The following is a 56,590-nucleotide window of genomic DNA, read 5'->3' on the forward strand; positions in this document are numbered from 1 at the left end:
CCTTTCAACAACTTGCTTTGACAGCTTTCAGCACGTCATCTCACCACTTCATCTCGCCCTTGTTGACCTTGGCACCGATGTCCAGCGACAGGCCCATGGGCGCTGCGGGGTAGGCCTTTTTCATCGCGTCGATGAGTTCGGCGCTGGTCTTGGTGGCCGCGGCGTTCTTCTCGAACGCTTGCAGGTAGCCCTTGGTGTAGCTGATGTTGGCGGCGTCCAGCGCGCCACCTGCGGGCATGTGGCCGGGCACCACCACCGTGGGCTGCAGCGCGGCCATTTCGTCGAGCTGGGCCACCCAGGCGCTGCGCTCGGCCACGGTTTGTGTGTCGGCCGTCCACACATGGGTGTTGGTGCCCACCACGCCAATGTTGCCCACGATGGCCTTGATGGACGGGATCCATGCATACGGGCGGTGCGCCAGCAGGCCGGTGGTGCCACGGATCTCGACCGCCTGGCCGTCCACGCTCAGCGTGTTGCCCGCGATGGCCTTGGGCAGCACGGGCGTGCGCGGTGCATTGGCACCCATCTTGGGGCCCCAGAACGAGAGCTTGGTGGCGAGCTTGGCATTGATCTTCTCCAGCACAGCGGGCGTGGTCACCACGTCGGCCTTGGGGAAGATTTCTTTCAGCGTCTCGACGCCAAAGTAGTAGTCGGGGTCGGCCTGGCTCACGTAGATGGTCTTCAGCTCTTTGCCCGTGTCGAGTACGTTGGCAGCAATGCGCAGCGCGTCGGCACGGGTAAAGCCTGCATCGATGACCATGGCTTCCTTCTCGCCATAGACCAGGGTGGAGTTGACGTTGAAGCTGTTGCCGTCGGCGTTGTAGACCTTGACTTGCAGGGGCTGGGCGGCCTGGGCGCCCGTGAAGGCAACGGCGAGGGTGGCGGCGATGAGGGTAGTGCGGAACATGGTGGTTTCTCCGGGGTTTTGAGAGGTTGTGCAGATGACGGAATGAAGTTTATTTGCGCCAATCGATCCAATAAACCCGATAATTCGCGCATATTTGTTTCATAAATCGATCAAATAATCACTCTATGGACCGCCTGACCGCCATGCATGTGTTTGCCGAAGTCGCCACCAGCGGCAGCTTCAGCGCCACGGCCGACAAACTGGATATGTCGCGTGCCATGGTCACGCGCTATGTGGGCGAGATGGAGCAGTGGCTGCAGGCGCGGCTGCTGCAGCGCACCACCCGCAGCGTGACGCTGACCGACGCGGGCGAACACGCGCTGCGCCGCTGCCAGCAGATGCTGGCGCTGTCGCAAGACCTGGAAGAAGAAACCGCCACCACCACCGAGGGCGCGCTGCGCGGGCAGCTGCGACTGACCTGCAGCGTGTCGTTTGCGTTTGCGCAGATGGGTGCGGCGATTGCGGACTTTCTGGCGCAACACCCGCAGCTCAAGATCGACCTGGACGCGAGCGAAGGATCGTTGAACCTGGTGGAAAAGCGCATCGACCTGGCCATCCGCATCAGCGCCGAGCCCGACCCGCTGCTCATCGGTCGGCCGCTGGCGCGGTGTGATTCGGTGCTGGTGGCATCCCCCGCCTACCTGGCCGCGCACGGCGTGCCGCTGCAACCCGCCGACCTGGCGCAGCACCGGTGCCTGAGTTATGCCAACTTTGGCAAAAGCGTGTGGCAGCTGACGCGCGGCGAGGTGGTGGAGCGTGTGGGCGTGAGCGGCCATTTCAGCGCCAACGAGGCCACCACGCTGATGCGCGCCGCGCTGGCGGGCGGCGGCATTGCGATGCAGCCGACGTATCTGGTCAACCCCTACCTGCACAGCGGCGAGCTGCAGGCGGTGTTGCCACAGTGGGACTTGCCGGTGATGACGATTTATGCGCTGTACCCGTCGCGCAGGCACTTGTCGCCTGCGGTGCGGGCCTTGCTGGATTTTTTGGTGGAACGGTTTGCTGGGGTGCCGTGGTGAGGGATAGTCGCTTGGGCTGAATCACTACAAAATTAATAGCTAACAGCACTTATGCATCAGGCGGCAGAGGCCTATTTGGCTTGATATTCACACCCCTTTGAAAGCGCTCTGAAACTCCCTCTCCCCTGGAGGGAGAGGGATGGGGAGAGGGGGGAGCACGGGGCGCGGCGCTCGGAAGAAGAGCACCCTCTCCCCGCCCCTCTCCCGCGAGGGGAGAGGGAGTGAAGACCCGGCGCAGCGCGTGTTACCCACCGCCGCTACCAGGCCTTCGATTTACTCGGCCTCGATGCCCGCCGCCTTGATGACCTTGCCCCACTTCTGCGTCTCTGCAGCCTGGAACTTGGCCAGCTCATCGGGCGTGGTGGTCCAGGCTTCGGAGCCCGCGTTCTCAAAGAAGCTCTTGGCCGCTGCGCTCTTGGTGGCGGCGGTCAGCAGCTCGTTCAGGCGCGCCACCACCGGCGCGGGCGTGCCTGCGGGCACGTAGGCTGCAAACCAGTAGCCCATGTCGTAGCCCTTCACGCCCGCTTCGTCCAGCGTGGGCACATCGGGCAATTGCGCGCTGCGCTTTTGCGTGGAATAGCCCAGCGCGCGCAGTTTGCCCGCCTTGACCTGCGGCACGCCGGTGGAGGTGTCGGTGATCATCAAATCGATCTGCCCGCCCAGCAGGTCGGTAATGGCCAGCGGGTTGCTCTTGTAGGGCACGTGCAGGATGTCCACAGCCGCCAGCTGCTTGAGCATTTCGCCCGCCATGCGGCTTGACGAGCTGCCGCTGCCAAAGCTGAGCTTGCCGGGGTTCTTCTTGGCAAAGGCCAGCAACTCGCCCACGTTCTTGTACGGCGCGCTGGCGTTGACCACCAGCACCTGCCCGCCCTTGCCCAGGCCGGTGACGGGGGCAAAGTCCTTCACCGGGTCGTACGAGAGCTTTTTGTACAGGTGCTCGTTGGCGGCGTGGGTGGTGTTGGTGGTGATGAGCACGCTGTAGCCATCGGCCGCTGACTTGGCCACGGCCGACGCGGCGAGCATGCCGCTGGCACCCGCCTTGTTGTCGATGACCACGGGCTGCTTGGTGTCGTTGGTGATGGACTGGCCCAGCGCGCGTGCCAGCTGGTCGGTGGCGCTGCCTGCGGCAAAGGGCACGACAAAAGTGATGGCCTTGGCCGGGTAGGCACCGGCCGCTTGGGCGAGCGCAGCGGGGGCGTGCAATGCACCGAGCGCCATTACGGCGGCAGTGGCGAGCAGAGCGCGGCGGGGGGATGAATGGGTCATGTTGTCTCCTGGTGTTGGTATGGATGGAAAAACGAAATCAAAGGTCTAGGCCGTATGGCCGCCAAAGTGCGGCGCCAGGTGCGCGGGCACCGTGACGGGCATATCGAGCAGCAGGTAGCTCAGCGCCTTGCCGTGGCTGTCGAGGTTGAGCGAATCGTTCACGCCGCCGTCGAGCACGTCGTCCAGCACGATGTTCATGGCCTGCAGTTGCGGCAGCAGGTAGCGCGTGACCTGGCGCGGGCGGCGCTGCGCAAACTGCTGTGCCACGGCGGCCTCGGTGACCTGTTCGACCAGCACATCCCACAGCGCGGGGTGCCAGGCGATGACGCTGATGTTGGAGCGGTTGCCTTTGTCGCCGGTGCGGCTGTGGGCCAGGCGATACAAGGGAACAGACAGGAAGCCCCCCCTGAGACGCTGCGCGTCTTCCCCCCCGAGGGGGACGCCGCCGGTGCGGCGGGGCGGCCCTTGCACGGCGGCCGATGGCACGGGCTGCGCCATGTTGGAGGGCCGTGGACTCGGGGATTTGCTTTTTACGCCGGTCAAGGTGATACCTCCAGTGGCCGCAGTGCGGGCTCCACCATCTCGAAACGCACGGCCACCACATCACGCGGCACCAGGCACGACACCGTGCCCAGGCGTGGGCGCATGGCGGTGCGCACGCCGCCACCGCCGGCGGGGCCACAGGTGTAGAGCGCGGTCACCTCGCGCACCAGGCGCTGGGCGATGGCGTGGTCGCGGTGCTGCAGGGCGACGCGCAGGCGCACGTCACGGGGGTCATTGCCATCGTTGTGGGGGGCATCCAGCCAGCGACTGGTGTCGTCGCCAAAGATGCTGGTCACACCAATCAGGTCAATGCGCAGCGGGCCCAGGCCGTGCAGGCGCTCGCGCAGCACCTCGCCCGCCAGCCGGGCGCGGGCTTCGGAGCGCGGGCCGGCGTAGGAGATTTCGCCCTCGGCAAACCAGCCCGATTCAAAACACACGTTGACCTTGAGCGTGGCAGGCCGTGCATGGCCCTGCACGCCCTCCAGCCGCACAGCGTCGGCGCCCACCGTGGTCACGCGGGCGGTGGTGATGTCGGCCACCACATCGGGCGTGAGGTACGCCGCCGGGTCATGCAGCTCGTACAGCAGCTGTTCCTTCACCGTGCGTTCGGTGATACAGCCGCCCGTGCCGGTTGGCTTGGTGATGGTGCAGTGGCCGTCGGCGTCGATCTCGGCGATGGGGTAGCCCAGTTGGGCGAGGCCCAGCACGTCCTTGTAGCCGGGGTCGGCAAAGTAGCCGCCTGTGACCTGCGCGCCGCATTCCAGCAGGTGCCCGGCCATGGTGGCGCGGGCCAGCCGGTCCCAGTCGTCCAGCGCCCACCAGTAGTGCGCCAGCGCGGGGCCCAGCACCAGTGATGGGTCGGCCACACGGCCGCACACCACGATGTCGGCGCCCGCGCGCAGCGCATCGGCAATGGCCTGCGCGCCAATGTAGGCATTGGCGCTGACGATGGGCTCGGTGGGCATCGCGCTGCCTAGCGCGCCCTGTAGCAACGCGCGGTGTTCAGGGCCGCTCAGGTCGTCGCCCTGCAGCACGGCGATGCGCGGGCGGGCCAGGCCCAGTTCGGCCGCCAGCGCGTGGATGCGGCGCGCAGCGCCGTGGGGGTTGGCCGCGCCAAAGTTGCTGACGATGCGCACGCCGTGCGCTAGACACTGCGCCAGCACGGGGCGCAGCAGGTCCACCAGCAACGGCTCATATCCAGCATCGGGGTCGGTGCGGCGGGCGAGCTGGGCCAGGGCCAACGTGCGCTCGGCCAGCGTCTCGAAGATGAGCACCGCAGGCTGGCCGCTGGCGATGAGCGCCTGCACCACAGGCAGGGCCGCATCGGTGCGGTCGCCCGAGAAGCCGGCGGCGCAGCCCACCAGCAGATTGGTTTTCTTTTGGTCGTTCGGCATGAATCCGTTGTCTCCTGAGCGTGACTGTAGGAACATGGCGGTATTCTGTGAAATCGATTGTTACGATGAATACATCTGAAAATCAGATGAATCACACCCATCCTGCATGAGCGCCCCCCACCTCTCCAGCCGCCAGCTCGACGCCTTCCTCGCGCTGGCCGAGCAGCGCAGCTTCACGCGCGCCGCCACCTTGTGCCACCTGTCGCAGCCCGCGTTCAGCGCCCTCATCCGCGCGCTGGAGGACGACCTGTGCCTGCGCCTGTTCGACCGCAGCACGCGGCATGTGGATCTCACGCCCGAGGGACAGAACTTTCTGGAGTCGGCCCGCCGCATCCGCGCCGAGATCACCAACGCCTTGTCGGCCGTGCGCGATGCCGCCACGCTGCAGCGCGGGCGTGTGGCCGTGGCCCTGCTGCCGTCACTGGCGGCGGGCTGGCTGCCGGGCGTGCTGGCGCAGTACCGCGCGGCGCACCCGGGCATCGAGATCGACATTGCCGATGTGCTGTCCGAGCCCTGCATCGACCGCGTGGCCAGCGGCCATGCCGACTTTGCACTGGCCGCCATCCGCGCCGACACCCCCGCGCTGCAGGCCGAGCCGTTTTGCAGCGACAACTTTTATCTGGTGTGCCCGGCCGACCACCCACTGGCACGCAGGCGCAAGGCCATCACCGCGCAGGACCTGGCCGCCTGGCCCTTCATCCACCTGGCGCGCACCAGCAGCGTGCGCCAGTACCTGGAGGCCGCCCTGCACCCACAGGCCATGCACACGCTGATGGAGGTGGAGCAGCTCGCCACCGTGATGGGCATGGTGCGCGCGGGCCTGGGCATCAGCGTGGTGCCCGCGCTCACGCTGTTCCACTTTGACCAGCCGGGGCTGGTCACGCGGCCGTTGTCGCTGCCAGGGCTCACCCGCCAGATCTACCTGGTGCGGCGCAGGGATGAAAGCCTGTCGGTAGCGGCGCAGGCGCTGTATGCGCAGGTGATGGCGCAGCGGCCTTGAGTGGCGCCCCAAGAAAGCTACACATTTGATAGCTTAAAGCGCTTGATGGACGCGCAGCAACAGCCTTTTTTGCTTCAAGAAACTAGCCGATCAGTTCAAACTGCCCCCGGTGTTCGAACCGCCCGTCCACCACCTACCCCACCCACAGCGCGGCCACCTGGCCCGGCACCGACACGCCCGCCTGGTTGCGCGCAGCGCACCACGCGCGCGCCAGAGGCGCGGACTCGAAAGTGCCCACAGTGATGTGTGGGGTGTAAGGTAAATCCAGCCGCAACGCATCGGCCAGCGGCCCGGTGTAGAGCGCGTCGTGCAGCAGCGACAACGCGGCGTAGCCTTCGTCAGGCACCAGGTAGGCATGGGCGCGCGGGCTGTGGGCGTCGGCGCCCAGCATGGCGTAGCGGCAGTGAAACGCGATGGGTGCCGTGCGCTCTGCCACCACCGCCACATGGGTGAGGTAGGTGGCTGCGTCCACCGCGTTGCTGGCAAACACCAGCGTGAAGTGCGGGCGCACCAGCGCATGGCCGGTGGGGTCGTTGGCGGCGCGCCAGGTGTCGATGGCCAACATGTCCTCGGCGGCGCAGACGGGGTAGGCAACGGTGTAGAGCGTGGGGTGCACGGTAGGCCTTTGCAGCAATGAATCAATCAGTCAGTCAATCCAGCAGGCCGACAAGGGTAACGTGCAGTTGGGGCATGGTCACTGTCGGCCGCCCCTCCCACGGTCGGGTTGTGCGCGCCCCACCCAGCCGCCTAAGCTGCCCGCAGGCACCTCCACCCCGCCCACCTCTTCGACTGCGCCACCGGGCGCCCTGCCTTGTTGCCCATGCACACACTCACCTTGCCCACGTCCACCACCATGCTCGCCTGGGTTTGTACCCGCTATGGCGGCACCGATGTGCTGCGGCTGCGCACCCTGCCGCGCCCCGTGCCTGGCCCGCGCGATGTGCTGGTGCGGGTGCTGGCGGCCAGTGTGTCGTCGGCCGACATGCGCGTGCGCACCCAGAAGCTGCCGCGCGGGTTTGGCCTGCTGGGGCGGCTGGCGTTTGGCATCACGCGGCCGCGCCAGCCGGTGCTGGGTACCGATGTAGCAGGCGTGGTGGAGGCCGTGGGCCGTGCGGTGACCGGCTTTGCACCCGGCGATGCCGTGTTGGGTGTGGCGGGTGTGGCCATGGGCGGCCATGCCGAGTACTGCCTGTTGCCCAGCACCCGGCCTCTGGTGCACAAGCCTGCTCGCCTGTCGTTTGTGGATGCGGCCTGCCTGCCGTTTGGTGGCTTGGCGGCACTGCACTTCTTGAACAAGGCAAACCTGCGCGCGGGCGAATCGCTGCTGGTGATCGGCGCGGCGGGCGCCGTGGGCAGCGCCATGGTGCAGTTGGCGCGGCACCGGGGCGCGCATGTCACGGCAGTGTGCAGCGGCGGCAATGTGGCGCTGGCCCGGGCGCTGGGCGCACAGGCCGTGATCGACTACACCGAAGAGGACTTCACCCAGGACCCGCAGCAGTGGGACGTGGTGGCCGACACCGTGGGCGCGAGCAGCTTTGCCGCCTGCCTGCCGCGCCTGACAGAGCATGGCCGCTACCTGGCGGTGGCGGGCAGCCTGGCGCAGGTGCTGGCCCGCCCGCGCGGCACGCGCCGCAGCATTGGCGGCCCGGCGGCCGAGCGGCCTGAGGACCTGCAGACCCTGATGGGCCTGGCCCAGGCCGGTGTGCTGCGGCCGGTGCTGGACTGCGCCTACCCGTTTGCAGACCTGCCTGCGGCACATGCCTATGTGGAGACCGGGCGCAAGCGCGGGGCGGTGGTGGTGGCGCTGCCGTGAACCCAACGCCCACGGCACAAATTACTATCAAATAGATAGCAAAAAGCGCTTATCCATAGCGCGGAGACGGCCCTTTTTTCTCAAACTTTGGCATCGCTGCGCGCCAGCACGGCCAGCTCCTGGTGCAGCAGCAGCTCCACTTCCGCCGGTTCAAACTGGTCCTGCAGCAGCGGGATCGCAAAGCGGTATTCACCGCCTTCGTGCTTGCGCAGCACATAGGCCAGCTGCAGGCGTGCCAGCGACTCGCGCAGCGCCTGCGCGTCGCCCGCGATGCCGTGGCCTTGCAGCAGCTGGGCCAGGGCGACCAGGCTGGCCAGCCCGGCCTGGGCAGTGTGGTAGACCACGATGCGGTCGAGGCGGCAGGCGGCTTCGTCGTGGCTCAGACGGCCCCAGCCGGCCAGGGCGTCTTGCACGGCCTGCGAGGCCAGGGCCTGGTCGAGGTGGCGCTTTTCAATCACGCGCTCGCCGGGCGCCAGTGCCTCCAGGCACTCCTGACACAGGATGGCGACCAGGTTGGCGCGCTGGCCGCTGGCGTCCACCAGGCGGTCCACCAGGCGCTCGTTGTCAAAGCCCAGGCGCAGTTTGCGCAGCGGCTCGGTGGCCAGTTCGCGGCAGGCATCGCGCTCCAGGCCGCTGATGGTCAACACCTCGCCAAAGTTGCGCAGCGGGCTTTGGTAGTCCAGCACGGCGGTGGCATACAGATCCCAGAAGCCCGCCAGCATGAACCAACAGCGCCCCTCTTCGCTCAGGGCTCGCAGGGTGGACAGCTGGACGTAGCCGTTGGCCGATTCGTCGCGGAAGAACAGGTCGGCCTCGTCGATGAGCAGCACCAGGCGCTTGCCCGCGTACTGCGCCTGCAGGTGGTCCACGATGGCTTCGAGCGGTGTGTCGGCCGCCAGGCCGAACTGCAGCGCCATGCGCGGTGCCAGGCGGTGGTCGCGCAGCGAGACGTAGTGGCACACAGTGTGCGGGTGCCCCGCCATGCGGCGCTGCACGGCCTTGAGCAGGCTGCTTTTGCCCAGCTGGCGCCCACCCACCACCAGGTAGTTGGCGGGCTCGCGGTTGATGACGCGTGCCAGCAGCTGCGCGCGGCCGAAGAAGGCGCCTTCGCGCGTGACGCCGCCGCGCGTCTGGTAGGGCGAGATGCGGGTGATGCGCAGCTGCGCGGCCAGCAGGCGCAGCAGCACCTGCAGGGCCTCGCCGCCGATCAGCCATTCGGTCTGGCTGGCGCTGTCGGCCATCACATGCAGGTTGGCGCGGTCTTGGGTGTGGTCGTTCAGCAGCGGCCAGGGCGTGTCCACGCTGTGCTCGCTCAGGATCAGCAGCACATCGCTGCCGGTCTGCACGGCGCGCAGTTGGCGCAGCACGGTGGCTTCGTCGATGCCGGGCGTGGGCACAAAGACCAGGCAGCGGTCCAGCGACACGGGCAGGTCGGTCGGGAACGACCACTCAAACACCGCACCGAGCAGCGCCCAGTCGGTGCTGGGCTGGCAGCGGGCCGACACGCGCTCGGCCAGCGCGCGGGCCAGGGCCGGGGCGCGCTCGCTGCCGGTGGCCTGGGCGCAGGCCACGGCGCGGCGCCAGTCCACCGTGCGGATGTCGGCGGCGAGCAGGGTGGCGTCCAGCCGCCGCAGCCAGCGCAGCAGGCGGTCGATCTGCGGCAGGCGCGCCAGCGGCGTGCGGCGCAAGCGTGCGGGGCGCAGCTGGCCCGCACCGATGAGCGGATGGCGCACCACCCACAGCACGGCGCCCGCCCCAAAAATCACGGCGCACCAGGCGATCAGCGAGCGCATCCAGCCAAACGGGTCGGCATCGGGCACTTGCGTGGGGCGCTCGAAATCGTCGGTGCTGCCCTCCAGGCAGTTGATGGGCAGGTAGCCCATGGGGATGGGCGGCTTGCCGGGGCGGCAGGACCAGGTGGTGGTGCCGGGTTTCAACTCCACCACCACCTGCGTGCCAGCGAGTTTGCCCAGCTCGGGGTGGTGGGCGATGTCGGCCTGCAGCACATAGGGGCGCGGGGAGGTGACGCGCAACTGCGGCTGGGCCACCGGGGGCGCGTAGGTATTAATGTCCTTGGGCCAGTGGCCCAGCTCGTTGTGCGCCTCCATCATCGCCACGCGCCACTGCACCAGCTCGCCCCACAACGGCCCCACGTTCATGGCCGCCATGAACCTGCCGCGCGTGGCAGGGTTGTGTTGGGGCGTGAACACCGCGCTGGCCACAAACAGCGTGACCAGCGCGATGACCACGGCGCGCACCACGGGTCTGGACAGCAGGGGCTTCAGTCCGCCGAGCATGAATCCAGCACCATGAAGCCCGCATCGCGGATGGTGGCGCAGCGCCAGTGCAGCCGCGCCGCATCGCCTGTGCCCCGCACATGGATGAGGTTGCCCCAGAACAGGGTGCGCAGTTCATCGTCTTGCAGATAGGGCCGGGCGCGGCCCAGGTCGTCGGCCTGCAGCAGTTGCAGCAGCCGCGCGCGGGTGGCGGGCGCCTGGGCCAGGGGCAAAAAGGTTTGCCACAGGCGCGGGCTGCTGGCCAGGTGGGTGCGCAGGGCGCTGGGTGGTGCATCGCCCTTGCCCCCGTTCTGATCCATCCCCTGGTCCACCAGCCACTGCAGCCCCTCTTCAAACAACGCAGGGTGGCCGCCGCTGATTGCTTGCAGATCGGCCACCACAGGCTCTGTCCAGGTGTGCTCGGGCCAGCGGTGCCGGGCCAGCTGCAGAAGGTCGTGCAGCGACGGGTCGGGCCAGTGGTTGACCTGCGCGATGTTGAGCAGCGAGAGATCGCCACTGCGGTACTTGAGGTCGGCCAGCGCCTCGCCGCCACACAGCAGCAGGTGCAGGCGGCCGCTGTGCATCTCGCTCAGGCTGCGCAAGATACCCGCCAGGGTTTCGCGCAGCGCGGGTGTGCCCTGCTCAAAGCGGCTGACCAGGCAGAAGATGCGTTCGCCTGCCAGCAGGCGGCGCTCCAGCGCAGATTCAAACTCGTAGTCCGACGCCACATCGCCCAGGCCACACTGGCGGCCGATGGCGGCGAAGTATTCGGCGGGCACGGTGCTCACGCTGTAGGGCGGCTGGATGTGCAGCACCGAGCCCCCGCCATACTGCGCGCGGGCGCGCTGCAGCAGCTCGTGCCGAAATGGCGGCTGCCCCCAGTGGGCGGGCGACAGCAACAACGAGATGGGGTATGGCGCGGCCTGCGCGAGCTGGGCAAACAGCCGGTCCTGAAACGCCGCAAAGGGCTGCGCAGCGCCTGGGGCCACACCCGTGGCCCTGGCCTCGGCCCGCAGCGGGGCTTCGGCCTGCAGCGGAAACTCGGGCGCAAACCCTGCGGCGCTGAGCAGGCGGTTGGTTTCGCTCTCGGTCAGGCGCAGGTAGCGGGTGCAGGCCACCAGCTTGTCGCGCGAGCGCGGGTTGGGCGCCGAGATGCCGTTGCGCCAGTTGTTCACTGCCTCGCGACTCAGGCCGATTTCGGTGGCCACGCCGGAGGCGCTGGCGCGGATACGGCGCATGTAGAGCGAGAGCAGGTCGGGAAAAGAATCTGTGGCCATGAACGGGGACAAGGAAGCGCAGCACAGCGCCAGGAGACGATCGAAAAAAGGAAGGCAACGCGCGGGCACCCAGGCTGCCCGGCCGCTACCCCGCTACAACAGCCCCTGCACCATGGGCCAGGCCTTGGCGCAACCCAGCCCACAGGCCACCAGCACCGGGCTGTAGAGCACCACCACCCCGATCAGCGTCATCAGCCAGCCGGGCGATTCATCGTCCGCCTGCGCCGCGCCCGCAGCAGCGGCCCCACCGGCAGCCTCTGCGGTGGTCTCTGCCGAGCCTTCGCCCGCATCCCCGGTCACCTCCTGCACCAGCATCACAGCCACCAGCAGCAGAGCGGCGCCCAGCACGCCCAGATAGGCGTATTGCAGGCCGGGGCCTGCCAGCGGATAGAAATACCCGGCCAGCACCACGGCGGGCAGCACGAAGAAGCCGTGCATCTGCCACCGGTGCCAGTCGATGCCCTCGTCTTTCTTGTCCTGCGCCCCCGTTACCAGCCGGTGGGTGATGGCCCCCAGCACGAAGATCAGCCCACCCCACCATTCGATCTCTGTCAGCATCGCTCACTCCCTCGTTGTTGCTTGTTTGTTTGTCTGCATGTCTGTTTTGTTGGGCTGTGTCGCGGGTCTTTGCCGCCCCGCCCGCGCTGCGCCGGGTCAGCCCACCGCCGGTTGCACCGTGGCCGGGCCTGCAGGGTCGCCATCGTCACTGCCACCGGCAGCGTCGTCGTCATCGTCGCCATCGCCGCGCAGTTCCTTGTGCTCGCGCACCATGTAGAACAGCGGCAGCGCAATCGCGAGCACCAGGCCCAGGCCCAGCCACAGCCAGATGCCCTTGAACAGCAGCACGGTGACCACTGTGAACACGACGGCATGCAGCAGCCCCTTGAACCCCGCGCGCAGCAACAGCACCGCAATCAGGCCCTGCACTGGCGACTGGCCATTTTTGCCAAAGGTTTGAGCCAGGTCGATGAAGGCCTTCGCCGCCTCTTCGCCCTGCTTGCGGCGGTCGGCCTCGTCCTTGCGCATCTTTGCCACGCTCATGGGCTTGGCCGGGTCGCGGGAGCAGGCATAGGGGTCGTCCTGCGCATCGTCGCCCCCGTCCGCAGACTCCACCACCGCACGCCAGTCGGGGTGGGCACTGAAGAAGGCCTGGCGCCCCACCCACTGGCCCTGGTCGAAGTGCATGCGCTCGGTTTCGCCCACCTGGTCGTAGAACACCTCCAGCACCGCCGCCCGCAGGCCGTGGGCAAACAGGGTTTCCAGGGCGCGCAGGGGGAGGTCGTCGTGGGTACCCGTGTCAAAGCACAGCAGCAGGTGGGTGGGTTTGGCCGCCACCTGCTGGTTGAACCATTCCCCATCCCACAGGTCGTCCAGGTCGGCCACGCCCAGCTCGCCGGCCCAGCGCTGTGCCTGTTCGGTGTTGCCCGCCACCAGGTACTGGTAGACCAGTTGTGCTGTCTTGAGCTTGATGGGGCTGTCGAAGAAGAGCTGCAGGGTATGCGCGTTTTGTGACATGGTGTGGAGGGTGAAGTCGGCCCGTGTGAAAGTGCACGAATTGTTACCGCGCTGCGCGGGTTTGTTCTTCTCGGCGTTGTCCACCGCCCACACTGCGTGCGCATGCCGACCACCTCGCCACCTGACAGGGCGTCAACCGCTCCCGCGCAATCTCCCATGCGCCAGCACCATCCACCCGGTGCTCGGGTGGCCCGCACGGGCAGCCAATCCAGCTCTCTCCGCTATCTCATCGATAGCAACTACTGCAGATCCAGCAAGGTGATTTCGGCAAATGGCATGTGATGCATCAACTCGCGCAAGACGAGCAGGCTGGCTGCGAAGGCGGGGCTGGCGGGCAGGCCCTCGTGCGCGGCGGGGCGGCCTTGTGCCACTGCGGCCAGCCGGTTGAACAGCCGCTCCATGGCCTCCAGCGGCAGCACCCGGGCGGGCCCCGGCGCAATGCCTGCGAGGGTGGCGATCTCATGCAACGCCGGGTCGGTGGAGTACAGCTGGGCCGAGGCGCCCTCGGGCACCCATTGGCGGTGGCGCACATGGGCGGCATAGACCTCGTCTTCCACCGAGGCGATGGCGGTCTCCAGCTCCAGCGGCGTCGGCACGGCCCCACGGAAAAACGCCCGCGCCGTTTTCTGCTGGCCGAGCGCCAGCGTCAGCTGGGCCGAAGGCTGCGCGGGCCCCTGCCCCGTGGCCAGCACGCAGTGCTCGGGCCCCAGGTGCAGGGCGGTGATGCATTGGCCCGGGGCGGCCAGAGCGCGGGCCCGGCGGTAGACCTCGGCCAGATCCAAGGCGGTCGTAGTGTCGCCGTCTGGCGGCAGGGTGGGCGCTTGGGCGGGCATGGGTTCAGGCAGGGATGGGGGCATGGAGGCTCCGGCCAGAGTGCCCCGGCGGGTTGCAGGGGGTGAAGGCATCTTTCCACGGCCAGGGGGCATGCGCAACCGCATGCACGCATCCATGCGCGCAAGCCCTCCCCAGTCTGTCAGCCCGCAACGCCCGGTGCACTGGCAGCCGCCACCAGGCGCTGGGTGTAGGGGTGTTGCGGTGCGTCCAGCACCCCATTCACCGGGCCGCTTTCCAGCACGGCGCCATCCTTCATCACCAGCACATCGTGCGCCATGGCGCGGATCACATCCACATCGTGGGTGATGAGCAGGTAGCTCAGGCCCTTTTCTTTCTGCAGGCGCTGCAGCAGGCCCAGCACCTGCTGCTGGATGGTCACGTCGAGCGCGCTGGTGGGCTCGTCGAGCACCAGAACCTGCGGCTGCACGATGAGCGCCCGCGCAATGGCCAGGCGCTGGCGCTGGCCACCTGAAAACTCATGCGGGTAGCGCTCCAGCAGGCGCGGGTACTGCGCTTCGGTCAGGCCCACTTCGGCCAGCACTGCCTCGACACGCGTGCGGCGCTGGGCCACGGCGAGCGTGGGTTCGTGCACCTTCAGGCCCTCGCCCACGATCTCTTCGACCGTGAGCCGCGGTGAGAGGGAGGAGAACGGGTCTTGAAACACCACCTGCACCCGGCGGCGCAGCTGCTGGTTGGCGGGCGTGTTGCGCATGGCGGGCTGCTGCCACGCCTGCCCGCCCACCTGCAGTTGCCCTGCCGAAGGCAACAGCCCCAGGATGGCCCCTGCCAGCGTGGACTTGCCCGAGCCGGACTCGCCCACCACGCCCAGCGTCTGGCCGGGCAGCAATTGCAGCGTGGCGCCCTGCACGGCCACAAACTCGCCTTTTTTGAACCAGCCCTTGATGCCTGGCAACGGCGTGGGGTAGACCACGCGCAGGTCTTGTGTCTGCACCACGGGCGCCGTGCCAGCAGGCGGGTCGGCTTCAACCACATCGCGGCGCGGCTGGCTGGCGATCAGGCGGCGGGTGTAGGCATGCTGAGGTGCACCGAATACTTCGGCCACCGGCCCCTGCTCTACCAGCACGCCCTGCTCCATCACGGCCAGGCGGTCGGCAAAGCGGCGCACCAGGTTCAGGTCGTGGGTGATGAGTAGCACGGCCATGCCGGTTTGGCGCTGCAGGTCGCTCAGCAAATCCAGAATCTGCCCGCGCAGGCTCACGTCCAGCGCGGTGGTGGGCTCATCGGCCAGCAACAGCTTGGGGCTGCTGGCCAAAGCCATGGCAATCATGGCGCGCTGGCGCTGGCCGCCGCTGAGCTGGTGCGGAAAGCTGTTGGCCCGGCGCGCGGGCTCGGGGATGCCGGTTTGCGCCAGCAGATCAATGGCCGCCTGTGCACACTGGGCGCCCGTAAGGCCGCGCTTGAGCAGCAGGATTTCGGCGATCTGCGCGCCAATCGTCATCAGCGGGTTGAGCGCCGTCATGGGCTCCTGGAACACCATGGCGATGTCGTCGCCGCGCACGCCGCGCATCTCGCGCTCCGTCAGCGCCAGCAGGTCGCCCCGGCCTTGCAGGTGGGCCTGCCCGGTGATGGAGGCATCGCCCACCAGGCGCAAAAGGCTCAAGGCGGTGATGGTCTTGCCCGAGCCGGACTCGCCCACCAGCGCGAGTTTCTCGCCCGCAGCAATGTGGAGATTGACACCTCGCACCACCTCTTTGGGGCCGAAGCGCACATGCAGGTCCTGCACCTGCAGCAGGGGTGGATTGTTGGCCGATGGGGTTACGGTCACAGGTCGGCCTTTCTGGGGTCCAGCGCATCGCGCAGTGCGTCGCCCATGAAGGTGAGCAAGAGAAGGGTGGTGACCAGCACGCCAAAGGTCGAAAGCGAAATCCACCACGCGTCAATGCTGTTCTTGCCCTGGCTCAGCAATTCGCCCAGCGACGGTGTGCCAGGCGGCACGCCCAGGCCCAGAAAGTCGAGCGAGGTGAGCGCGAGGATGGCCGCACTCATGCGGAAGGGCAGGAAAGTGACCACGGGCGTGAGGCTGTTGGGCAGGATGTGGCGCCAGATGATCTGCAGGTTGCCCACCCCCAGGGCGCGTGCGGCCTTCACATAGTCAAGCTGGCGGTTGCGCAGGAACTCGGCGCGCACATAGTCAGACAGCCCCATCCAGCCAAACAGGCTCAGCAAAATAAGCAGCAGCGCAATGCTGGGCGCAAACACCGCGCTGAAGATGATGAGCAGGTACAGCTCGGGCATGGAGCCCCAGATCTCGATGAAACGCTGGAACGCAAGGTCGGTCTTGCCGCCAAAAAAACCCTGGATGGCACCCGTGACCACCCCCAGCAACACGCCGGTGATGGTGAGCGCCAGGCCAAACAGCACGCTCACCCGAAAGCCGTAGAGCAGCTGCGCCAGCAGATCGCGCCCCCTGTCGTCCGTGCCCAGCCAGTTGTCGGCCGTGGGCGCCGAGGGGTTGGGCGCCTTGGCAAAGTAGTTGAGCGTGTTGGGGCCGTAGGGGTTCAGGGTGTACAGCGCCCAGTTGCTGCCGGTGCTCAACCGCTCCTTGATGAAGGGGTCGAGGTAGTCGGTGGAGGTTTCGAAGTCGCCCCCGAAGGTCTTCTCAGGGTAGTCCTTGAGCATGGGGAAATAGGTCTGCCCCTCGTAGCGCACGATGAGTGGCTTGTCGTTGCTGACCAGCTCGGCGCACAGGCTGACCAGCACCAGGGCACAAAAAATGATCAGACTCCAGTACCCCAGCCGGTTGCGCTTGAAGCGCAGCCAGGCACGGCGGGACGGGGAGAGTGAAATCGGGGCAGCAGCAGGACTCATCGGGGCCATCGGTGCGTTCGGGCTAGTCAAACTTCACGCGCGGGTCCACCCACACATAACAGAGGTCACTGATGAGCTTGGTCACCAGCCCGATCAGCGTGAACAAATAAAGAGTTCCCAGCACCACAGGGTAGTCGCGGCGGATCACGCTCTCGTAGCTCAGCAGGCCCAGGCCGTCGAGCGAGAACAATGTTTCGATCAGCAGCGAGCCCGCAAAAAACGCACCGATGAACGCCGCAGGAAACCCGGTGATGATGGGGATGAGCGCGTTACGGAACACATGCTTCCACAGCACCTGGCGCTCGCTCAAGCCTTTGGCGCGAGCCGTGAGCACATACTGTTTGCGGATCTCTTCGAGGAACGCGTTTTTGGTCAGCATGGCCGTGACGGCAAAACTGCCCAGCACCATGGCCGTGACGGGAAGCGTGATGTGCCACAAATAATCCACGACGCGCGCGCCCCAGGACAGTTGCGCCCAGTTGGCCGATGTGAGCCCCCGAAGTGGAAACCACTGCAGTTGCCCGCCGAAGATCACCAAGAGCGCCACACCCAGCACGAAGCCGGGTATGGCGTAGCCGACGAGGATGAGCAAGGTGGTGACCATGTCAAAGCGTGACCCCGCCCGCACCGCCTTGGCAACGCCCAACGGCACGGCAACGAGGTAGCTGATGAAGAAGGTCCACAGGCCCAGGCTGATGGAGACGGGGAGCTTTTCACGCACAAGGTCAAAGACGGCCTTTCGTTGATAGAAACTCTGCCCGAGGTCAAACCTTGCAAACGACCAAAGCATTTGCGCGAAGCGCTCATGCGCAGGCTTGTCGAACCCGTACAGCGCCTTGATTTCCTCCAGTTGCTTCGGGCTCAACCCTTGGCGGCCACGGTAGTCCCCCCCCGCTCCTGCACTCGGCGAAGCCCCCTCCCCACCAGAGGAGCGCCCCTGCAACTGCGACACCATTTGCTCTACCGGCCCGCCGGGCACAAACTGGATGACCACAAAGGTCAGCAGCAGCACCCCCAGCAGCGTGGGCACCATCAACAAGATGCGTTTGAGTATGTAGCTGAGCATGCGGTGTGACCCTAGCGGTTGGTTGGCGAAGCCCACCACGTGGCGGCAGCCCAGGAATCCGGCTGGTAATAGGGCGGAATTGTCGAAGGCAAGACAAAACCAGCGGGCCGATAGCCCACAAAAAACTCATCGCTGTACCACTGAGGAATCGAGTAGTAGCCGTGGGACAAAACACGGTCCAGCGCGCGCATCGCAGCCGATACATCCGCCTTGGTCTGGGCACTGAGCACGGAACGGATCAGGCTGTCCACTGCCGGATCGGCGATGCCCCACATATTGGCCGAGCCGGGTGTCGCGGCGGCCTTGGAGCCAAAGTATTCAAAAAGTTCGCTGCCTGGGGAAGTCCGTCCTGGAATGCGAAGGCTGCCCAGCTCGAATTCGAACTCATCCATCCGCTGCTGGTAAAGGGCTCCGTCCACATTGCGTATTCTCAGATTGACCCCCAGCTTTTTCAAAGCGATCTGCATGGGGCTGACCAGCCGCACCGAGGACGGCTGTGCGTTCAGGTACTCCATTTCAAACGCTTCACCCTGGGCGTTCCTCAAGGCTCCATCGCGGTAGACCCATCCAGCCTCCGCCAGCAGCTGTTTGGCCTGCCGCAGGTTGTCCCGCAAGCTGGAAGGAGGTAGCGTGCTGGGTGATCGCAATGCCGGCCCAAAAACATCAGGGCTCAACTTGTCACGCAGTGGCTCCAGCAACGCCATTTCTGCAGGCCCAGGCAACCCGGAAGCATGGAAGTCACTGTTTGGAAAATAGCCTTCCACCCGCTTGTACAAGCCGTAAAACATCTGACGGTTGAGCCACTCGAAGTCCATCGTCAGCGCAATGGCCTTGCGAACTCGAATGTCCTTGAACTTGGGATTGCGCAGGTTGAATGTGTAGCCCTGGAAATCACCAGGATTGCGATGCTCAAAAACCTGCTTCTTGACCGATCCGGAATCAAACGCCTTGCCCTTGTACTGGCGCGCCCAGTTCTTCGAAACAAACTCCCGCTTCAAGTCATATTCACCGGCTTTGAGCCCTTCAAACCGGCTGGTGTCGTCGAGGTAGAGTTTGTAGGTGATGCGATCAAAGTTATACAGCCCCTTGCGCACCGGCAAGGCAGCCCCCCAATAGTTCTTGTCACGAACGTACGTGATATCGCGCCCCAGCTGTCCACTGGAGGGCCGGTAAGGACCCGAGGCAACAGGCAGATCGGTGATGACTGCGTCGAAGGGCTTTCCAGCCCCCCATTTCCGGCTGAAAACCGGGACACTCCCCGCCACAAGCGGCAGTTCTCGATTGGAATTGGCAAATTCAAATTTGACCAAGCGCTCGTCCAAGGCTCGGACCGCCTTGATATCCCCAAAGATCGTCTTGAACTGCGGCGACGCCTGCTTGCTCATCAGGGTGTTGAAAGAATGAACCACATCGGCGGCCATCACGGCAGATCCATCGCTGAATCGCGCCTCCTTGCGAATGCGAAAGGTGGCGGACAAACCATCCGGCGGCACGTCCACGTCTTCTGCGAGCAAGCCATACCCTGTGGACGGTTCCTCTGAATTACCGATCAACAAGGACTCGAAAACCAACTCCAGCATCCCCGCAGGCGGCGTTCCCTTCAGCGTGAACGGATTGAACTTGTCGAAATTGGTGACCGCGATCGGCGGAACCAGGCGAATCTCCCCCCCCCTTCGGAGCACTCGGATTGACATAGTCAAAATGCGTGAACCCAGGCGGGTACTTCACATCGCCAAATTGGGCATAGGCATGTGCGGCCCAAGAGGTAGGACCCAAAACCATGCCACACACAGCACACAACGCCGCGCGGGCCCAACGAGAACAGACTGCTACAAGGCGCATGCGACAATTCTGCACTACGTTCGCCGGCCTACGTGGCACCCAGCGCATACCCCTATGCCCTCGCCCGCCGGCCCACATTCCGCCATTCCAAAAGGAGATTGAACATGGGTTTTCTGACCGGCAAGAAGCTGCTCATCACGGGTGTTTTGTCCAACCGATCCATCGCCTACGGCATCGCCAAGGCCTGCCACGAACAGGGCGCCGAGCTGGCGTTCAGCTACGTAGGCGAGCGCTTCAAGGACCGCATCACCGACTTTGCCGCCGAGTTCAACTCCAAGCTGGTGTTTGACTGCGACGTGGCGAGCGACGAGCAGATCGAGCGCATGTTTGCTGAGCTGTCGCAGACCTGGCCCAAGTTCGACGGCTTTGTACACAGCATCGGCTTTGCACCGCGCGAGGCGATTGCCGGCAACTTCCTCGAAGGCCTGAGCCGCGAAGGTTTCCGCATTGCGCACGACATCAGCGCCTACAGCTTCCCAGCGATGGCCAAGGCGGCCCTGCCCTACCTGAACGACAAGTCGTCGCTGATCACCCTGAGCTACCTGGGCGCGCTGCGCTCCATCCCCAACTACAACACCATGGGCCTGGCCAAGGCCAGCCTGGAGGCATCCGTGCGCTACCTCGCCGAGGCCGTGGGCCGCACCGAAGACGGCCGCAGCATCCGCGCCAACGGCATCAGCGCGGGCCCCATCAAGACGCTGGCCGCCAGCGGCATCAAGGACTTTGGCAAGCTGCTGAGCCGCGTGGCCGATGCATCGCCCCTGCGCCGCAACGTGACGATTGAAGACGTGGGTAATGTGGCGGCCTTCCTGCTGTCCGACCTGGCCTCGGGCATGACCGCCGAGATCACCTACGTGGACGGTGGCTTTAGCCAGACGGCGGGCCTGTCTGCTGACCAGGTCTGAGCGCACCACACCTCGGACACACTGCGGACCACACCGAAATATTGAACAAAATGGCTGCCGCCGCGCGTCCACCATGCGCGATAAGCTATATTTTCAATAGCAAACTAACCCGCAGGCATTGGCTGGGCCTGGGGGTGCTGGGTCTGGTGCCTGCCGCCATGGCAGTGCACGCGGCCGATGCCCCCGCACTGCTGCTGGCCAACGTATACCGCCCCGGCATGCCGCTGGCCGACTACTGGGTGAGCGAGAAATACGATGGCGTGCGGGGCGGGACGGCCACATGCTGCGCACGCGCGGCGGTGAAACGGTGGCCGCGCCCGCCTGGTTCACCGCAGGCTGGCCTGCCACCCCCATGGATGGCGAGCTCTGGGCGGGGCGAGGCCGTTTTGCACATGCCCAGTCCACCACACGCCTGCAGCAGCCGGACGATGCGGCCTGGCGGCAGATGCGCTTCATGGTGTTTGACCTGCCCACCCAGGGCGGCCTGTTTGATGAGCGCCTGCCCGCACTGAAAGCCCTGGTCGCCCAGATCCACCATCCCTGGGTTCAGGCCGTGCCGCAGCAACGCGTGGCCACCGACGCCGCTCTGCAAGCACTACTGCAGCGCACGGTGCGCGCGGGCGGCGAGGGGCTGATGCTGCACAAGGGCAGCTCGCTGTACCGCTCTGGCCGCAGCGACGACCTCATCAAGCTCAAGACCCACGAAGACACCGAGGCACTGGTGGTGGGCCACCTGCCGGGCAAAGGCAAACATGCCGGGCGGCTGGGTGCGCTGTTGGTGGAGATGCCCTCGGGCCAGCGCTTCAAGCTGGGTGCAGGGCTGACGGATGCCGACCGCGCCGATCCGCCGCCCATTGGCAGCTGGGTGACCTACCGCTATCGCGGCACACACGACGGCGGCCTTCCGCGTTTTGCGAGTTTTGTGCGGGTGCGGCTGGACAGGCCTGTTGCCACGATTCCCACAACAGCAACACGCTGAACCAACTATCAAAAAAATAGCTACCAGCGCTTGATGGACGCGCGGTGGCAGCCTTTTTGACTTAAATTTTCACCCACCCCACCAGGCTCCGGCCGTGGTGGTGCTGTGGGCGAGCTCAGAGACTGAGAGTTTTTTGGCTGTACCCGAAAGGTGCGCAAAAGCACCCTGGATCTAGGCGCACAGCACAGCCATAGCGCGGGCTATGGCGAGCATTTGCAACGACGAGCCGGGGTGTTTTTGCGGACAAGGCGGGCGCGGACGGAAGACGCTCAGTCTCTCAGGGCTTGCCCGCGACGCAATCGGCGCAGTAGCGCACCTGGCCGCTCTCGTCCTCTACCTCCACCAGGCCGTGGATGTCGGTTTCAAAACCCGGGCACAGCTTCGCAAACTCGCGCGCGAACTTGAGGTAGTCCACGATCTTCTTGTTGAACACCTCGCCAGGGATCAGCAGCGGAATGCCCGGTGGGTAGGGCGTGACCAGGCCCACGGTGATGCGGCCTTCCAGGTGGTCAATCTCCACGCGCTCAGTCGTGCGGTGCGCAATGTGCGCGTAGGCGTCTGACGGCTTCATGGCGGGCGTGAGGTCCGAGAGGTACATCTCGGTCGTCAGACGCGCGATGTCGTACTTGGCGTACATCTCGTGCACATGCTGGCACAGGTCGCGCAGGCCCATGCGCTCATAGCGCTTGTGCTGCTGGCAGAACTCCGGAAGGATGCGCCACATGGGCTGGTTCTTCTCGTAGTCGTCCTTGAACTGCTGCAGCGCCGTCAGCAGCGTGTTCCAGCGGCCCTTGGTGATGCCGATGGTGAACATGATGAAGAAGCTGTACAGGCCCGTCTTCTCCACCACCACGCCGTGCTCGGCGAGGTACTTGGTCACAATGCTGGCGGGAATGCCGGTCTTGTCGAACTTGCCGTCCAGGTTCAGGCCGGGCGTGACGATGGTGGACTTGATCGGGTCCAGCATGTTGAAGCCATCGGCCAGCTGGCCGAAGCCGTGCCACTTGCTGCCGTTCTTCTTGCCCTTGCCGTCGCTGCGGATGATCCAGTCCTCGGCACGGCCCAGGCCCTCGTCCACCAACTTGTCGGGGCCCCAGACCTTGAACCACCAGTCGTTCTTGCCGAAGTCTTCTTCCACCTGGCGCATGGCGCGGCGGAAGTCCAGGGCTTCGAGCAGGCTTTCCTCCACCAGCGCGGTGCCGCCGGGCGGCTCCATCATGGCGGCGGCCACGTCGCAGCTGGCGATGATGCTGTACTGCGGCGATGTGGACGTGTGCATCAGGTAGGCCTCATTGAAGAGGTGGCGGTCCAGCTTGGCGGTCTGCGAGTCCTGCACCAGCACATGCGATGCCTGGCTGATGCCGGCCAGCAGCTTGTGGATGGACTGCGTCGCATACGTCACCGAATACTTGGGACGCGTGCGCTTCTTGCCCATGGCGTGGTAGCTGCCATAGAACGGGTGGAAGGCCGCGTGCGGCAGCCAGGCCTCGTCGAAGTGCAGGTTGTCCACGTAGCCATCGAGCATGCCCTTGATGGTCTCGGTGTTGTAGAGCACGCCGTCGTAGGTGCTCTGCGTGAGCGTGAGCACGCGCGGCTTGACCTTTTTCGCGTCCACGCCCTTGAGCAGCGGGTTGGCCTTGATCTTGGCCTGGATGGCAGCGGGTTCGAACTCGCTTTGCGGGATGGGCCCGATGATGCCGAAATGGTTGCGCGTGGGCTTCATGAACACGGGGATGGCCCCGGTCATGATGATGCTGTGCAGGATGGACTTGTGGCAGTTGCGGTCCACCACCACCACGTCACCCGGGGCCACGGTGTGGTGCCACACCATCTTGTTGGACGTGGACGTGCCGTTGGTCACAAAGAAGCAATGGTCGGCATTAAAGATGCGCGCGGCATTGCGCTCCGATTCGCCAATGGCGCCGTTGTGGTCCAGCAGCTGACCCAGTTCTTCCACCGCGTTACACACGTCGGCGCGCAGCATGTTCTCGCCGTAGAACTGGTGGTACATCTGGCCCACGGGGCTCTTCAAAAACGCCACGCCGCCCGAGTGGCCGGGGCAGTGCCAGCTGTACGAGCCGTCTTCGGCGTAGTCCAGCAGCGCCTTGAAGAACGGCGGCTGCACGCTCTCCAGGTAGCTCTTGGCCTCGCGAATGATGTGGCGCGCCACGAACTCGGGCGTGTCCTCGAACATGTGGATGAAGCCGTGCAGCTCGCGCAGGATGTCGTTGGGCAGGTGGCGGCTGGTCTTGGTCTCGCCGTGCACGTAGATGGGCACATCGGCATTCTTGCGGCGCACCTCGCCGATGAAGTTGCGCAGGCTCAGAACGATCGGGTCCAGCCCCTCGCCCACAGTGAACTCTTCATCGTCGATGGACAAGATGAACGCGCTGGCGCGGCTTTGCTGCTGCGCAAATTGGGACAAATCCCCATAGCTGGTGACCCCGACCACCTCAAAGCCCTCAGCCTCAATGGCCTGCGCCAGGGCGCGGATACCCAGACCCGAGGTGTTCTCGGAACGATAGTCTTCATCGATGATGATGATGGGAAAGCGAAACTTCATGCGCAGCCTCCGTGCAAACGTGCCCTGCCCGGCCAAAAAACGAAATAGGCGCGAAGTGTAAGGAATAACGTTGACGCGCCTTTGAACTGCCACCCTTTTGACCCAGAATGTGGTGCACTAAACACAACCGACCCAAGGAGGTTCAGCATGGAGGCATCCACCATCTGGTGGCTGGCAGCGGGGGCCGTGGTCGTTGCGGAGCTGCTTACCGGGACGTTTTATCTGCTGATGGTGGCGCTGGGGCTGGTTGCTGCAGCATTGGCCGCCCACATGGGTCTCTCGGCAGCAATGCAAATCGTGGCGGCTGCGGCGGTTGGCGGCGTTGCTGTGGTGGGCTGGTACCACCACAAGAAAAAGCGCCCCGAAGACCCCTCGGCACGCGCCGACCGCAGCGTGAACCTGGATGTGGGGGAAACCATTCTCATCAGTGAATGGAGTTCCGACGGTACCACCCAAGTGAAGTACCGAGGCGCAAGCTGGACCGCGATTCATCGCCCCGGCGTAGCGCCTACCACCGGAATGCACAAAGTTGTCGAACTTGTAGGCAACCGCCTGCTGGTAGAACCTTTGTAACCCCCTTTTTCAGCAATCTCTCCCGAAAGGCTTGATATGGACGGTATTTACATCGCATACGCCATCGCCATAGTGGTCGTTGTCGTCGTGATCCGCAGCTTCAAACAGGTTCCCCAGCAAAACGCCTGGGTTGTCGAGAGGCTCGGCAAGTACCACGGCACGCTGGGCCCGGGTTTGAAGGTCATCATCCCCTTCTTCGACAAGGTAGCCTACAAACACAGCCTCAAGGAAATCCCGCTCGACGTGCCCAGCCAGGTCTGCATCACACGCGACAACACGCAGCTGCAGGTGGACGGCATCCTGTACTTCCAGGTTACCGACCCCATGCGCGCCAGCTACGGCTCCAGCAACTACATCATGGCCGTCACGCAACTGGCCCAGACCTCGCTGCGCTCCGTGATCGGCAAGCTGGAGTTGGACAAGACCTTCGAGGAGCGCGACATCATCAACGCCCAGGTCGTGCAGGCCATCGACGAAGCTGCGCTGAACTGGGGCGTGAAGGTGCTGCGCTACGAAATCAAGGACCTGACTCCTCCTAAGGAAATCCTGCACGCCATGCAGGCCCAGATCACCGCTGAGCGCGAAAAGCGCGCACTGATTGCCGCCTCCGAAGGCCGCCGCCAGGAGCAGATCAACATTGCCACCGGCGAGCGCGAAGCCTTCATCGCCCGCTCCGAAGGGGAAAAACAGGCTGTCATCAACAAGGCCATCGGCGAGGCCGAATCCATCCGCGCCGTGGCCCAGGCCACCGCAGAGGCCATCGAGCGCGTGGCCACCGCCATCCGCCAGCCCGGCGGTGAACAGGCCGTGCAGCTCAAGGTCGCAGAAAAGGCGGTGGACGCATACAGCCAGGTGGCGTCCGACGCGACCACCACGCTCATCGTGCCCAGCAACATGACCGAGGTGTCGGCCCTGATCGGCTCGGCCATGAAGATGGTGCAGGCGTCGCAGAAGGCAGGCTGAAAACGAACCAGCACCTTTTTTTGCCGCGAATCCCGCCACTGACCCAGATAGACGCAATCCTGTGGCTATAATCGAGGGCTTCGGAGAGGTGGATGAGCGGTTTAAGTCGCACGCCTGGAAAGCGTGTGTGGGCTAATCCCCACCGCGGGTTCGAATCCCGCCCTCTCCGCCATATGCAAATTTTCAGAGCACTTCCATTGCTTTGAAAGCGACAAAAAAATCCCCGCATGCCGGGGATTTTTCATTTGTGCTGCCTACATTTCGCCGCAGCCAATCACCCAATCGCCAATACGCAGCACACCCGTGGATCGGCGCATTCGCCTGCACGGACACGCGGCACATGCCCGGGAGCCCCTCCGGGCCACCCGAGCAGCACCCTCATCCCTTACTGCTTGCGCAGCAGCGTCTTCAGCACGTTCTGCAGACGCCGGGCGCTGGCAGGGTCGCTGGCACTGGCCAGCACGCGGGCAGCATCCTGGCCCCAGGTCTGGGCCGGGGCCGGGTCGTTACGGCGCGTCAGCAGTTGCAGTTGCAGCATGCGCCGAGCAGCGATGTGCTCCGCAGGTGTGGGGGCTTCGGCTGCCATTTCCAGGCGCAGCAACGCTTCGGACGCATCGCCCTGAGGCGCGGCAGACAGAGCCTGTGTCCATGCGGCGCGCACGGATGCCGTCACGCGGCCACCCAGGTCTTGTGCACTCGGGACCTGGGACGGATCGCGTTTGTCCCACGCCGCGAGCAACTGGGTCAGCGTTTCACCATGGGCCTGGGCTGCCAACTTTTTCAGCGCCAACTGAGCGTGCTCCATGGCATCACGCTGTGCCCGGAAAGCCGCATCACCCAGGCGGGGACCACGGTCTTCGTGAGCAGGGCGCTCGCCCATGCGGCCGCCACGGTCATTGCGGTCACCAAAACGGCCTTCGGTGCGCGGGCCACGGCCCGCGTCACGGTCACCAGGACGACCATCACGGCGATCACCTGGACGCGCGCCACGGCCAGCGGCGGCTGGTGCATCCTTTTTCATACCAGGGCGGTCGTCGCCACGCACAGCCACCACGGGGCGGGCTGGCTTGGGGGGCGCCACAGGGGCGGCGGCAGGTGCCGCAACTTCGCCATCAGCGGCTGCCCCACTCGCATCGACATCCGCCGCAAGAGCATCACCCGCGCCGGCCTGCTCGGCAGGCGACGCAGCGTTTTGTGCCGCCTCCGCCTTCTGCGCAGTAGCCACCGCTTCAGCCGCCTGGGCCTGGCCACGCAATGCAGCCTCCAGCGCCTGCACGGAAGCACGGATCTGCTGGGCATCGCCCGTGGTATTGGCAGCCTCCAGGGCCTTGGAGGCGTCCAGCACCGCGCGGTCGCGTGCGCTCAGTTCGGTGGCAGCCTTTTCACGGTCGGCCGATTTGCGATTGAACGCCTCGTCAATGGGTTTGCGGAAAGCATCCCACAGCTTTTGTTCGTGCTTGCGATCCAGCGGCACGGACTGCGCCTCGGCTTGCCAGCGCTGCTGCAGGGCCTTGACCGCGTCAATGCGCAGCGTGGGTGCAGCGCCCAGCGCCGTTGCTTCGTCGATCATGGCGTGGCGGCGGGCCAGGCTGTCTTTTTGTGCGGCCTCCAGCGGCGCGGCGGCCAGGGCAATGGCCTGCTTCCACTGCGGCTGCAGTTCGGCAAACAGCTTTTCGCCCACATGGCCACCCTCGCGCCAGCGGTCACCAAACTGGTACAGAGCGCGGTTCATGCCCTTCCAGTCGGTCGATGACGCGTGCTCTTGCGCCCAGGCCTTGACCTCTTCGATCAGCGCCAGGCGCTGCGCCTTGTGCTCAGCCGCTTCGGTGCGGATCTTGTCCAGCCAGGCCTCGACGACCTTGTGCGCGGCGTTGCAGGCTTCGTCGAATTTTTTCCACAAGGCGTGGTTGGGGGCACCGCCTTGGTCTGCCTGCTTCCATTGATCACGCAGGTTGCGCAGGGTCTCCTGCATCTTGCGGCCACCCAGGGCCTGCCCTTCGGGGCGATTGAGCAATGCCTCAGCCTTGGCGACGAGGTCTTCGCGCACCTGGTCGGCGCTCCAGCGCTGCCAGCCCTCCAGTTCGCCCGCAGCCACCAGTGCGGTGTGCACCTGCTGCTCCAGCGCGTTGTCGATGTGTTTGCCATGCACCTTGAGCACGGCCCGCAGGGCGGCGGCGGCACCGGCGCTGGCCTTGCCATGGCCTTCGGCGGTTTCCTTTTCCAGCGTCGCCAGGGCTTCGCGCACCACCTGTGCAGCCTTCTCCACCACCTCGGGAGCCACCTTGGGCTTGGCGGCACGTGCGGGTTTGGCTGCAGCCGAAGCGGCGGCCGCCTCGGTAGGCAGGCCTCGCGCAGCACGCAGTTCATCGGCCCACACGGGCACGGGGGGCAAGGGTGCTGCTGCGTCTTCGGCCGCTGCGGCCGCCTGGGCCACGGCGGGCTGGAAGGCTTCCCACACCACCAGCAACTGGGTGCGAGAGGCGTCCAGCAGCGGGGGGAAGCGGGCTTCCACGCTCACCCAGCTGGCGTCGCCCGTCAGTTCCTGGGCTTGCTCCTGCCAGCGCGCAACGTCGGCGCGCAGCAGTTCAAGCGCCGCATGTGCATCGCGCCAAGGCTTGGTCGAGAGCACTTCAATGCGTTGTGCAAGCAGCACGGCGGCTTCGCGCTGCACCTGCACGCGGTGCTGCAGGTCTTCGATGACCTTCACGCGGTCAGCCATCTGCGCCTTGAGCAACGACAGCGGTTCACGGGACAAGGGCGCACCGGCCTTGGCCGCATCGCGCTGCCAGGCCAGGGCGTCTGCAATATTGAGCTTGGGGGCGGCCAACAGCGCCTGGGCCTTCTCGGCCCATTCGGCGGCGATCGCTTCTTGCCCCTTGGCGCGGCGGATTTCATCCAGGCGCTCACGCACGGCACGGGCGGCACCCTTGTCACGGCCGCTCAGCTCCTTGAAGACTTCCTGCAGCTGTTCGGGCGCGGGCTGGGTGGCCAGCCAGTCACGGATGCGAGAGGCGCGTTCGCCAGATGTGGCGGCAGAAAAAGCACCGCCGGTCAGCGCGTCGAGCGGATGCGGCTCTTGGGTTTTGGCCGGGGCCGGATTCACTTCAGGTGCGTCGGACATTTTGCTGCGGGAAAAAAATGGAAACATGGATCCAATGGATAACGAAGGCACCCCTGGCGCATTGCCAAAAGGAGACCTGCCACGGCAAGCGCACTGCATGCGTGCCGGGGCAACAAAGGGGCTATTTTCACCGGGTTCTGAGCGGGCGCCTGTGTATGCACCACACCAACCTTCTACAGGTGATCTGGCACAAGGCTTGGACAGGCAGCCGACAGGCTGCGGCCCCTCTATGGGAACCTCGCCCTACTGCGGGCGAACAGTCGCCCCGCCAGGGGCAGCCCCCATTATCTATATATAGACGCCAATGCCCAATCGCCAAGGGATCTTGCACGAATGGAGCGGCAAGCGGGCGCTGCGGAACGGGATGGGCTGCAAGGCGCAAAAAGCAGCAATAGCCGTAGCTATTGCGAGTATTTGCAACGCCGCAGACAGCCCGAGACCGCAGATGCACACGACGCGGTGATTTGTGCAGAATTTGTGCAGAGGATCCCAAGGATGAAGCGCAAACAAGAAAGCCCGACGGACAGGGCCTCATGGCCTGCCCGCCGGGCTTGACGGCTGACACAACGGTCTTTGCCATCGGTCGCGATGCGGAGATAAAGGTCCGCATGGCGAGGAGGCAAGGGATTGCCTCCAGGGGTTGCCTTAGAAGCGGCATCTGCTGCACCTTGGCACTGAATGCCCTCGGAGGGAGATTTCGCTTCGTCTGGCGATGCCTGAAATCTACAGGCGCCTCCACCTTACCAAAGTCGCTCTCCGGGCTCAAATCGGATTCTCAATGACGGCCACACGGCCGATTGAATTTGACACGAGGGTGTCACACCCACCACCCGCGCCAGGCAACTTCGAGCCCCTCAAAGAGCCCAAAAACTGTAATTTTTTACAGATTTTTCATAACTCAAGTATCTGATGATTTCGATTGTTAGTATTGACTATGCATTTAGAGAGCTTCTAGAATCCGCCAGCCCTGAAAACGGGCTAGTAAAAACCCCAACCCGCTGCCGAACCCGGCTAAGTCAAACCAGGCGACAAGCACTCCACAGACGTGCAGCCCGGACTTGATGGCGTACCAATCCAGGCGACTTGCCGGGAAGGTGCAGTCCCAGTGACTGCTCCAAGCTCCCGCTGCGCCTCAGAAAGGAAGAGCTATGACAGCGTCAGGAAAAATAGTCTCCGGCGTACGAACCTTCGTGGCCGATGTGACCGAAGGTTTTCTTGAAATCACCCACAACAGCTTTGCCCTCATCGGCCTGGCCGTTGCCTTCATCATCATTGCCCTCACGGCCCGGCCCGACCTGCGCCAGGCTGGCGAAGAGCGTCTCATGGGCTGGCTGCAGGCCCGCCAGGTGGAAATGCTGGGCATGCCCATCGAGCCCGAAGCCAGCGAGCGCGCCACGGCCGCCAACCCCAAGGACCTGCCCAAGGAGCAGGCCGCCGTGGCGTTCTGGCTCAGCAAGAAGTACCGCGTGGCGCCCGAGCCGCTCAGCGTGCTGGTGGCCGAGGCCTATGAGATCGGCACCCGCGCCAAGATCGACCCCACGCTGATCCTGGCCATCATGGCGATCGAGTCGAGCTTCAACCCGTTTGCCGAGAGCGCCGTGGGCGCCCAGGGCCTCATGCAGGTCATGACCCGCGTGCACACCGACAAATACCAGAGCTTTGGCGGCCACTTTGCGGCCTTCGACCCGGTGAGCAACCTGCGTGTGGGTGTCAAGGTGCTGCAGGAATGCATTGCGCGCGCTGGCTCCGTCGAGGGCGGCCTGCGCTACTACGTGGGCGCAGCCAACATGGCCGACGATGGCGGCTATGCAGCCAAGGTGATGGCAGAGCATTTCCGCCTGCGCCAGGTCGCCAACGGCCGGGCCATGCCCTTCAACCCTCCCCCATCGCTGTCCACCCAGGCGCCTGCCCAGAGCATTCCGGCCGCAGCCCCCCCGGCAGCGCCCACCGCGACCGCCGACAAGGTGGCCTTGCTGTCGGGTCTGTGAATCCCTCGGCCCAGCGGAGATTTGTGCGATGCACCTAGTAGGTGCACGCCGCCGTGTCGGCTACACTAGCGAAGTACGCGACTGGCGATAGGCGCGGTACCCGCACAGGGTGCTGCCGCTGACGTGGAAACCGGCAAGGGCCCGCCCCTTGTGAACCACTGGGAAGCGTGCCGCACGGGGCCACCCGCTGCGTTCAGCCGTTCGCCTGGGCAGCCCTTGTTTCAAGGGACACAAGTTCTTAGGACTGCCAAACCATGTACGACCGCAACATTCTTGTCGAACAAACCGACCCCGAACTCTTTGCCGCCATCCAGGCCGAAAACGCCCGGCAAGAGCACCATATCGAGCTGATCGCCAGCGAGAACTACGCCTCCCCCGCCGTGATGTGGGCGCAGGGCACCCAGCTGACCAACAAGTACGCCGAAGGCTATCCCGGCAAGCGCTACTACGGTGGCTGCGAGCATGTGGACGTGGCCGAGCAGCTGGCCATCGACCGCGTGAAGAAGATCTTCGGCGCCGATGCCGCCAACGTGCAGCCGCATTGCGGCGCATCCGCCAACGAAGCCGTGTTCCTCGCCTTCCTCAAGCCCGGCGACACCATCATGGGCATGAGCCTGGCCGAAGGTGGCCACCTGACCCACGGCATGCCGCTGAACATGTCGGGCAAATGGTTCAACGTGGTCTCCTACGGTCTGAACGCCAAAGAAGAGATCGACTACGACGCGATGGAAGCCAAGGCCCGCGAGCACAAGCCCAAGCTGATCGTGGCTGGTGCATCCGCTTACAGCCTGCACATCGACTTTGCCCGCTTTGCCAAGGTCGCCAAGGAAATCGGCGCCATCTTCATGGTGGACATGGCCCACTACGCGGGCCTGATCGCTGCCGGCGTGTACCCCAACCCCGTGCCCCACGCCGACGTGGTGACATCAACCACGCACAAGAGCCTGCGCGGCCCCCGTGGCGGCATCATCCTGATGAAGGCTGAGCACGAGAAGGCCATCAACAGCGCCATCTTCCCCGGCCTGCAAGGCGGCCCGCTGATGCATGTGATCGCAGCCAAGGCTGTGGCCTTCAAGGAAGCAATGCAGCCCGAGTTCAAGGCTTACCAAGAGCAAGTGGCCAAGAACGCCAAGGTTGTGGCCGAGACGCTGACCGCACGCGGCCTGCGCATCGTGTCGGGCGGCACGCAAAGCCACGTCATGCTGGTGGACCTGCGCGCCAAGGGCATCACCGGCAAGGAAGCCGAGGCCGTGCTGGGCGCCGCTCACATGACCATCAACAAGAACGCCATCCCCAACGACCCTGAAAAGCCGATGGTGACCAGCGGCGTGCGCATTGGCACCCCCGCCATGACCACACGCGGCTTCAAGGAAGAAGAAGCCCGCATCACGGCCAACCTGATTGCAGACGTGCTGGACAACCCCCGCGATGAGGCCAACATCGCCGCCGTGCGCGCCAAGGTCAACGCCCTGACCGCACGTTTCCCGGTCTACCGTTAAGCAAGCCGGTCCTGGAAGTCCATGAAGTGCCCCTTCTGCAGCCACCTCGAAACGCAAGTCGTTGAAACGCGGGTGTCTGAGGATGGGGTCTTCATCCGCCGCCGCCGCCAGTGCGGCGCGTGCGACAAGCGCTTCACGACCTACGAGCGGCCGGAAGTGAACTTCCCGGCCATCGTCAAGAAGGATGGTCGGCGCATTGAATACGACCGCAGCAAGCTGCTCGGCTCGTTCAGCCTGGCACTGCGCAAACGCCCGGTGAGCACGGAGCAGATCGACAGCGCCATCGAGCGCATCGAGGAAAAGCTGCTCAACCTGGGCCAGCGCGAAGTGCTGTCCGGCCGCATTGGCGAACTGGTCATGCGCGAACTCAAGAAGCTCGACAAGGTGGCCTACATCCGCTTTGCGAGCGTCTACCGCAGCTTCGAAGACATCGACGACTTCCGCGCCATGGTCGATGAAGTGCGCAAGTAGGTAGGTCAGCGCCAGGCCAGGCGACGTGGTCACCTCCACCCGGCCCACCGGGCATGGAATTCAAGCTTTTTGGCGCCTACAGCGCGCCCATCATGCCTTGATAGCTATCAATAGCATAGCAATCAAACAACGCCATGGCTTCCCGACAGATGCTGCCAGCAGCGCTGTCACCAAGGCTACAGCGCGCAACGCTCCTCAAACGATAGCTGCAACGGCATACTGGACGAGCGCAAACGGCATTTTTTGCTTTAAGTTTTTTACCCGCACATGCAGCACGCCCAGCGCCCGTGCCCGACAATCGCTGCGGTGAAAACCCGCCACTTTCTGCAGCTGGTGCTGCTGTCTGCCCTGTGGGGCGCCTCATTCCTCTTCATCCGCATCGCCAGCCCCGTGCTGGGGCCCAACGTGATGGCGGCCCTGCGCATCGGGCTGGCCACGCTCACGCTGATTGGCATCATGCGCGTCGCCAACGAGTCCTGGCCCTGGCGCCACTGGCGCGAGCTGTTCGGGCTGGGCACGCTCACCGTCGCCCTGCCCTTCTTGCTGTACGCCTGGGCGGCCTTGCACTTGCCAGCGGGCTACAGCTCGCTGCTCAACACCATGGCTGTACCGTTTGGCGTGATCGCCGCCGCCTGGATGAAGGAAGACACGCTGAGCGCGCGCAAGTGGCTGGGCTGCCTCAGCGGCTTTGCGGGCGTGGCGCTGATCGTGCAGCTGGGCCCCGTGCAGCCCACGCCCGCCCTGTTGCTGGCGGCGGCGGCCTGTGTGGCGGCGTCGGCCTGCTATGGCATCTCGACCACCTGGATGAAACGCGCCACCCAGCGCATGTCCCCGCTGTCGATTGCCGCAGGCATCCATGCCGCCGCCCTTGTGCTGTTGCTGCCGGGCGCAGCCTGGAGCCTGCCCGAAGCGCGCTTCACACCCGGTGCACTGGCCGCCGTGGCCGTGATGGGCATCGTGACCTCCGGCCTGGCGTATTGGCTCAACCTGCGGGTGCTCAAACATGTCTCGCCCGTGGCCGCCATGAGTTCGGCCTTCATGATCCCGCTGTTTGGCGTGGCCTGGGGCCATGTCTTTCTGGGCGAGGCCCTGGGGCCGGGCATGCTCTGGGGCGGCGCGCTGGTGCTGGTGGCGACCGGGCTGGTCACCGGCTTCAATCCGCTGCAATGGCTGGGTGCGCTGCGCCGCCGCAGCTGAACCGCACTATGGCTGCAGCGCGGCCCCGCCTCAGCGGCCCACGCGCGTGATGCGGTCCGTGGCGGGCGGCGCCACCGGGCTTTGCTGGCGGAAGTAGGCCTCCAGCGCGTCCAGGTCCAGCGCGCCCACCTGCCGGTCCCGGCCTTGCGTCAGCACCGTGAAGTTGTCGCCGCCGCTGTCCAGGAAGCTGCTCATGACCACGCGCACCGGTTGCGCGTCGGCCAATGGCGCCCCGTTCAGCACCATCTGGCTGATGCGCGCCCCGGCGGGCTGGGTCAGGTCGTAGCGGTAGCTGAAGCCGCTGGACACCGACAGCACCCGGGGCCGCTGCACCGTGTTGCCGCCGCTGGCGAACTGTTGCTCCAGCACCGCACGGATCTGTGCCCCCGTGAAGGTCTTCACCACCAGCTGGTTGCCAAAGGGCTGCACCGCGTACAGCTGGCCATACCGCACCAGCCCTTGCTCATCCGGCACCAGGTCGGCGCGCAGGCCGCCGGGGTTCATGAACGACAGCTGCGCGCCCCCCTCTTCGGGCGGACGCGTGGCCAGCAGCTGGGCGTCCGCCACCAGGTTACCCAGCACGCTCTCCAGCGCCGCGTTGGGCTGGCGGCGCATGGGGCCCTTGGCCTGGCCCACGGGCCGCTGGGCCAGTGGAATGGCGGCGGCGCGGTAGGTGTCGATGATCTTTTGCACACCTGGGTCTGCCGGGAAGGCAGGCACGGCGGTGGTGACGGGCACAAGGCCCTGGGCACCAGTAAAGGCCTCGCCCTGCACCACCACATTGCGTGCTGTCTTGCTCACCACACGGCGGGTCCGCGTATCCACGCGCAGCTGGATGTCAGTGAGCAGCGTGCCGTACTGGCCTGCGCTGGTCAGCAAGAAGGGTTTGGCCGGGTTCACGCGGCTGTAGTCGCACACATAGGCCTGGTGCGTGTGGCCCGAGACCACCACATCCACGGCAGGGTCCAGGCGCTCCAGAATGGGCACGATGTCGCCCGAGAGGCCTGCGCAGCTGGTCTCCTGCACGCCCGCCGTGGTGCCGCCGCCTTCATGGATGGCCACCACAATCACATCAGCGCCCTGGGTCTTGAGCTGCGGGATCAGCGCATTGGCCGTGGCCGCCTCGTCCTCAAAACGCAGCCCCGCCACGCCCGACGGGCTGACCATGGTGGGCGTGGCCTGCAGCGTGAGGCCGATAAACCCCATGGTGACCGTGACGCCGCCTTCGGTAAACCGCTTGAGCCCCGTGGCGGGCAGCAGGGTGCGCCCGTCTTCGCGGACTGTGTTGGCGGCCAGCAGGCCAAATTGGGCGCCCTCGAACGGCTTGCTGATGCGGCAGGGCTCGCGCGAGGTGAATTTCTCGCAGCCGCCGTGCTGCAGCCGCAGCAGTTCGCGCCAGCCCCGGTCGAACTCGTGGTTGCCCACCGCATTGAAGTCGATCTGCATGCGGTTGACCGCTTCGATCGTGGGTTCGTCCAGAAACAGCGACGACACCAGCGGCGAGGCGCCCACCATGTCACCCGCCGACACCACCGCATGGTGCGGCGACTGGGCCTTGAGGGCCGCCATGGCGCTGGCAAAGTAGGCCATGCCCCCGGCAGGTGCCAGCACCGGGCCCGTGGGCCCTTGCACCCGGTGCGCCATGTGGGGCGGCTCCAGGTTGCCGTGCAGGTCGTTGAAGCCGATGAGGGTGATGTCGATGTGGGGCGGTGCGCTGCCCGCCACGGGGGCTGTGGGCGCAATGCCGCTACAGCCGCCCAGCCACAGCGGCACGGCCAAGGCGGCCAGCGCCCGGCGACGGAAGGCCCGGAACAAGCGGTTGCTCATACAGAGGGACCGCCCCTGGGACGGTGGGAGTTGGTGTTACAGAAACGAAGCCTGGATGGGCGGCACGGGCGGCACCACATCGCCGCACTGGGCGCGGTGGCGCAGCGCGTGCTCCATCACCACCAGCGCCAGCAGCGCCTCGGCAATCGGCGCGGCGCGAATGCCCACGCAGGGGTCGTGGCGGCCCTTGGTGATCACCTCGGTGCTCTTGCCGTGGATGTCGATGGACTCGCGCGGGCTGATGATGGAGCTGGTGGGCTTGATGGCGATGCTCACCTCCAGGTCCTGCCCCGTACTGATGCCGCCCAGCACGCCCCCGGCGTTGTTGGTGCGAAAGCCCTGGGGCGTCATCGAGTCGCCATGCATGGTGCCGCGATGCGCCACGCTGGCAAAGCCCGCGCCAATCTCCACGCCTTTCACGGCGTTCAGGCCCATCATGGCGTGGGCGATGTCGGCATCCAGCTTGTCGTACAGCGGCTCGCCCAGCCCCACGGGCACGCCCGTGGCCTGCACGCGGATACGGGCCCCGCAGGAGTCGCCCGCCTTGCGCAGGGCATCCATGTAGTCCTCGTACTGCTGCACGTCGGCCACAGGGGCGAAGAAGGGGTTGTTGCGTACGTGGTCCCAGCTCTCGAACGGGATGGGCAGTTCGCCCAGCTGGGTCATGCAGGCGCGGAACTCGGCGCCATACTGTTGTGCCAGCCACTTCTTGGCCACAGCGCCCGCGGCCACCGTAGGCGCCGTCAGGCGGGCGGAAGACCGGCCACCGCCGCGCGGGTCGCGGATGCCGTACTTGTGCCAGTAGGTGTAGTCGGCATGGCCGGGGCGGAAGCTCTCGGCGATGTTGCTGTAGTCCTTGCTGCGCTGGTCGGTGTTGCGGATCAGCAGGGCAATGGGGGTACCGGTGGTCTTGCCCTCGTACACGCCAGAGAGGATCTCCACCGCATCGGGCTCGTTGCGCTGCGTGACGTGGCGGCTGGTGCCAGGGCGGCGCCGGTCCAGGTCGGCCTGGATGTCGGCCTCGGTGAGGGCCATGCCCGGCGGGCAGCCGTCGATCACGCAGCCAATGGCCGGGCCGTGGGATTCACCAAAGTTGGTGACTGCGAATAGGGTACCGATGGTGTTGCCGCTCATGGGGCGGGATTATCCCAGACCCACCGCCCCCCAACGGCCTGGAGCGCAACCGGCGTATCCACCGATCTTGTCCCGCACTGCGCAGGGCATATCGCGCTTGGCATGGCCCCACGCGCTTGCTAGGATCGGCACACCACCTCCGGGACCTTCATGCCCGCCTCTGCCCTGCCAATGCCTGGTCCCTCTTTGCCCCACGCAGAATTTCTGCCCCCCATGCTGGGCGATGCCCCCCTTCGCAAGGCCCTGGATGCCAGCGACAACGCCATCGTGATGACCAACAGCGCCAAGCGGGTGGTGTACATCAACCAGGGGTTTACGCGGCTCTTTGGCTTTCAGCCCGAGGAAATACTGGGAAAGCTGCTCAGCGAGGTGCTGCTGGGCCCGCATTCCGATCCGGCCCTGCTGGGCAGCATCCGCTCCAAAGTCAGTACCCAGGGCGAGTTCCATGTCGAGACCATGCTGTACAGCAAGTCCGGGCAACCACGCTGGGTATCGATGGTGATCAATGCCTCGCCCGAGGCCTCGGGCGGCCCGGGAGGCAGCATCACGGTGCTGACGGACATCACCTTGACCAAGATGCACGAAGTGCTGCAGACAAAGGTGCTGGAAGGCATGGTCAACGAACTGCCGCTGCCAGACCTGATGGCGCTCGTGTGCCGCGAGGTGGAGCGGATTGCCCCCGAAGTCACGGCCTCCATCCTGGCGGTCGATGCACAAGGCTGCCTGCGCCCTCTGGCCGCCCCCGGCCTGCCAGCGGCTGTTTGCGATGCCCTGGATGGCCTTCCCATTGGTCCGAAGGTGGGCTCCTGCGGCACGGCGGCGTTTCGCAACGCGCCGGTGATCGTCACCGACATCACCACCGACCCCCTGTGGACGGACTACCGCGACCTGTTCGCCCCTACGGGCCTGCGGGCCTGCTGGTCCAGCCCCATCTCCAACCACCAGGGCAAGCCGGTAGGCACTTTCGCCTTTTATTTTCGGGAGCCCCGCAGCCCCGGTGCGCTGCACCACCGCCTGGTGGAGGTGTGCCTGCACCTGTGCGCCCTGGCCATCGAACGGGACAGCACCCACCGCCGCATTCACCAGCTGGCGTCTTTCGACACGCTCACGGGCCTGCCCAATCGCGCCATGTTCCGCAGCAGCGCAGAACGCGCCTTGGCCGGCCTGGAGCACGAAGAGCGCCCCGGGGCGTTGCTGTTTCTGGATCTGGACCGGTTCAAGCAGATCAACGACACCCAGGGGCACGCCGCAGGCGACGCCCTGCTGTGCGAGGTGGCCGCGCGGCTCACGCAGTGCCTGCGTGCGCGCGACCTGATCGGGCGGCTGTCGGGGGACGAATTTGTGCTGCTGCTGTCCGAATGCACCACCGAACAGGCAGTGCCCATGGCCCAGCGGATTCTGGAATCCATCGCCCAGCCCCTGCACATCAACGGGCAGGTCCATAGGCCCCACGCCAGCCTGGGGATCGCCATGTTCCCCGACGACGGCAGCAACATCGACACCCTGCTGCTGCACGCGGACCAGGCCATGCACCAGGCCAAAAGCGACCACCGGCACAGCCTGCAGCTTTTCAGCGCCGAGATGAACCGCCGCGCGCAAGAGCGCGCATCGCTGGAACGCGCGCTGCAACAGGCGCTGGCAGAACGCAGCCTCACCCTGCACTACCAGCCCCAGGTGCTCAGCAGCTCGCCAGACACGCTGCATGGCGTCGAAGCCCTGGCACGCTGGCACCACCCCACCTGGGGCATGGTGCCGCCTTCACAGTTCATCGCCATTGCAGAAGAGGCGGGCTTGATCCACACGCTCACACTGTGGCTGCTGGACGAAGCCTGCCGCCAGCTTGCGGCATGGCGCGCGGCAGGCCATCCCGTGCCTTGCGTGGCCATCAACCTGTCAGGCCGCAGCTTTCACCAACCCGGGCTGGCGCAGGAGATCGCCGACGCCTTGAAACAGCACGGCCTGCGCCCCGGGGATGTGCTGCTGGAGATCACCGAAAGCGTGATGATGGACGCGCGGCCGGTGACCCTGGCCAACATCGACACCCTGCACCGGCAAGGCTTCAAGCTGTCGCTGGACGACTTTGGCACCGGGTACTCCAGCCTCAGCTACCTGCACCGGCTGCCGATCAGCGAACTCAAGCTGGACATGGCCTTCGTGCAGGACCTGACCACCAGCGCCACGGCGCGCGCACTCACGGTGTCGGTGCTGAGCATTGCGCACAGCCTGGGCATGGTGGTGGTGGCGGAAGGCGTGGAAACCGTGGGCCAGCAGCAATGGTTGCAGGCGCATGGGTGCCCGGTCATGCAGGGCTATCTGTTTGGCAAGCCCCTTCCGCCCGAGGACATCGAGGCCTGGCTGGGTGCCCGATCGGCGGCACACAACCACTGACCCGGGCATCCACGCGGTGGCAGGGCCGCGCCACGGCGGCAACCGGATCCCCCGGCGGGGTCAGGCGCGTGGTTCTTCCTCAGGCCAATCGCGGATGTAGGCCTTGAGCATCTTGTTCTCGAAGTTCTGGCTGTCCACCACGGCCTTGGCCACGTCGTAGAAGCTGATCACGCCCATGAGCATGCGGCGGTCCATCACCGGCATGTAGCGCGCGTGGCGGTCCAGCATCATGCGGCGCACCTCGTCCATGTCGGTTTCCAGGGTGCAGGTCAAAGGCGCGTCGTCCATGGCGGTGCGCACCAGCATCGTGCCCACGCTGCCGCCGTTTTTCACCACGGCCTGGATCACTTCGCGGAAGGTGAGCATGCCCACCAGGTCGCCATGCTCCATCACCACGAGCGAACCGATGTCGCGCTCGGCCATCAGGGCCACGGCGCCTGCCAGCGGCTCGTCCGGCGAGGCGGTGTACAAGGTGTTGCCTTTGACGCGAAGGATGTCGCTGACTTTCATGGTGCTGGGTCTCCGAGAGGGCGAGAGAAGCGCGGCAGGCGCTATAGACAATTTGCTACCAAATATAGCCCACAATGCCCGCCTGCATTGACAACATGGGAGACACCCGATGCCCGGCTATTCCGACCCCGGCTTTGACACGCTGGCCCTGCACGCAGGGGCGAGCCCCGACCCCGCCACCGGCGCGCGCGCCACGCCCATCCACCTGACGACCTCGTTCGTCTTCGAGTCGAGCGACCACGCAGCGTCGCTCTTCAACCTGGAGCGCGGCGGCCATGTCTACAGCCGCATCAGCAACCCCACCAACGCAGTGCTGGAGCAGCGCGTGGCGGCCCTGGAAGGTGGCGTGGGCGCGATTGCCACCGCCAGCGGCCAGGCCGCGCTGCACCTGGCGATTGCCACGATCATGGGCGCGGGCAGCCACATCGTGGCCAGCACGGCGCTGTATGGCGGCTCCCAGAACCTGCTGCACTACACGCTCTCGCGCTTTGGCATCGAAACCACCTTTGTGAAGCCGGGCGACATCGACGCCTGGCGCGCCGCTGTGCGCCCCAACACCAAGCTGTTCTTTGGCGAAACCGTGGGCAACCCCGGCCTGGATGTGCTGGACATCCCCACAGTGTCTTCCATCGCACACGAAGCGGGCGTGCCGCTACTGGTGGACTCCACCCTCACCTCCCCCTGGCTCATCAAGCCCTTCGAGCATGGCGCCGACCTCGTCTACCACTCGGCCACCAAGTTCCTCTCGGGCCACGGCACCGTGGTGGGCGGCATCGTGGTGGACGGCGGCAGCTTTGACTGGGACGGCCCAAAATCCGCCAGCAAGTTTGCCGAGCTGACCCAGCCTTACGATGGCTTCCACAACATGGTGTTCACCGAAGAGAGCACCGTGGGCGCCTTCCTGCTGCGCGCGCGGCGCGAGGGGCTGCGCGACTTTGGCGCCTGCATGAGCCCGCACACGGCCTGGCTCATCCTGCAAGGCATCGAGACCCTGCCGCTGCGCATGGCGCAGCACATGCGCAACACCGAGAAGGTGGTCGAATTTCTGGCTGCGCAGCCGTTTGTGTCGCGCGTGGGCCACCCCATGCTGGAGTCTCACCCGAGCCATGCATTGGCGCAAAAGCTGCTGCCGCGCGGTGCGGGTTCGGTGTTCAGCTTTGACCTCAAGGGCAACCGCGAGCAGGGCAAGAAGTTCATAGAAACCCTCAAGGTCTTCAGCCACCTGGCCAACGTGGGCGACTGCCGCAGCCTGGTGATTCACCCCGCCAGCACCACGCACTTCCGCATGAGCGACGACGCGCTGGCGGGCGCCGGCATCAGCCAGGGCACGATCCGTCTGTCCATCGGTCTGGAAGATGCAGACGACCTCATCGACGACCTCAAGCGCGCGCTCAAGGCCGCCGAGAAAGCGGGGGCCTGACCATGCACATCCAAGTCAACGGCGCCGCCATCTACTGCTACACCGGCGGCAAGGCTTTTGATGCCGCCAAGCCCACGGTGGTGTTCATCCACGGCGTGCTCAACGACCACAGCGTGTGGGCCCTTCAAAGCCGCTACATGGCCAACCATGGCTGGAACGTGCTGGCCATCGACCTGCCGGGCCACTGCAAGAGCGGTGGCGACGCGCCTGCATCGGTGGAGCAGGCGGCCGACTTCATCGGCGCATTGCTCGACGCTGCGGGCGTGCAGCGCGCAGCCCTGGTGGGCCACAGCTGGGGTTCGCTCATTGCCATGGAAGCCGCCGCTCGGCTCAAGGACCGCGTCAGCCATCTGGTGCTGGTGGGCACGGCTTTCCCGATGAAGGTGTCGCCCGCGCTCATCGAGGCCTCGCAGAGCGACCCCGAAAAGGCCCTGCGCATGGTCAACGTGTTCTCGCGCAACACGCTGGCCGCGCCCCCGTCGGCCCTGGGGCCCGGCACCTGGGTGTTTGGCACGGGCATGGCGCTGGGCCGCCGGGTGCTGCGCAGCAACCCGGCCGTCAACGTGTTCCACCGGGGCTTTGTGGCCTGCGACAGCTACGCCGGTGGCGAAGCCGCCATGGCGCAACTCACCTGCCCGGTGCTGTTTGCGCTGGGCGCGCAGGACCAGATGACCCCCCCGAAGGCCGCGCAAGGCCTGGTCAACGCGGCCCGCGCTGCAGGCCAATCGGTGTCGATCGCGAGCCTGCCCGTAGGCCACCACCAGATGACCGAAGCGCCGGAAGAAACGCTGTTCGCGCTGCGCGACTTTCTGGCCCGCTGAGCAACACGCCGCCCGCGCCCTGGCCAGTGGTCAGGGCGCGCCGCGCCGCCACGCTGGCCACTGCCAAAGCGTGAAGGCCCGCAGCCACCACTCCACCGGGCCGTAGGCGTGTGTGGCCATCCAGCGGCGGCTCCACGCCAACTGGGCCCCGTACAACGTGAACACCCCCAGCACCACCAGCCAGGGCGCCACCCGGCCCACCAGCGCAAAGCCATAGGCCGTGAAAACTGTGGCCCCGATCAGCGACTGCAGCAGATAGTTGGACAGCGCCATGCGCCCCGCAGGCTCCAGCGCCGCGCCCAGACGCTGGCCCACGGGGCCATGCTGCAGCAGCCACAGCAGCAGCGCCACATAGCCGAAGGTAAGAAACGGCGCCGTGGCCAGGTCCACCGCCAGCGCGGCCAGCACCACATGCTCGGGCTGCTGCACGCTGCTGGTGCCCACCTGCGCCGTGGCATAGAACAAGGCCCCCGCCCCTCCTGCAGGCAGGCACCACGCCATCCACCGCCGCAAGCGCGCTGGCTGCTGCGCCATCCGGGCCAGAAAGCCCGAGCGGTGGGCCGCGAGCCCCAGCAGGAACATGGCCAGTGCACAGGGCCCCTGCACAAACACCAGCACAAACCACACACCGTCGGCCATGTCTCGCCCGCGCTGGGCGATGGCATCCAGCGCGCTCGCACGGTAGGCCTGTGCGGCCTGCTGCGCCTTGGCATGCAGTTCGGCCATCGGCACCTCTATGGGTGGCACATGCGCCACCAGCCAGGCCAGCAGGCCCCAGCCTCCGGCCACCATGCCCAGCAGCGCCAGGGCCAGCATCGTGGCCGCTGCGGGTTTCAACCCGCGCCAGGCCAGCAGCAGCACGCCCAGCAGTGCATAGGTGACGAGGATGTCGCCCGCAAACAGCAGCCAGGCATGCGCAAGCCCCAGCAGCAAGAGCCCCAGCAGGCGGCGCAGAAAGCGCGGCACAAAGGCGCTGCCCGAACGCTCCGCCGAATCCATTTGCAGCGCAAAGCTGTAGCCGAACAGCAGCGAGAACAGCAGGTAGAACTTGGTCTCGAAGATGAAGCTCACCCACCAGCGCACGGCATGGTCCACGGTGCGGGAGAAGGCCGGGTCCACCACGCCCACGCCAAAGTAGGTGGATGCAAAACTGCCCGCATTGACCATGAGGATACCCAGCAGCGCAAAGCCGCGCAGCGCGTCGATGGCGTGTTCGCGCCCGGCACTGGCCGATGCGGGGTGGACGGGGGTGGTGGGTGCGGCGGGTTCGTGGGGGTGCGCTGCCTGCGTCATGCGCCCTCCCCCACCGGCACCACCACTGCGGCCAAGGCCCCCAGCACCAGCGAGCGATAGGCCTGGGCGTCAAAACGCTCTTCCACCATGGCCCGGCCAAAGGCGCCATCCAGCAGCAGCAGGATCCAGTCCGCCACCTGCGCAGGCGGCATGGTCAGCCGCGCCTGCTGGCGTTCCACCGCCGTATCGAGCAGGCGCACCAGCTGGGCCTTGCGGCCCGCCTCGCTCCGGGCCACGCTGGCAAACACATCGGGGTTGCGCACGGCCTCGGCCAGCACCTCCAGGCCGATGCGGGTGTACACCGGGTCGGCCAGCAGGGCGAGGCTTTCTTCCACGATGGCGATCAGCGCGCCGTAGAGGTTGTCGGCACCTGCCGCAGCGGCAAAACGCTCGGCGGTCTCGCGCTGGTCCTCTTCCACGATGGCCGCGATGATGGCCTCCTTGGTCGGGAAGTAATGGAACAGGTTGCCGGGACTCATGCCCGCCTCGGCGCAGATCTCGGCGGTGCGGGTGGCATGAAAGCCCTTGCGCATGAAGCAGGCCACCGCGGCCTCCAGGATCTGCTGGCGCCGCGCCTGATGGCGCTCGGGGTCCACGGTACGCATGTGAAAAACCTTGTGCAGTTATTAATAGATCAACCAGTCGATTTATTAAAACACCGCAACCGCGCCGCTGTCAAATCCACTACCCCATCCCTGCGGGCTTGGGCGTATAAAGCGCCAGGGGCCGCCTTTTCCCATCGCTCACAAAGGGCCAGGGCATGGGGAGCCCCCTGCAAAACAACAGAGGAGACAACGATGGACATCAGCGCCCCCCACACCACCACCGACCCGCGCAGCTTCAAGAGCTTCGCGGAGTTCTACCCCTTCTACCTGGGCGAGCACAGCAACCGCACCTGCAGGCGCCTGCACTTCGTGGGCTCTACGCTCACCCTCGTCTGCCTGGCCATGCTGGTAGCCACGGGCAAGCCGCAGTACCTGCTGTATGGTCTGCTCTGCGGCTATGGCTTTGCCTGGGTGGGGCACTTCGGCTTCGAGAAGAACAAGCCCGCCAGCTTCAAGCGCCCGCTCTACAGCTTCATGGGCGACTGGGTGATGTACAAGGACATCTGGACGGGCAAGGTGCCGTTCTGATCTGAAAATTCAAGAAAAAATGGCCGCTACCGCTCGTCCACAATGCGCCGATAGCTATATATTTGATAGCGATCAAAGCGCAGCAGCAGTTCATCCGGCCTGCGCGGCGCTCTCCAGCACATCGGCCATGTGCAGGCTCTCCAGGCCCGCGCGCTGCCACAGCGGGGCCAGGCTCTGGGCGCGCTCCAGCAGCAGCTTCTGCACCAGGGGCGCGAGCGGGGTGCGGGCCGGGTCGGCCAGCAGCACATAACGCGGCTCGGGCACGTCCGAAGCGCTCACCGCCGCATCGGCCACCTCGCCCGCCCAGTCCAGGGCGGTCAGGGCTTCGAGCACGGGTTCGAGCTGCAGCACGTCCACGCGCAGCAGCTGAGCGAGCTGGCTGGGGCGTAGGCCTTTCATGGGCTGGCTGCGCGCGCGGTGCAGCTCCTGCAGCACCTCGATCGCGAGCTGGAACGTCCAGCCCGCCACCGTGCCGCGCCGCGCCACGCCCGCCAGCAGGCTGGGCAGGTAGGCGGTGACCACGGCCCCCAGCAGCACGATGACCCAGGCCACATAGATCCACACCAGCAAGATGGGCAGCGTGGCAAACGCGCCGTACACCACCGAATAGGTGGGCACCTTGCCCAGGTACAGCGCCAGGATCTTCTTGGCCAGCTCGATGCACACGGCCACGAACAGCCCGCCCGTCCAGGCATGGCGCCATTTGACCGGCGTGTTGGGCACATAGTGGTACAGCGACGCCATGCCCCCCGCCAGCACCACAAACTGGATCGAGTCGAACAGCAGTTGCACGCCATCGGGCAACCGTTTGACCAACCCGCCCGAGGCCGACATCACATACGAGGTGAGCGCCAGGCTCGCGCCCATGAGCAGCGGCCCCAGCGTGATGGCGGCCCAGTAGATCAGCACCCGCTGGCCCAGCGGGCGCAGGCGCGGCACGCGCCAGATGTCGTTGAGCGTGCGGTCGATGGTAAGGATCAATGCGAGCGCCGTGGCCAGTAGGATGCTGAAGCCCGCCACCCCCAGGCCGCTGGCCTTGGAGGCAAACTGGTTCAGGTAGCCAATCACCTGCCGCGAGATGCTGTCGGGCACCAGGCTGCTCACCAGCCAGCCCTGCAGCGCATCCTGCAGCTTGCCGAAAATGGGGAACGCGGTGAACACCGCCAGCGCCACGGTAAAAAACGGCACCAGCGCCAGGATGGTGGTGAAGGTCAGGCTGCTGGCCGTGAGCCCCAGATGGTCCTCACGAAAGCGCTCGCGCAGCGTCTGGGCCGTGGTCTTCCACGGGAAGTGCGACAGTTCATTGATCAACGCTTCGGTGCGTGATGCGACTGTCTGTAGGGAAAGAGGCATGGCCGATATGATGCCACCCCAATGACTGCATCCCCCGCCATCCCCCTCACACCCTCTGACCACGGCGTTGCCGCCACACGCTGGCTGGCCACCGGCAGCCTGCTGGCCCTGATTGTTCTGTGCCTGGCCTGGGAGCTGGTGCTGGCCCCCTTGCGCCCCGGTGGCACCTGGCTGGCCATCAAGGCCCTGCCGCTGTGCATTCCGCTGGCGGGCATCCTCAAGAACCGCATGTACACCTACCGCTGGGTCAGCCTGGTGATCTGGCTGTACTTCACCGAAGGCGTGGTGCGCGGATGGAGCGACAAGCCCCCGTCGCAATGGCTGGCCTGGGCCGAAGTGGCGCTGTGCCTGGTGCTGTTCACGGCCTGCACGCTGCATGTGCGTGTGCGCCAACGCAACGCCAAGGCAGCCGCAGCCGCCGCAGAGGCCAGCGCAGCGGCACTCGGCCCTTGAAGAATCCAGCGCCGCGCCCTGCCCCATCCAGACACTGACCCACCCGTTTTGCCCATGACCACTTTGCTTGACACCCTGCGCGCCATCGTTGGCCCCACCCATGTGATCACCGAAGGCGACCTCACCGCCTGGGAACAGGATTGGCGCCGCCGCGTGCGCGGCAAGGCCCTGGCCGTGGTGCGCCCCGCCAACACGCAGGAAGTGGCCGCCGTGGTCAAGGCCTGCGCGGCGGTGGGTACCGCCATCGTGCCCCAGGGCGGCAACACGGGTCTCGCCGTGGGCTCCACGCCCGATGACAGCGGCACGCAGATCGTGCTGAGCCTCACGCGCATGAACGCGGTGCGCAGTGTGGACACCGACAACCTAACCATGACCGTGGAAGCGGGCTGCATCCTGCAGAACCTGCAGGACGTGGCGCAGAACGCCGGCGTGCTGTTCCCCCTGAGCCTCGCGGCCGAAGGCAGCTGCACCATCGGCGGCAACCTGGGCACCAACGCGGGCGGCACGCAGGTGGTGCGCTACGGCAATGCGCGCGACCTGTGCCTCGGCCTTGAAGTGGTCACGCCGCAGGGCGAGGTGTGGGACGGCCTGAAGGGCCTGCGCAAGGACAACACGGGCTACGACCTGCGTGACCTGTTCATCGGCAGCGAGGGCACGCTGGGCATCATCACCGCCGCCACCATGAAGCTCTACCCCCAGCCCGCCGCCAATCTCACGGCCTGGGCCGCCGTGCCGTCAATGGAGCATGCCGTGGCCCTGCTGGGCCTGGCGCACAAGCAGCTGGGCGCGGGCCTCACGGGCTTTGAGGTGATGGGCCAGTTTGCATTGAGCCTGGTGGGCAAACACATGCCGCAGCTGCGCGTGCCCTTCCTGGGCGACGAGAACGCGCCCTGGTGTGTGTTGCTGGAGAACTCCGACAGTGAATCCGAAGAACATGCGCGCGCACGGTTCGAAGCGCTGCTGGAAACCGCGTTTGAAATGGGCTGCGTGACCGACGCCGTGGTGGCCGAGAACCTCACCCAAGCGCACCAGCTGTGGCACATCCGCGAGAGCATTCCGCTCGCCCAGGCCGAAGAGGGCCTGAACATCAAGCACGACATTTCGGTGCAGATTTCGCGCATCCCCGCCTTCGTGGCCCACACCGACGCGGTGCTGCAGCGCGAGATCCCGGGCGTGCGCCTGGTCAACTTCGGCCACCTGGGCGACGGCAACCTGCACTACAACGTGCAGGCACCGGCAGAAGGCGACCCCAAGGCCTTCCTGCGCGAGCACGAGGACCATGTGAACCACCTGGTGTACGAGGCCGTGGCCGAGTTTGGCGGATCGTTCTCGGCCGAGCATGGCATCGGCGAACTCAAGGCCGAGAAGCTCGCCAAGTACCAGTCGCCCGTGGCGCTTGGCATGATGCGCGCCATCAAACAGGCGCTGGACCCGCAGGGGATCATGAACCCGGGGCGGGTACTGAAGGTCTAACGCCGCACGGTCTGCGCAAACATAGGATCAGCGCGAGATGTGCAGGCCGCACACGGCCAGCAGCTCGTGCATCTGGGGCAGCAGCCCCCGGCCAAACGCGTCGGCCTCGTACATTGCATTGCGCTCCAGGGCGCGTTGCTCGAAGTCAGGGGCGTTGACTGCAGCAGCCACCAGCAGATCGGGGTGGTAGTTCAGCAAGCGGTAGTCGCTGCGTTGGCGCAGGCCCACGAAGGGGCATTCCTCATCCGGCACGCGGTTGGCCCATCTGTCCAGATCCTCCAGGCTGTGCAACTGGTCCAGCCAGTCCAGCACGGCCCTGTCGTACAGCGCCGCCAGCTCATCCCGGCGCGTGGCAGCACTGTCTGCGCTGCCCATGGGCAACTCGTAGATCACCCCTCCCGCCTGTTTTTGGAACAGTGCCGGTGGCTCCAGGTAAGTGAAGGGCAGCCTGTGCGTCTGCGCGAAGTGCTGCAAGGACACCTTAAAGGCCGGCCCGCCATCGCTGTTAAGAGCGGGCTGCAGGTGGGGGGGCAATGCAAGGCGTATCCACACGCCGTGGTGCAAGGTGTCCCGCACCATGTCCGAGTACACCAGCGCCTCGCCCACAGGCAGCTTTTTCTTGAACCAGAATGCGCCCCGCAGCTTGCGCCAGCCCCGTTGGGTGAACAGGGGCTCCAGCGATTGCTGCACCCAGCGGCTGCGCGCCGAAGGCGAAGTGTCCAGCTCAGGGAGCACAGGCACATCCGCCACGGCTGCAACAGATCCCATGGGGCCCATCACCTGCCCCGAAGGAGGGTGCACCTCGCCGCTCTGCGGATCAAAAATCACCCACCCCAGCTGGCGGGCCACGCGCTCGATCACCGGCAGCACCACCTCCAGTTCGGCCACGGCAGGACTCAGGCTTTGCACCAGCGCGAACGGGTCCGGCTCCGGGGGTTCAGTCCAATAGTCCTCGGGCTCGCCATCCTGCGGCAGCCCGGCTGCAAGGGCTTGCATCAGCACGCCTGCCGCAGGATCGGGGTTGAAGCTCAACTGCTGGCGCAAGTCACGCAACGTGACCTGCGCGTCCTCACTGGAGACAGGGATCGGATGGCGCCAGAGGTGCAGAACATAGCTCATGGTCAAAGCGTGGGGCACAGGGCCCGAATGCGGATCAGACGCGCATCGTAGCCCACCGAATCCCAACAAACCGCAGGGCATGGCCGCCGCCGCGCAGCTGCAGGCCCCGGCAAGGAAAACGGCCCTCCGGCTCTGCCTGCACAATCACCGCTTCGCTCCACAACACCGCTCGGCCCGCCATGAGTTCTGCTGTCTCCATACGCCCCGCTCAGCCCTCCGACTACGCCGCATGGCGCCCGCTCTGGGACGGCTACAACGCCTTCTACGGTCGCTTTGGCGCCACGGCGCTGCCCGAGCACATCACGCGAACCACCTGGCAGCGGTTTCATGACGCGGCAGAACCCATGTTCTGCCTGGTGGCGCAAGACGATGCCAGCGGCGAGCTGCTGGGCCTCACGCACTGCGTCTTTCACCGCAGCATGACGCGCATCGAACCCGTTTGCTACCTCAGCGATTTGTTCACCCGTGAGGCCGCGCGCGGCCGGGGCGTGGGGCGGGCGCTGATCGAAGCGGTGTACGACGCTGCGCGCGCCGCCAAGTCTTCCCGCGTGTACTGGCAAACGCACGAGACCAATGCCGCCGGGCGCCAGCTGTACGACAAGATGGCCAAGCACCATGGCTTCATCGTGTACGCCCAAGAACTCTGACCGCCATCCAAGGTCCGCCCATGACACTGCCTGATCTGCACCGCGCCATCAACGAACACGCCGGCACCTTCACTTGCGAGCGCATCAACAAGCCGCAGCAAACCAAAACGGTGAACTTCCAGCACCACATCCAGCCCCCCGCTGCGCTGGATGCCCCCCTGCCCGATGTGGGCCAGCTTTCCGGTTTCTATGCCACGTTCGGTGGCGTTCTGCTGTACCACGATGCCGACTCGGGCGACGCCGCCCGCTACATCGCGCCGCCCACTGAATGGCCCACGCTGCAAGAGGCGTTTGAAGGCTGGACGGAACACCTGAGCGACGAAGAACGCGAAGAGATCTTGCCCGACTGGATCCCACACTGCCTGGTGATTGGCGAGACGCCCCATTCGGGCAACTACATCCTGATGGCGACCGATGGCGAGTGCGCCGGACAGGTGTTCGAGTTTGACCACGACGGTTTCGAGTTCACCCACGAGGCCAACGACCTGGTGGACTATGTACAGCGCCTGCTCCACCTGGACAGCCAAATGCTGGCCAACATCGCCTCGCACATGCGCTTCATCGACAAGAACACAGGGGCGCAGTGGTGGATTCTGGAAATGAACGACAACCAGGGCCACCGGGTGACCACAAGCACCTAGCGACGTCGCGGGCGCTGGGAAACCTTATCCATAACGCTATAAAAAAGAGAGCTACAAGCGCATACCCAACAGGCGCCAGCGGCCAATTTTGCTTGCATCTCTACCCCCCCAAGGCCGGGCACGACGGGCGGGCACGCCAGGAACCCCAGTCAGTTCATAGCGCCATGCGCATCGGCTGTGCCTGCAGACCGGCCCACGTTTGAACCGCGCCATGCGGCACGTAGCCATTGCGGCGGTAAAAGTGCTCAGCGGTGCGCGTACTCTCAAGGCCCAAGGCTGAGAGCCCCACCTTGCGCGCATGGCCCTCGGCTTGTCGCAGCAAGGCCCGCCCCACCCCTTGGTGTATGGCTTCAGGCACCACATAGCACAACGCCAGCGTGGCCCGCGCCACCAGCGCAAAACCCACCATCGTGTCGCCCCGGTATGCACCCCACGCGGCAGCGTCTGGCGCGGACATCCACGCAGCCAGATTCTCGGGGGTCTTGTTGATCAGCCAGGCCGTCAGGATGGCAGGGTCATGGCCGTGGTCGAGGGAGCAGCAGTGGGTGATGGACTGGCGGATGAGCGTGCAGGCGGCTTCTGCCGTGACAGGGCCGACGGGGATGATCTGTGTGTCCTGGGGCACTGCGCTACCCGCAATCACGCCGAAGCCAGCCTCGAAAGCGCGACGGCCAAAACGGCGAGCAACCCATAGAACAACAAGCCCACGAATATCAGGCCGTTGGTCGTCACCACACGTTGCCCGTCATGGAGAAACGACAGTGCGCCCGCCGCGCTCAAGGTACGCGCTTCGTTGGTGCTCCAGCGCTCAGAGCGCCAGCGGCCGAAGCTGAGCACCCGGATCACCTGCGCGCCCGTGAAGACGATCAGCACCTCAACCGCTGACCACAGCATCGCAACCAGAAACTCCGTCATCGGCATCCTCCGCAAACCTGCAACAGGAAATGATAGACGGCCTGCCCCTCCAACGACGGTGCCCCAAACCCGGATGTCAGCGCGGGTCTTGGGCTGCTGGATGCTGCTCGCTCCATGCGCGCGCTGCCTCCCAGCCCGGTGGCACGCAGCCCTGCTCCATCACACACAGGCTGGCGCTGGCCAGCGCATGGCGCAGCGCCTGCTGGCAGGCGTCGGCCGTCAGCCCGTCCACAAACTGCGTAAAACTCGCAACCCCTGCAGCCTGCGATTGCCGCAGCAAATGCGCCAGCAGCCCGGCCAGAAAGCTGTCGCCCGCGCCCACGGTGTCCACCACCTGCAGCGGCTGGGCCTCTTTGGCAAAACACTGGACGCCGTAGCGGTGCAGCAGCCAGGCGCCTTCCGCGCCCAGCGTCAGCGCCAGCAGGTGGGTCTGTGGGTTGGCGGCGAGCAGATGCTGCGCGCGGGACAGGGCATCCACGCCAGGCACGGCCAGATGCTCCAAATCTTCGTCGCTGGCCTTGATGATGTGGGCGTGGGCCAGCGCGGCGTGCACGGTGGTGCGGTAGGCCGCCAGGTCGGGCATGACGGAGGGGCGCAGGTTGGCATCGACCACCACGCAGCGGCCTGCGGCGCGCTGGGCGGCCAGCCATAGCAAGTAGATGGCCGTGTCGCGCGCGTCGAGAGCCAAAGCGCCGGTGCAGACCAGCTGCAGCGCGGGCAAAGCCGCGCAGCTTTCGCCCAAACCCGCGGCGGACACAGCGCGGTCTGCCACACCTTCGCGGTAGAAGGCGTAGTCGGGGTGGCCATTTGCATCGAGGTTGACCACGGCCAGTGACGTGACTTGCTGCACGGGCTCGGGCTGGGCCAACACCACGCCGTCGGCCACCAACTGCGCTGCCAGCTCGCGGCCAAATCGGTCGCGCGACAAGGGGTTGAGGTACTGGGTGCCCACACCCTGTCGGGCCAGCGCACGGCACAGGTTGTAGAGCGCGCCGCCCAGGCACGGCAGGTAGCTGCCATCGGGGCGGCGGATGAGGTCGATGAGGGCCTCGCCAGCAATGGCGGCGTGGATGGGCGCTGTGCCGTTGGAAATTGTGGATGCAGAAGTCATGGACGTTTGGGAGTAAGCGGACAGTGCGTCAGAACTGCGATTGCAGTGCGGGGTACAGAGCGACAAAGCGGGCATAGCGTTCGGCCAGCTGAGCTTGTTGTGCAGGCTGTGGCATGAAGGTGGCGCCAGCGGGCAGGGGCTGGCACCACTGGGCTTCGTCACCACCGCAGGCCATGGCAGCCAGGCGCGCGGCCCCCAGGGCTGCTGCAGCGTGTGCGCCCTGCGGGCGCTGCAGCGGTGTACCCAAAGCGCTGGCCAAGAGCTGCGCCCAGGGGTTGCTGCGGGCACCGCCACCGACCAATGCCAGGGCTGCGTCATCATCCCGGCGGGCAGCACCACCCTGCCCGGCACCGGCGGCACGCATGGCATTGAGGCCATCGAGCAGACCAAAGCCCACGCCTTCCATCACGGCATAGGCCAGGTCCGCCGCGTCGTGCTCGGCGCGCAGGCCCATGAACACGCCGGTGGCCGCCGCGTTGTTGTGCGGCGTGCGCTCGCCACTCAGGTAGGGCAGAAACAGCGGCGCCTGCATTTGGCGGCTGGTGCTCAAGGTACCCACGGCGTCCGACAGTTGCGCCTCGTCACCGCGCCCTGTGAGCCGGGTGACCCAGCCAAACGCACTCGCTGCACTGAGCATGACCGACATGTGGTGCCACCGCTGCGGCAGCGCGTGGGCAAAGGCATGCACGGCGCGCTCGGTGGCAGGCGCAAATGCATCCGTCACCCGAAAGACCACGCCCGAGGTGCCCAGCGACACAAAGCCCTGCCCGGCAGTGCGGGCGCCCACACCCACGGCACTGGCGGCATTGTCGCCCGCGCCAGCGGCCACGACGACACCTTCACCGAGCCCCCAGCGGCGCGCCACGTCGCTGCGCAGCGTGCCCGTGGGCGCGCTGCCCTCGGCCAGTGCGGGCATGTGCGAAACATCGAGCCCACAGGCTTGCAACATGGCCGGGCTCCAGGTGCGGGCCTGCACGTCCAGCCACAGCGTGCCTGATGCGTCGGACATGTCGCTCACTGCATCGCCGCTGAGTTGCAGGCGCAGCCAGTCCTTGGGCAGCAGCACCGTGCGGATCTGGTCGAACACGGCGGGCTCGTGCGTGCGCAGCCACTGCAGCTTGGGCGCGGTGAAGCCGGGCATGGCGAGATTGCCGGTGATCTGGCGCGAGGTGGGCACGGCGGCTTCCAGCTGTGCACATTCGGCACTGGCGCGGCCGTCGTTCCACAGGATGGCCGGGCGCAGCACTTGGCCCTGCGCACCCAGCACCACGGCACCGTGCATGTGGCCCGAGAGGCCGATGCCCCGCACCTGTGCCCACGCGGCGGGGGCCTGGGCGCGCAGCTGCGCCACGGCGGCCTCCACGGCGGCCATCCAGTCAGCGGGGTGCTGTTCGCTCCAGGTGGGCTGGGGGCGGTGCTGGGGCACGGCAGCATCGGCCGTGGCGACCACGGTTTGCGCGCCGTTCAGCAGCAGGAGCTTGACACCCGAGGTGCCCAAATCGATTCCGAGGTACATGGATGCTTGGTTGGGTCAGTAGGCTGCTGCGCGGGTGAAACGGGTCAACGCGGGTGGTGCGCCCTAGCTTCGACAGGCTCAGCCCGAACGGTGGGTGGGTGATGTGGGGTGGATTGCAGGGTGATTCGGAGGGAACAATCTCCAACACTCGCCAGCCCTCCACCACCCAGGCCGCTGCACGGCATCACACCTTGCCAAACCGCCCCGCCCCCTGCTTGCGGAATTCGCTGGGCGTCATGCCCTTGATGTCCAGGAAGCGGCGGTTGAAGTTGGCCATGTTGTTGAAGCCCACGTCGTACGCGATGTGGGTGATGTAGCGGTCGGACTCCATGAGCAGCTGGCACGCGCGGTTCACGCGCACAAGGTTCACGAAGTCGGTGAAGGTGTTGCCCGTGGCGCGGCGGAAGAAGCGTGAGAAGCGGCTCTCCGTCATGCCCAGCTCCTGCGCCAGGTCGGCCGCCGACAGCGGGTCGGCCAGATGGTCGGTGATGCGGCTCACGATGGCGTTGATCTGGTCGAGCTGGGTGTCGTTGTCCTCGCTTTGCAGCTGCGTGCTCGACAGCAGGCGAAAGTCGGTGCAGCGCGCCAGGTCGCTCAGAAATTCGCAGAACGCGCCGAACCGGGCCAGGCCTTGCCGCGCCTTGATGCGGTGCCAGTGTTCTTGCGCCTGCGCCTCCATGCCAAAGAACTCGATGCCGTGGCGCGCGCGCTCCAACAGGGGCAGCACCTCGCGCAGCTCAGGAATGCTTTCACTGCTGGCCACCAGCGGCGCGTGCGAGAACTGGATCACCAGGTCGCGCAGCGGCACACCGCCTTCGGGCAGATCCATGCTGATCCAGTTGTGCGGCAGGCGCGGGCCCGTCAGCACCAGGTGGCCGGGCTGAAATTGCCCGATCCAGTCACCCACAAACACCTTGCCCGACGTCGCGGTGATGAGGTGCAGCTCGTACTCGTCGTGGTAGTGCCAGCGCGCCAGCGGCGTGGGAAACCCGTGGGCCAGGCAACGGATGAAGCCCGCAGTGTCCGGCGACTCGTAGCCCAGTGCGGGCGAGCGCACATAGTCGTGCTCCAGCTCGGGTTTGGTCTGGCGCGGGGCGGTGGACGTTTTCACGGTCATGGTGGTGGTGCTGGACGAAAGTTACACCAGCATCAGGCGCCTGTCCGCTGCGCCACAAAGGCCAGCACGCGGGCGTAGGCTTTGCGCAGGGCATCCACCAGCCGGGGGTGGCTGGCCATCTCGCCCCACAGGGTCGCGTCGGCCGCATACGCCGCGACGGGGTCTGCGGCATCGCAGATGGCATGGGCCACTGCAGGGTTCATGGCCTGGTCCTGGTAGCTGTAGGGAATCTGCCCCGCGTGCCAGCGCTGCAGGTAGGCCAGGAACAGCGCTGGCAGCATGGCCACGCTGTCGAACGACGCGTTGCGCGCGAGCTTGTCGCGGATAGTGGGCGCAATCATGCCGGGGATCTTGGAGAACGCGTCCATGGCCACGCGCTGGTTGGTGTCTGCGATGGCGGGGTTGCCAAAGCGGTCCAGCACCACGTCGCGGTAGCGCTCCAGGTCGATGGGGCACGGCAGCAGCACGGGGATCGCATCGTCGGTCACGTAGTCGTAGGCCATCTGGCGGATGGCCGCATCGTACGTGCCTTCGTGGATGTACTGGTAGCCCGCGAGTGTGCCCGCCCAGGCAATGCAGCTGTGGGTGGCGTTGAGCAGGCGGATCTTGGCCTCTTCGTGCGCCTGCACCGACTGCACCATCTCCACGCCTACCGTCTCCCACGCGGGCCTGCCGGCGATGAACTCGTCTTCGATGACCCACTGGATAAAGCTTTCACCCATGAGTGCTGCCTTGTCGTCCCAACCCGTTGCAGCCTTCACGCGCTCGGCCACATCGGGCGTGGGGCGCGGCGTGATGCGGTCCACCATGGCGTTGGGGCTGGTGGTGTTCTGCTCCACCCACTCTTTCAGTGGCTCATCGCCCAGCGCCTCGATGAACTGCAGCAGGCCGTTGCGCGAGCGCTCGCCGTTGTGGCGCAGGTTGTCGCAGTTCATCAGCGTCACGGGGCCCGCCCCGGCTGCCCTGCGCGCGCGCAGGATGCTGACCAGGCCACCGTAGATCGTGTGGCCAGCTTGTCCCGCCTTCACGGCTGCGAGGTCGGCGCGCAGGTCGGCGTAGGTGAGCCAGTCGAGCTGGTTCTGGGCATCCAGGTAGTAGCCTGCCTCGGTCACCGTAAAGCTGATGATGCGCGTGGCAGGGTCGGCACCCATGGCAGTCAGCGGGGCCAGGTCTTCCTGGTAGGGGATCACACGCTGGATGGATTCGATGACGGTGTAGCTGCGCTCGCCTTGGGGCGTCACCGTTTCGAGCGTGTAGCGCCCGCCCTGTGCTTGCAGGGTTGCAATGGTGTCAGCCATGTCGGGGCGCAGGTTGCCGCCCGCGATGGCCCAGCCGGTATCACCCTGCTGGCGCAACTGGTGGACATAGACGGCCTGGTGAGCACGGTGGAACGAGCCCAGGCCCAGGTGCAGGATGAAATTCATGGTGCGTGAAGACAGGGTTCTAGAGATCAAAGTTCGTGGGCATCATCACAACGTCGCGGATGGTCATGCCGCGCGGGCGCGTGAGCATGAAGAGCACCACATCGGCTACTTCGGATGCCTCGATGAGGCTGCCGCTGGCCTTGGCCTCGGCAAGCTTCTCCGCGGGCCAGTCGGCCAGCAGCGAGGTGATGACGGGCCCGGGCGAGATGGAGCCCACGCGGATGCCATGCTTGAAGACTTGACGGCGCACGGTCTGCACGAAGCAATTGACCGCCCACTTAGACGATGCGTAGACGGGCTCCCACGGCGTGGGGAAATGCGCGGCCAGCGAGCTGGTGACGATGATGTCGCCCGTGCCGCGCTCAATCATGTGGGGCAGCACGTTGTGCACGTTCTTCATCACCACGTTGACGTTGAGCTGAAGCATGCGGTCAATGGCATCGGGGTCGGCATCC

General features: G+C 65.9%; 48 protein-coding genes, 1 tRNA gene, 1 pseudogene and 1 riboswitch (1 of these 51 only partly in view). Of the genes and pseudogenes, 20 read left to right on the top strand and 30 right to left on the bottom strand.

The window, feature by feature from the left end:
- Positions 1-40: 40 nt before the first annotated feature.
- On the bottom strand, positions 41-907 hold the full coding sequence (locus ACTPOI_RS26035; protein ID WP_121506740.1) for an MBL fold metallo-hydrolase: 867 nt from the start codon (positions 905-907) through the stop codon (positions 41-43).
- 125 nt (positions 908-1,032) lie between these two features.
- Here ACTPOI_RS26035 and ACTPOI_RS26040 point away from each other — a divergent pair, with 125 nt between their 5' ends.
- Positions 1,033-1,926 carry a LysR family transcriptional regulator gene (locus ACTPOI_RS26040; protein WP_440114580.1) on the top strand — a complete coding sequence of 298 codons (894 nt, stop codon included), beginning with the start codon at positions 1,033-1,035 and terminating at the stop codon, positions 1,924-1,926.
- Positions 1,927-2,199: 273 nt separating this feature from the next.
- Here the strand turns inward: ACTPOI_RS26040 and ACTPOI_RS26045 are convergent, their stop codons facing one another.
- The 3 genes from ACTPOI_RS26045 to ACTPOI_RS26055 all read right to left on the bottom strand — a co-directional run bounded on the left by ACTPOI_RS26045 (position 2,200) and on the right by ACTPOI_RS26055 (position 5,129).
- The gene (locus tag ACTPOI_RS26045; RefSeq protein WP_440114583.1) at positions 2,200-3,192 is read right to left on the bottom strand and encodes a Bug family tripartite tricarboxylate transporter substrate binding protein; all 993 of its coding nucleotides are present in this window, start codon (positions 3,190-3,192) and stop codon (positions 2,200-2,202) included.
- A 45-nt stretch (positions 3,193-3,237) separates the two neighbouring features.
- The gene (locus ACTPOI_RS26050) at positions 3,238-3,588 is read right to left on the bottom strand and encodes an AtuA-related protein (RefSeq protein ID WP_440114716.1); all 351 of its coding nucleotides are present in this window, start codon (positions 3,586-3,588) and stop codon (positions 3,238-3,240) included.
- Positions 3,589-3,731: 143 nt separating this feature from the next.
- Positions 3,732-5,129, bottom strand: coding sequence for an acyclic terpene utilization AtuA family protein (locus ACTPOI_RS26055; RefSeq protein ID WP_440114586.1), 1,398 nt, complete (start codon positions 5,127-5,129; stop codon positions 3,732-3,734).
- 106 nt (positions 5,130-5,235) lie between these two features.
- On the opposite strand from ACTPOI_RS26055, the gene ACTPOI_RS26060 reads away from it, so the two are divergent.
- Positions 5,236-6,129 (top strand): LysR family transcriptional regulator, encoded by an 894-nt coding sequence (locus ACTPOI_RS26060; RefSeq protein ID WP_440114589.1) that lies wholly within the window; start codon positions 5,236-5,238, stop codon positions 6,127-6,129.
- A 133-nt stretch (positions 6,130-6,262) separates the two neighbouring features.
- On the opposite strand, the gene ACTPOI_RS26065 is transcribed toward ACTPOI_RS26060, so the two are convergent.
- Complete coding sequence (locus tag ACTPOI_RS26065) at positions 6,263-6,763, bottom strand: 2'-5' RNA ligase family protein (protein ID WP_440114592.1); 501 nt, start codon at positions 6,761-6,763, stop codon at positions 6,263-6,265.
- A gap of 186 nt (positions 6,764-6,949) precedes the next feature.
- Between ACTPOI_RS26065 and ACTPOI_RS26070 the strand changes: the two genes are divergently transcribed.
- Positions 6,950-7,942, top strand: coding sequence for an NAD(P)-dependent alcohol dehydrogenase (locus ACTPOI_RS26070; protein WP_440114595.1), 993 nt, complete (start codon positions 6,950-6,952; stop codon positions 7,940-7,942).
- An 80-nt stretch (positions 7,943-8,022) separates the two neighbouring features.
- Here ACTPOI_RS26070 and ACTPOI_RS26075 read toward each other — a convergent pair whose 3' ends face one another.
- The 9 genes from ACTPOI_RS26075 to ACTPOI_RS26115 form a co-directional block, all read right to left on the bottom strand.
- Positions 8,023-10,239, bottom strand: a complete 2,217-nt coding sequence (locus tag ACTPOI_RS26075) for an ATP-binding protein (protein WP_440114598.1) — start codon at positions 10,237-10,239, stop codon at positions 8,023-8,025.
- Positions 10,224-11,495 carry a hypothetical protein gene (locus ACTPOI_RS26080; protein ID WP_440114601.1) on the bottom strand — a complete coding sequence of 424 codons (1,272 nt, stop codon included), beginning with the start codon at positions 11,493-11,495 and terminating at the stop codon, positions 10,224-10,226. Before ACTPOI_RS26080 ends, ACTPOI_RS26075 begins: the two co-directional genes overlap by 16 nt.
- Positions 11,496-11,588: 93 nt before the next feature.
- Positions 11,589-12,053 carry a hypothetical protein gene (locus ACTPOI_RS26085; RefSeq protein ID WP_440114604.1) on the bottom strand — a complete coding sequence of 155 codons (465 nt, stop codon included), beginning with the start codon at positions 12,051-12,053 and terminating at the stop codon, positions 11,589-11,591.
- 96 nt (positions 12,054-12,149) lie between these two features.
- Entirely contained in the window at positions 12,150-13,010 is an 861-nt protein-coding gene (locus ACTPOI_RS26090; protein ID WP_440114607.1) for a hypothetical protein, read from the bottom strand.
- 239 nt (positions 13,011-13,249) lie between these two features.
- On the bottom strand, positions 13,250-13,867 hold the full coding sequence (locus ACTPOI_RS26095) for a hypothetical protein (RefSeq protein ID WP_440114610.1): 618 nt from the start codon (positions 13,865-13,867) through the stop codon (positions 13,250-13,252).
- A gap of 116 nt (positions 13,868-13,983) precedes the next feature.
- Positions 13,984-15,630, bottom strand: coding sequence for an ABC transporter ATP-binding protein (locus ACTPOI_RS26100; RefSeq protein ID WP_440114613.1), 1,647 nt, complete (start codon positions 15,628-15,630; stop codon positions 13,984-13,986).
- On the bottom strand, positions 15,627-16,682 hold the full coding sequence (locus tag ACTPOI_RS26105) for an ABC transporter permease (protein WP_440114616.1): 1,056 nt from the start codon (positions 16,680-16,682) through the stop codon (positions 15,627-15,629). The genes ACTPOI_RS26100 and ACTPOI_RS26105 overlap by 4 nt, the downstream gene beginning before the upstream one ends.
- Positions 16,683-16,695: 13 nt before the next feature.
- A complete protein-coding gene (locus ACTPOI_RS26110; RefSeq protein WP_440114619.1) occupies positions 16,696-17,739 on the bottom strand; it encodes a microcin C ABC transporter permease YejB in 1,044 nt (347 codons plus the stop codon).
- An 11-nt stretch (positions 17,740-17,750) separates the two neighbouring features.
- The gene (locus tag ACTPOI_RS26115; protein ID WP_440114622.1) at positions 17,751-19,433 is read right to left on the bottom strand and encodes an extracellular solute-binding protein; all 1,683 of its coding nucleotides are present in this window, start codon (positions 19,431-19,433) and stop codon (positions 17,751-17,753) included.
- 252 nt (positions 19,434-19,685) lie between these two features.
- Between ACTPOI_RS26115 and fabI the strand changes: the two genes are divergently transcribed.
- A complete protein-coding gene (gene fabI / locus ACTPOI_RS26120) occupies positions 19,686-20,486 on the top strand; it encodes an enoyl-ACP reductase FabI (protein ID WP_440114625.1) in 801 nt (266 codons plus the stop codon).
- Positions 20,487-20,644: 158 nt separating this feature from the next.
- Positions 20,645-21,465, top strand: a pseudogene (locus tag ACTPOI_RS26125) (DNA ligase).
- 277 nt (positions 21,466-21,742) lie between these two features.
- Here the strand turns inward: ACTPOI_RS26125 and ACTPOI_RS26130 are convergent.
- Positions 21,743-24,028 carry an Orn/Lys/Arg decarboxylase N-terminal domain-containing protein gene (locus ACTPOI_RS26130; RefSeq protein ID WP_440114628.1) on the bottom strand — a complete coding sequence of 762 codons (2,286 nt, stop codon included), beginning with the start codon at positions 24,026-24,028 and terminating at the stop codon, positions 21,743-21,745.
- Between the two features lie 147 nt (positions 24,029-24,175).
- Between ACTPOI_RS26130 and ACTPOI_RS26135 the strand changes: the two genes are divergently transcribed.
- The 3 genes from ACTPOI_RS26135 (at position 24,176) to ACTPOI_RS26145 (ending at position 25,736) form a co-directional block, all read left to right on the top strand.
- Positions 24,176-24,601, top strand: coding sequence for an NfeD family protein (locus ACTPOI_RS26135; RefSeq protein WP_440114631.1), 426 nt, complete (start codon positions 24,176-24,178; stop codon positions 24,599-24,601).
- 45 nt (positions 24,602-24,646) lie between these two features.
- The gene (locus ACTPOI_RS26140) at positions 24,647-25,564 is read left to right on the top strand and encodes an SPFH domain-containing protein (protein ID WP_440114719.1); all 918 of its coding nucleotides are present in this window, start codon (positions 24,647-24,649) and stop codon (positions 25,562-25,564) included.
- 82 nt (positions 25,565-25,646) lie between these two features.
- Positions 25,647-25,736 (top strand) — tRNA-Ser (locus ACTPOI_RS26145).
- A 213-nt stretch (positions 25,737-25,949) separates the two neighbouring features.
- On the opposite strand, the gene ACTPOI_RS26150 is transcribed toward ACTPOI_RS26145, so the two are convergent.
- Positions 25,950-28,712, bottom strand: a complete 2,763-nt coding sequence (locus tag ACTPOI_RS26150) for a DUF349 domain-containing protein (RefSeq protein ID WP_440114634.1) — start codon at positions 28,710-28,712, stop codon at positions 25,950-25,952.
- 1,121 nt (positions 28,713-29,833) lie between these two features.
- Here ACTPOI_RS26150 and ACTPOI_RS26155 point away from each other — a divergent pair.
- The 4 genes from ACTPOI_RS26155 (at position 29,834) to ACTPOI_RS26170 (ending at position 33,840) form a co-directional block, all read left to right on the top strand.
- Positions 29,834-30,673, top strand: a complete 840-nt coding sequence (locus ACTPOI_RS26155) for a lytic transglycosylase domain-containing protein (RefSeq protein WP_094290789.1) — start codon at positions 29,834-29,836, stop codon at positions 30,671-30,673.
- Between the two features lie 67 nt (positions 30,674-30,740).
- A riboswitch (ZMP/ZTP riboswitch) is annotated at positions 30,741-30,891 on the top strand.
- Between the two features lie 36 nt (positions 30,892-30,927).
- Complete coding sequence (glyA, locus tag ACTPOI_RS26160; RefSeq protein WP_094290788.1) at positions 30,928-32,172, top strand: serine hydroxymethyltransferase; 1,245 nt, start codon at positions 30,928-30,930, stop codon at positions 32,170-32,172.
- Positions 32,173-32,193: 21 nt separating this feature from the next.
- Positions 32,194-32,643, top strand: a complete 450-nt coding sequence (gene nrdR / locus ACTPOI_RS26165) for a transcriptional regulator NrdR (RefSeq protein ID WP_063460772.1) — start codon at positions 32,194-32,196, stop codon at positions 32,641-32,643.
- A gap of 297 nt (positions 32,644-32,940) precedes the next feature.
- Positions 32,941-33,840, top strand: coding sequence for a DMT family transporter (locus tag ACTPOI_RS26170; RefSeq protein ID WP_440114722.1), 900 nt, complete (start codon positions 32,941-32,943; stop codon positions 33,838-33,840).
- A 30-nt stretch (positions 33,841-33,870) separates the two neighbouring features.
- Here the strand turns inward: ACTPOI_RS26170 and ACTPOI_RS26175 are convergent, their stop codons facing one another.
- Together ACTPOI_RS26175 and aroC are read right to left on the bottom strand one after the other, a co-directional pair.
- Complete coding sequence (locus tag ACTPOI_RS26175; RefSeq protein ID WP_440114639.1) at positions 33,871-35,667, bottom strand: bifunctional metallophosphatase/5'-nucleotidase; 1,797 nt, start codon at positions 35,665-35,667, stop codon at positions 33,871-33,873.
- A 36-nt stretch (positions 35,668-35,703) separates the two neighbouring features.
- Positions 35,704-36,801 carry a chorismate synthase gene (aroC, locus tag ACTPOI_RS26180; RefSeq protein ID WP_440114642.1) on the bottom strand — a complete coding sequence of 366 codons (1,098 nt, stop codon included), beginning with the start codon at positions 36,799-36,801 and terminating at the stop codon, positions 35,704-35,706.
- Between the two features lie 171 nt (positions 36,802-36,972).
- On the opposite strand from aroC, the gene ACTPOI_RS26185 reads away from it, so the two are divergent.
- Positions 36,973-39,189, top strand: a complete 2,217-nt coding sequence (locus tag ACTPOI_RS26185) for a sensor domain-containing protein (RefSeq protein ID WP_440114645.1) — start codon at positions 36,973-36,975, stop codon at positions 39,187-39,189.
- A gap of 60 nt (positions 39,190-39,249) precedes the next feature.
- Here the strand turns inward: ACTPOI_RS26185 and ACTPOI_RS26190 are convergent, their stop codons facing one another.
- Positions 39,250-39,699 carry a CBS domain-containing protein gene (locus tag ACTPOI_RS26190; protein WP_094290784.1) on the bottom strand — a complete coding sequence of 150 codons (450 nt, stop codon included), beginning with the start codon at positions 39,697-39,699 and terminating at the stop codon, positions 39,250-39,252.
- 109 nt (positions 39,700-39,808) lie between these two features.
- On the opposite strand from ACTPOI_RS26190, the gene ACTPOI_RS26195 reads away from it, so the two are divergent.
- Positions 39,809-41,119: an O-acetylhomoserine aminocarboxypropyltransferase gene (locus ACTPOI_RS26195; RefSeq protein WP_440114649.1), complete on the top strand. Its 1,311-nt coding sequence runs from the start codon at positions 39,809-39,811 to the stop codon at positions 41,117-41,119.
- Between the two features lie 2 nt (positions 41,120-41,121).
- Positions 41,122-41,940 (top strand): alpha/beta fold hydrolase, encoded by an 819-nt coding sequence (locus ACTPOI_RS26200; RefSeq protein ID WP_440114652.1) that lies wholly within the window; start codon positions 41,122-41,124, stop codon positions 41,938-41,940.
- A 30-nt stretch (positions 41,941-41,970) separates the two neighbouring features.
- Here ACTPOI_RS26200 and ACTPOI_RS26205 read toward each other — a convergent pair whose 3' ends face one another.
- A complete protein-coding gene (locus ACTPOI_RS26205; RefSeq protein WP_440114655.1) occupies positions 41,971-43,233 on the bottom strand; it encodes a DUF418 domain-containing protein in 1,263 nt (420 codons plus the stop codon).
- Positions 43,230-43,838, bottom strand: coding sequence for a TetR/AcrR family transcriptional regulator (locus tag ACTPOI_RS26210; RefSeq protein WP_440114658.1), 609 nt, complete (start codon positions 43,836-43,838; stop codon positions 43,230-43,232). Before ACTPOI_RS26210 ends, ACTPOI_RS26205 begins: the two co-directional genes overlap by 4 nt.
- A 192-nt stretch (positions 43,839-44,030) precedes the next feature.
- Here ACTPOI_RS26210 and ACTPOI_RS26215 point away from each other — a divergent pair, with 192 nt between their 5' ends.
- On the top strand, positions 44,031-44,366 hold the full coding sequence (locus tag ACTPOI_RS26215) for an Mpo1-like protein (protein WP_094290779.1): 336 nt from the start codon (positions 44,031-44,033) through the stop codon (positions 44,364-44,366).
- Between the two features lie 90 nt (positions 44,367-44,456).
- Here ACTPOI_RS26215 and ACTPOI_RS26220 read toward each other — a convergent pair whose 3' ends face one another.
- The gene (locus tag ACTPOI_RS26220) at positions 44,457-45,719 is read right to left on the bottom strand and encodes a YihY family inner membrane protein (protein ID WP_440114661.1); all 1,263 of its coding nucleotides are present in this window, start codon (positions 45,717-45,719) and stop codon (positions 44,457-44,459) included.
- Positions 45,720-45,740: 21 nt separating this feature from the next.
- On the opposite strand from ACTPOI_RS26220, the gene ACTPOI_RS26225 reads away from it, so the two are divergent.
- Complete coding sequence (locus ACTPOI_RS26225; protein ID WP_440114664.1) at positions 45,741-46,172, top strand: DUF2069 domain-containing protein; 432 nt, start codon at positions 45,741-45,743, stop codon at positions 46,170-46,172.
- Between the two features lie 54 nt (positions 46,173-46,226).
- Positions 46,227-47,645 (top strand): FAD-binding oxidoreductase, encoded by a 1,419-nt coding sequence (locus tag ACTPOI_RS26230; RefSeq protein WP_440114667.1) that lies wholly within the window; start codon positions 46,227-46,229, stop codon positions 47,643-47,645.
- 27 nt (positions 47,646-47,672) lie between these two features.
- Here the strand turns inward: ACTPOI_RS26230 and ACTPOI_RS26235 are convergent, their stop codons facing one another.
- Positions 47,673-48,764, bottom strand: a complete 1,092-nt coding sequence (locus tag ACTPOI_RS26235) for a hypothetical protein (protein WP_440114670.1) — start codon at positions 48,762-48,764, stop codon at positions 47,673-47,675.
- A gap of 179 nt (positions 48,765-48,943) precedes the next feature.
- Here ACTPOI_RS26235 and ACTPOI_RS26240 point away from each other — a divergent pair, with 179 nt between their 5' ends.
- Both ACTPOI_RS26240 and ACTPOI_RS26245 read left to right on the top strand, forming a co-directional pair.
- Positions 48,944-49,411, top strand: coding sequence for an N-acetyltransferase family protein (locus ACTPOI_RS26240; RefSeq protein ID WP_440114673.1), 468 nt, complete (start codon positions 48,944-48,946; stop codon positions 49,409-49,411).
- Positions 49,412-49,431: 20 nt separating this feature from the next.
- On the top strand, positions 49,432-50,052 hold the full coding sequence (locus ACTPOI_RS26245; protein WP_440114676.1) for a hypothetical protein: 621 nt from the start codon (positions 49,432-49,434) through the stop codon (positions 50,050-50,052).
- A gap of 154 nt (positions 50,053-50,206) precedes the next feature.
- Here ACTPOI_RS26245 and ACTPOI_RS26250 read toward each other — a convergent pair whose 3' ends face one another.
- The 7 genes from ACTPOI_RS26250 to ACTPOI_RS26280 form a co-directional block, all read right to left on the bottom strand.
- Positions 50,207-50,677: a GNAT family N-acetyltransferase gene (locus tag ACTPOI_RS26250; RefSeq protein WP_440114679.1), complete on the bottom strand. Its 471-nt coding sequence runs from the start codon at positions 50,675-50,677 to the stop codon at positions 50,207-50,209.
- Between the two features lie 14 nt (positions 50,678-50,691).
- Entirely contained in the window at positions 50,692-50,967 is a 276-nt protein-coding gene (locus ACTPOI_RS26255; RefSeq protein ID WP_440114682.1) for a hypothetical protein, read from the bottom strand.
- A 76-nt stretch (positions 50,968-51,043) separates the two neighbouring features.
- Positions 51,044-52,078, bottom strand: coding sequence for a PfkB family carbohydrate kinase (locus tag ACTPOI_RS26260; protein ID WP_440114685.1), 1,035 nt, complete (start codon positions 52,076-52,078; stop codon positions 51,044-51,046).
- Positions 52,079-52,106: 28 nt separating this feature from the next.
- A complete protein-coding gene (gene xylB / locus ACTPOI_RS26265) occupies positions 52,107-53,594 on the bottom strand; it encodes a xylulokinase (protein ID WP_440114688.1) in 1,488 nt (495 codons plus the stop codon).
- 184 nt (positions 53,595-53,778) lie between these two features.
- Complete coding sequence (locus tag ACTPOI_RS26270) at positions 53,779-54,711, bottom strand: AraC family transcriptional regulator (RefSeq protein ID WP_440114691.1); 933 nt, start codon at positions 54,709-54,711, stop codon at positions 53,779-53,781.
- 32 nt (positions 54,712-54,743) lie between these two features.
- The gene (gene dalD / locus ACTPOI_RS26275; protein WP_440114694.1) at positions 54,744-56,135 is read right to left on the bottom strand and encodes a D-arabinitol 4-dehydrogenase; all 1,392 of its coding nucleotides are present in this window, start codon (positions 56,133-56,135) and stop codon (positions 54,744-54,746) included.
- Between the two features lie 19 nt (positions 56,136-56,154).
- Positions 56,155-56,590: the 3' portion of an SDR family oxidoreductase gene (locus ACTPOI_RS26280; RefSeq protein ID WP_440114697.1), read on the bottom strand. 308 nt of this gene lie beyond the right edge of the window; only the last 436 of its 744 coding nucleotides appear in the window; its start codon lies off the right edge, out of view — the gene reads right to left on this strand; its stop codon occupies positions 56,155-56,157.

It is taken from the genome of Acidovorax sp. BL-A-41-H1 (assembly GCF_051942715.1).

Coding starts and splice junctions, on each gene's coding strand:
- ACTPOI_RS26035 (WP_121506740.1), bottom strand. CDS start 907: ATGTTCCGCACTACCCTCATCGCCGCCACCCTCGCCGTTGCCTTCACG.
- ACTPOI_RS26040 (WP_440114580.1), top strand. CDS start 1,033: ATGGACCGCCTGACCGCCATGCATGTGTTTGCCGAAGTCGCCACCAGC.
- ACTPOI_RS26045 (WP_440114583.1), bottom strand. CDS start 3,192: ATGACCCATTCATCCCCCCGCCGCGCTCTGCTCGCCACTGCCGCCGTA.
- ACTPOI_RS26055 (WP_440114586.1), bottom strand. CDS start 5,129: ATGCCGAACGACCAAAAGAAAACCAATCTGCTGGTGGGCTGCGCCGCC.
- ACTPOI_RS26060 (WP_440114589.1), top strand. CDS start 5,236: ATGAGCGCCCCCCACCTCTCCAGCCGCCAGCTCGACGCCTTCCTCGCG.
- ACTPOI_RS26070 (WP_440114595.1), top strand. CDS start 6,950: ATGCACACACTCACCTTGCCCACGTCCACCACCATGCTCGCCTGGGTT.
- ACTPOI_RS26075 (WP_440114598.1), bottom strand. CDS start 10,239: ATGCTCGGCGGACTGAAGCCCCTGCTGTCCAGACCCGTGGTGCGCGCC.
- ACTPOI_RS26080 (WP_440114601.1), bottom strand. CDS start 11,495: ATGGCCACAGATTCTTTTCCCGACCTGCTCTCGCTCTACATGCGCCGT.
- ACTPOI_RS26085 (WP_440114604.1), bottom strand. CDS start 12,053: ATGCTGACAGAGATCGAATGGTGGGGTGGGCTGATCTTCGTGCTGGGG.
- ACTPOI_RS26090 (WP_440114607.1), bottom strand. CDS start 13,010: ATGTCACAAAACGCGCATACCCTGCAGCTCTTCTTCGACAGCCCCATC.
- ACTPOI_RS26095 (WP_440114610.1), bottom strand. CDS start 13,867: ATGCCCCCATCCCTGCCTGAACCCATGCCCGCCCAAGCGCCCACCCTG.
- ACTPOI_RS26105 (WP_440114616.1), bottom strand. CDS start 16,682: ATGGCCCCGATGAGTCCTGCTGCTGCCCCGATTTCACTCTCCCCGTCC.
- ACTPOI_RS26110 (WP_440114619.1), bottom strand. CDS start 17,739: ATGCTCAGCTACATACTCAAACGCATCTTGTTGATGGTGCCCACGCTG.
- ACTPOI_RS26115 (WP_440114622.1), bottom strand. CDS start 19,433: ATGTCAATCCGAGTGCTCCGAAGGGGGGGGGAGATTCGCCTGGTTCCG.
- fabI (WP_440114625.1), top strand. CDS start 19,686: ATGGGTTTTCTGACCGGCAAGAAGCTGCTCATCACGGGTGTTTTGTCC.
- ACTPOI_RS26130 (WP_440114628.1), bottom strand. CDS start 24,028: ATGAAGTTTCGCTTTCCCATCATCATCATCGATGAAGACTATCGTTCC.
- ACTPOI_RS26135 (WP_440114631.1), top strand. CDS start 24,176: ATGGAGGCATCCACCATCTGGTGGCTGGCAGCGGGGGCCGTGGTCGTT.
- ACTPOI_RS26150 (WP_440114634.1), bottom strand. CDS start 28,712: ATGTTTCCATTTTTTTCCCGCAGCAAAATGTCCGACGCACCTGAAGTG.
- ACTPOI_RS26155 (WP_094290789.1), top strand. CDS start 29,834: ATGACAGCGTCAGGAAAAATAGTCTCCGGCGTACGAACCTTCGTGGCC.
- glyA (WP_094290788.1), top strand. CDS start 30,928: ATGTACGACCGCAACATTCTTGTCGAACAAACCGACCCCGAACTCTTT.
- nrdR (WP_063460772.1), top strand. CDS start 32,194: ATGAAGTGCCCCTTCTGCAGCCACCTCGAAACGCAAGTCGTTGAAACG.
- ACTPOI_RS26175 (WP_440114639.1), bottom strand. CDS start 35,667: ATGAGCAACCGCTTGTTCCGGGCCTTCCGTCGCCGGGCGCTGGCCGCC.
- aroC (WP_440114642.1), bottom strand. CDS start 36,801: ATGAGCGGCAACACCATCGGTACCCTATTCGCAGTCACCAACTTTGGT.
- ACTPOI_RS26185 (WP_440114645.1), top strand. CDS start 36,973: ATGCCTGGTCCCTCTTTGCCCCACGCAGAATTTCTGCCCCCCATGCTG.
- ACTPOI_RS26190 (WP_094290784.1), bottom strand. CDS start 39,699: ATGAAAGTCAGCGACATCCTTCGCGTCAAAGGCAACACCTTGTACACC.
- ACTPOI_RS26195 (WP_440114649.1), top strand. CDS start 39,809: ATGCCCGGCTATTCCGACCCCGGCTTTGACACGCTGGCCCTGCACGCA.
- ACTPOI_RS26200 (WP_440114652.1), top strand. CDS start 41,122: ATGCACATCCAAGTCAACGGCGCCGCCATCTACTGCTACACCGGCGGC.
- ACTPOI_RS26205 (WP_440114655.1), bottom strand. CDS start 43,233: ATGACGCAGGCAGCGCACCCCCACGAACCCGCCGCACCCACCACCCCC.
- ACTPOI_RS26210 (WP_440114658.1), bottom strand. CDS start 43,838: ATGCGTACCGTGGACCCCGAGCGCCATCAGGCGCGGCGCCAGCAGATC.
- ACTPOI_RS26215 (WP_094290779.1), top strand. CDS start 44,031: ATGGACATCAGCGCCCCCCACACCACCACCGACCCGCGCAGCTTCAAG.
- ACTPOI_RS26220 (WP_440114661.1), bottom strand. CDS start 45,719: ATGCCTCTTTCCCTACAGACAGTCGCATCACGCACCGAAGCGTTGATC.
- ACTPOI_RS26225 (WP_440114664.1), top strand. CDS start 45,741: ATGACTGCATCCCCCGCCATCCCCCTCACACCCTCTGACCACGGCGTT.
- ACTPOI_RS26230 (WP_440114667.1), top strand. CDS start 46,227: ATGACCACTTTGCTTGACACCCTGCGCGCCATCGTTGGCCCCACCCAT.
- ACTPOI_RS26235 (WP_440114670.1), bottom strand. CDS start 48,764: ATGAGCTATGTTCTGCACCTCTGGCGCCATCCGATCCCTGTCTCCAGT.
- ACTPOI_RS26240 (WP_440114673.1), top strand. CDS start 48,944: ATGAGTTCTGCTGTCTCCATACGCCCCGCTCAGCCCTCCGACTACGCC.
- ACTPOI_RS26245 (WP_440114676.1), top strand. CDS start 49,432: ATGACACTGCCTGATCTGCACCGCGCCATCAACGAACACGCCGGCACC.
- ACTPOI_RS26255 (WP_440114682.1), bottom strand. CDS start 50,967: ATGACGGAGTTTCTGGTTGCGATGCTGTGGTCAGCGGTTGAGGTGCTG.
- ACTPOI_RS26260 (WP_440114685.1), bottom strand. CDS start 52,078: ATGACTTCTGCATCCACAATTTCCAACGGCACAGCGCCCATCCACGCC.
- xylB (WP_440114688.1), bottom strand. CDS start 53,594: ATGTACCTCGGAATCGATTTGGGCACCTCGGGTGTCAAGCTCCTGCTG.
- ACTPOI_RS26270 (WP_440114691.1), bottom strand. CDS start 54,711: ATGACCGTGAAAACGTCCACCGCCCCGCGCCAGACCAAACCCGAGCTG.
- dalD (WP_440114694.1), bottom strand. CDS start 56,135: ATGAATTTCATCCTGCACCTGGGCCTGGGCTCGTTCCACCGTGCTCAC.